Here is a 55186-nt window from a genome sequence, read left to right as displayed (position 1 = left end):
GGCGCGGGCGGCCCGGGACGGGTGGTCTCGTGCCGGGCCAGCCGGTCCAAGTGCTTCACGCACGCCGGCGACAGCCCGTCCCGTACTCTCCCGCCGTCAACCCCATCCACTGTCGGCCGACCGTGTCCCCGCCTCGTGCGCCCGGTGTCATCGTTGGGTCACGGTCGCGGCGTCTCGCCGACCCGCCTGCTGCCGGCTCTGCCTGTCGCGGGCGCTCCCATGGGTGGGCGATGAGAGGGCCGGTGCGACCGCGTCACCTCGTCGTACGGGTGAGCACGCCCAGCGGGTCGGCCAGCAGGTCGGAGAAGCCGAGTTCGGCGGCGCCGACCAGGGTGGCGTCGTCCCCCAGGGCCGAGGTGCGCAGTCTCACCCGTTCGCGCGCGACGGGCAGCACGTTGGCGGCGATGCGGGCGCGTACCTGGGCCGCGGCGCCCGGATACATGTCGCGCAGCATGCCGCCGAAGACGACCATGCCGGGGTTGAAGAGGTTGATGAGGTTGGCCACGCCGATGCCGAGCCAGTCGCCGACCTGGCGCAGCGCCTCCTGGGCTGCGGGATCGCCACGGTCGGCGTCGTCCACCACGGCTCGTACGGCGTCGCGGCCGAACAGGTCGGCGGGCCGGCCCGCGGCGTCGAGGAGTGCCCGCTCGCCGGCCTCCGCCTCCAGGCAACCATGGGAGCCACATCCGCAGGGACGCCCGTTGTACGGGTTCACCACCATGTGCCCTAGCTCGCACCCGTAGCCGCCGTCGCCGTCCAGCAGCTTGCCGCCCACGATGATGCCGCCGCCCACGCCGACGTCCCCGTGGAGGTAGATCAGGTTCTGGAAGCCGGCGCCCGCTCCGCGTTGCTGTTCGGCCAGCGCGCCGAGGTGCGCCTCGTTGCCCACGGCAACCGGCAGGCCGAGGCCCAGCCGGCGGCCGAGCTCGGTGCCGAACGCCTGGTCCACCCAGCCCATGTCGGGCCCGAAGCGCACCATGCCGTCGCCCGGCCGGATCATGCCGCAGTAGGAGGCGCCGACGCCGACGCACACGGAGTCCGGAGGCGCCGTACGGTGCAGCTGCCGGCCGAAGCGGGCGAGCACCTCGACCACCCGGTCGAGGTCGGCTCCGGCGCGCGGGCGGACCGTCTCCCTGCGGTCCAGCATGATCCCGCCGAGCGCCACCCGGGCGGCGACCAGCCGGTCCACGGCGACGTCGAAGGCGAGCACGTAGACCTGGCCGGAGTCGGGGCGGACCACCAGCGACGGCCGTCCCGCCCGGCCGGTGTCGGCGGGCAGCTCTTCGCGGACCAGGCCTGCCGTGGCGAGCTCGGTGGTCAGCGCCATGATGGTGCTGCGGTTCAGCCTCATCCGCTCGGCCAGCGCCGTGCGGGAGACCGCGCCGCCCAGGTGCACGTGCCGGAGCAGGGTGCCGGCGTTGTGCCGGCGGATCTCCTCCTGGGCCAACCTGACCTCCGGGATCGTCCCGTCCACTCAAGTATCTGATCTGGACGATACCCGGACAACGGCCTCCGGGGCTTCAGGCGTCAGGCGCAGGTGTAGCCGGAGGGGAGGGCGGTGTCGCCGTTCGGGCGGCTCGCCTGGAAGCCGACGCCGCCGGCGCTGGCCCCGGGGGCGAGGGTGCCGTTGTGGCCGGCGTTCCTGATGGTCACGGTCTGCCCGCTGACGGTGGTGGCGCCGTTCCACGAGCCGGTCAGCGTGTGCCCGGCCGGCAGGGTGAAGGTGACGGTCCAGCCGGTGATCGTCGTCGTGCCGGTGTTGGTGACGGTGAGCGGCTGGATGACGTACCCGGTGCCCCACTGGGTCTGGACGGTGGCCTCGGCGGTGCAGCCTCCGGTGGACGTGCCGGGCCGGGTGGTGATCTGCGCGGTGGTCGAGACCGGCGAGGTGTTGCCCGCGGCGTCCCTGGCCCTGACCTGGTAGCGGTAGGTGGTGTCGGGGGTCAGGCCCGTGTCGCCGTACGAGGTCGTGGCCGAGGTGGCGACCTGGGCGAACGTGCCGCCGCTCGCGCCGGGGGCGCGCAGGATGTCGTAGCCGGTGACGCCCTGGTCGTCCGTCGAGGCCGTCCAGGTCAGGCTCGTGCCGGTGGACGTGGTGCCCGAGGCCGCGAGGCCGGTCGGGGCGGTCGGCGGGGAGGTGTCGCCGGAACCGTCGCCGAGGGACGGCGTCTGCCAGTCTCGCCACTCGGCCAGGTTGCCCTGCGCTCTGGACGAGATCCTCATGGCGCCGGGTGCGTTGCCCGTCTTGAGGAGGAACTTCTGGATGTGCTGCTGCAGCGGGGTCCGCCACTCCGACCGGTTGGCGCAGTGGCTGCCGTCCTGGACGTCGGACCAGTAAGTGATGTTGTCTCCGGCGCCGAGCGCTTTGTACACCTCCGCCCCGCCGAGGGCCGCCACGCTGGCCGACCTGGGACCCAGGTTGGTGATGTGGGGGTTGTCCATGATGAACAGCCCGCGCGGGGCGATCATGGCCACTGTTTCGTGCGTGTCGACAGGCAGCCGGTTCGGGTTGCCGGTGAAGGAGCCGAACGCGTCGCCCAGCCATGGTTGCTCGCCGTACGCGCTGCTCAGGCTCTGGGCGCCCTCCCCGGGGATGCCGCGGAAGATGGGCACGCCCGCGCTGCCCGACTCGATCGGCATGGTCAACGCGATGCGCTGGTCGAACGCGCCCACCACGAAGGCGCCCTTGCCGAACCGCGAGCATCCGGTGACGCCGGTGGCATCCGCTCGCAGGATGCCGCCGCCCGACTGCTCGATGACGTCGATGATGCGGCTCACACCCCAGGCCCAGGCGACCAGCAGTCCGGTGCTGCTCGACGAGCCGTAGACGTCGTAGAACGCGCCCTGCTTGTTGTTGCGCGGTGTGCCCTCCCTGCCGACCGCGTACGGGTCGTAAGTGATGACCGCCGCCCCCGCGGCCCTGATGGCGGCCGTGTCGGCGCCGAAGCCTCCCAGCACCACGACCGCGGGGAACGGCCCGGAACCGCTCGGCAGCGAGACACCGGCGGAGAAGCCGGTGCTCCTGCCGTTGTGGTTGACGTTCACCGTGATGCCGGTGCTGGAGACCGTGCCCGTCACGCTCGCCGGCTTCGCGGGCTTCTCGCCGTAGACGAATCGTTCCGCCAGCTTCTTGATCTCCGCCCGCCGGCACCGCCAGTCGGACCTGGCGGTGATGCGCGTGCCGTCCAGCTTCCTGAAGGGGTCGGGGAGCCGGGAGTCGGACGGCAACGATCCTTCGCCGGGCAGGCCGGTCACCGCGCAGCCGGCGCCCTCGTCCTCGACGCCGGCCGCGAAAGGCACGGCGGGGGCCGCGGCGGGAGCCGCAGTGACGGCCGCAGTGACGGCCGCAGTGGGGGCCGCAGCGAGCGCCGCTGTCTCCGCTCCGGCGGCCCAGAGTGCCGCCGCCACCAGCGCGACGGCCGCCGTACGCATCGTCGAGCGGCCCGAGCATCTGATCACTGTGGCTCTCCTTCCGCACGGGGGTGCGGGCGACGATCGCCGATCGATCGTTCAGCGCGCGCGTCCAGCCGCTGATCAGTGTGGGAATTGCTCCGAAACATGTCAACGGTTCATGGAAATTTTTCGGAACAGGGCGGGGGAGACGCCTTGTGACCAGGCGTTGACGGTGGCGGGGCGATGAAACTACGCCGTTTGGAAGGCCCGCGTCCGCCTGGGCCGGGCTCCGAAAGTTTCGGTCCAGCGGGCGGTCAGGCGTCCTGCTTCGCAGCCGCGAAGTGGCGGGGGAGCCCGGTCATGGCGACGTCGAGGGCGCGGGTGACGTCCTCGATCAGGGCGGCTCCGTGCCGCCCGTTCTCGATGGAGGCCCGGCCGGCGCTCGCGAGCGCTCCCACCATGGCTCCCACGACGGCGTGCGCGGTGACGTCGTCCAGGTCGGGGAACACCTCCCGCAGCGCCTTCGCCCACTCGTGCTGGAGGTCGAAGATCCAGCGCAGCGCGATCGCCCGCAGCGCGGGAACGGTGAGGGCCAGACGCGTGCGGATCACGACCAGGTCCTCGTCGGCGTCGACGCTCCACCGTCCCGGTTCCAGCGCCATGGCGAAGGCCCGCCGCAGCAGGCTCTCCAGTGACTCTCCCGGATGGGGCGCCGAGGTCAGCGTGCGTATGGCGTCGACCCGCTCGGGATAGTCGGCGAAGGCGAGGTCCTCTTTCGCGGGGAAGTGCTTGTAGAACGTGGCGGGCGACAGTTCGGCGGCCGCGCAGATGTCGGCCACGGTGGTCTGGTCGTATCCCCGCTCCGCGAACAGCCGCAGCCCTGTGTGCACCAGGGTCTGCCGGGTGCGCCGTCTCTTGCGCTCCCGCAAGCCCATCTGCTCCGCCATGCGCTCAGCATAGTAGACAGCGTATGAAGGTATGTATTATCTAAAAGTAGAGACTCTCTACTAAGGAGGAGGTCGTATGGCCGCCGGGCCTGGTACACGACCCATGCAACTGCCCACCGCGCGGGAGCACCCCTTCGACCCGCCCGCCCCGCTTCGCGACCTCGCCGCCCAGGGACCGCTGCACCCGCTGAGCTTCCCCGATGGTCACATCGGCTGGGTGACGACCAGTCGCGATCTCGCCCGTGCCGTGCTGGCCGACCAGCGCTTCAGTGCCCGGCAGGACCTGCGTCACCTGCCCTTCGAACACGCACTCGGCGAGGACCCCGGCGCGCCGATGCTGCCTGGGATGTTTCTGCGCCTCGACCCGCCCGACCACACCCGCTACCGCAGGCTGCTGACCGCCCACTTCACCGTGCGCCGGCTCAACGGGCTGACCCCGCGGATCCAGCAGATCGCCGACGAGTGCCTGGACGCGATGGAGCGGGCGGGCTCCCCGGCCGACCTGGTCCAGCACTTCGCTCTGCCGATCCCCTCGCTGGTGATCTGCGAACTGCTCGGCGTGCCGTACGCCGACCGGTCGGAGTTCCAGGGCACCACGGAGACGATGGTCCGCCTGGGCACGCCCAAGGAGGAGTACATGGCCGCCATGAACCACCTCTACGGCTATTTCCGCCGGCTGGTCGCGGCCAAGCGCGCCGACCCCGGGGATGATCTGCTCAGCGCGCTCGTCACCGGCAGCGACCTGACCGACGAGGAGCTCACCGGCGTCGGGCTGGTGCTGCTCATCGCCGGGCATGAGACGACCGCCAACATGCTCTCCCTCGGCACCTACGCCCTGCTGCGCCATCCTGGCCAGCTCGCCGCCCTGCGCGCCGACCCCACGCTGATCGACGGCGCGGTCGAGGAACTGCTCCGGTACCTGTCGATCATCCAGTTCGGCGCGCAGCGCACCGCGCTGGAGGACGTCGAACTGGAGGGCGTGACCGTCAAGAAGGGCCAGACGGTGGTGATCTCCATCCCGATGGCGAACCGCGACCCCGAACAGTTCGGCGACCCCGACACCCTCGACCTGGCCAGGCAGGCCACCGGCCACGTGAGCTTCGGTCACGGGGTGCACCAGTGCCTCGGCCAGCAGCTGGCCAGGATCGAGATGCGGGTCGCGTACGCGGCGCTGTTCCGCCGATTCCCCGGCCTGCGCCTCGCCGTGCCCGAGGAGGAGCTCGCGATGAAGACCGACATGGCCATCTACGGGGTGCACCGGCTGCCGGTGGCCTTCGATCCCGCCTGAGAGCGCCCTGCCGGGCGGGTGCCGCGGCCCGGCGGAAATCCGTTCGACGCCGGGCTCGCGGGCTGCCTACTGTTGACCGCCTGAGCACATTGTCACGGACGCGAGCGGGATGGGACGTACGGCATGACGGGAGCGGCGGGGCCGGAGTTCGCTCAGGAGCGCATCTGGGACGCCGAGGCTGCTCGGCGCTATGACACGCCGGGCACCGGCATGTTCGCGCCCGACGTGCTGGAGCCGACCGTGAGCCGCCTCGCCGAGCTCGCGGGCGGCGGGCGGGCGCTCGAGTTCGCCATCGGGACCGGCCGCGTGGCCGTGCCGCTCGCCGAGCGTGGGGTGCCGGTCACCGGCGTCGAGCTGTCGAGGCCGATGATCGAGCAGCTGCGTACGAAGGTGGACGAGGCGACGATCCCGGTGGTCGCCGGCGACATGGCGACCGCCTCGGCCCCTGGGCCGTACTCCCTCGTCTATCTCGTCTTCAACACGATCTCCAACCTGCTCTCCCAGGCCGAACAGGTCGCGTGCTTCCGCAACGCCGCCCGCCACCTCGAGCCCGGCGGCCGGTTCGTGATCGAGTTGTGGGTGCCGGAGCTGCGCAAGCTGCCACCGGGCCAGCCGGCGACGGTCTTCACCGCCGAGCCCGGCTACGTCGGCCTCGACACCTACGACGTCCTGCGGCAGCTGGTCGTGTCGCACCACTTCACCTTCGACGAGGGCAGGCAGGCCGAGCTGTTCCGCAGCCCGCACCGCTACATCTGGCCGGCCGAGCTCGACCTCATGGCCCAGCTGGCCGGGTTCGAGCTGGAGTCCAGGCACGCCGACTGGGCCGGAGCCGAGTTCACCGCGGAGTCACGTTCGCACGTGTCCGTCTACCGCCTCCCGCCCGGCCGGCCGTGAAAGGGCGGATCCTCTCGCGGTGCGGGCGTCTCTTGTGGAGGACGGTCATGTCGGGGAGGAGACCCGGATGGGTGACGCCATGACCATGGCCGGGCGGCGGGCGCGCTGATCAACTCTGCCGCACTCGTGCAGGTCCGTGACGGGCGGCCACCTGCCGTCCCGTCATGATGAATCCGAAACCCTGCGTCTATTATTGGCCCTGGTGGCGATGATCTCCATCACATCCTCATTGCGGGCAGGAATGTCGCGGCCGGCTCAACCGTGCAGGTCATCACCGCTAACTTGACGTTAACCACGTGTTTCGCGGAGGCGGAAATTCGTTGGCGAGTGGTTCTGCAGGTGGACAAGGAGCGGCGGGCGGCAGATATTGGAGCAGGAGGTTTTCATGGATGTGCGCCTTGACCATCTCGTCTGCTGGGTTGCCGACCAGCGCAGGTCCCTGCATTTCTACGAGCAGGTGCTCGGGCTGCCCGGGGTGCGGACGGAGGAGTTTCGCGATGGAAAGGCGGCCTTTCCCAGCGTGCGGATCTCGGCTGGGACGATCCTCGATCTCATCGCGTACGACGCCTTAAAAGGGGTCGACGAGCACACGGGGGTGAAGGGCAGTTCCGGGCATCCGATCAACCATTTTTGTCTGTCCGTGGCCAAGGAGGATTTCGACGCCCTCCAGGTCCGGTTGAAAGAGCACGGAGTGGAGATCTCCGGCACCGCGACCAACATCTTCGGCGCCCAGGGCATCGCTCCCGAGGCGATTTACTTTCCTGATCCCGATGGAAACGTGCTGGAAGTCCGCCATTACGATTGATCGTTTCGGGGGCGCGGCCGGCCACGGTGCGTCCGCCGGGGCCCGGGAAGTGTCGGCCGCGTCTGGTACACAGGCGGGCATGGGTGTGAGCGTCGATGAGTTCCTCGAGCTGCTGAACGAGCTGCCCGAGGTCCGGATGAGCCACGGTGGCGAGTGGATCGGGCTCAAGGTGCGTGACAAGGGCTTCGGCTACCTGTGGGAGGCGACCGAGACCGTCGGGCTCAAGGCCACGATCGAGGAGCAGATCGCCCTCGTGGCCGAGCGGCCCGAGGTGTTCGAGGTGCAGTTCACGGCAGGGCGGTTCGGCTGGGTGGTGGTCCACCTCGACAAGATCGACTCTGACGAGCTGTTCGAGCTGGTGGCCGAGGCGTGGTGCCTGACCGCGCCGAAGCAGCTGGTGGACGATTTCGAAGCCACCCACCAAATCGGGCAACAGGTGCAGTCTGGGTAATCTCGGGCAGCGTGACCCATGTGAACATGCGGCTGCGGGAGTGGCGCGCCGACGACGCCCCGGCCGTGCTGCGCGCCTTCCAGTTTCCCGATCTGCGGCACCAGGCGCCGTGGCCCGTCGTCACCCTCCAGGACGCCATGGGCTGGATCGCCGCCTGGCCGGGGGCCGGTCACGCCTTCGCCGTGACGGTGGGCGAGCAGGTCGTGGGCAACGTCGCGGTCGCCGGCATCGGCGCCCGCGGCAACGGCTGGGTCTCCTACTGGGTCGTGCCCGCCTACCGCGGGCGGGGCATCGCGGCGGCGGCCACCGACGAGCTGGCCCGATGGGCGTTCGGCGAGCGTGGCCTCCACCGGCTGGAGCTGGAGCACCGCACGAACAATCCGGCGTCGTGCCGGGTCGCCACCAAGGCGGGCTTCCGGCCCGAGGGGATCGAGCGGGGCAAGCTCTGCCACGAGGGAGTGCGCTACGACGTCGAGCGGCACGCCCGGCTGGCGACCGACCGCTGAGGCGTTGGGTTCCCGAGGGAGTGCCTGGTCACCGACCGGCGCGCTGATCTACCCTGTGCGGGTGGACAGCGAGAGTCTGGCGGCGGCCGGGCTGCTGGCGGCCCTGAGCCGGGCGTCGGAGATTCTCGCGGAGTTACGCCATCCCTTCGTGAGAAGCGAGCGCTTCTCCTACTTCTTCCCTCCCGCGGGCGCCAGGACCGGCGCCACCTTCATCCTGCCCGACGGCCGCGAGGTGCGGTTCGAGGTGTCCATCGCCGCCTCGGGCGGCGCCTTCCAGGTGGCGGGCACGATCACGGCGGAGGGCGAGTCCCTGCTCGACCTGCCGCGCAGGAGCCTGCCCGGCGTCTCCGACGCTCTCGCCGTGCTCGACGACTACGCGGGGGAGGTGGCGGCCCCGGCGGGACGGCTGATCGACCAGCTCCTCGACGAAGTTGTCTGATTGTCAGACAGTAAGGCACAATGGCGAGCATGAGGAAGGGACCGCTCGCCGTCGTCGGCGCGTCCGTGCTCTGGGGCACGGCGGGCACGGCCGGGCTGCTCGTCTCCGCCGACTCCGTGGCGCTGGCCGCCGCGCGGCTCGTCATCGGGGGCACGGCGCTCGCCCTCTACGCCGGAGCCGGTCTCAGAAGCGCGTTCAGGCCCGGGCTCCTGCCGGCCGCCGCCGCGGTGGCCGCCTACCAGCTCTGTTTCTTCGCCGCGGTCGGCCGCACCGGCGTGGCCATCGGGACGGTGGTCGCGATCGGCAGCGGGCCCGTCTTCACCGGGCTGCTCTCCTGGTTCCTGCACGGCAGCAGGCCGAGCGGGCGCTGGACCGTCGCGACCACGGCGGCCATCTGCGGGTCCGCCGCGCTGATCGCCGGCGGCGGGGCGCAGGCGGGTGGGGAGGTGGTGTCGGGGGTGCTGCTCGCGCTGCTGGGCGGGCTGCTGTACGCGTTCTACACCGTCATGGCGGCCCGCGAGATCGGCAGGGGGGTCAGGCCCGACGCCGTGATGGGGGTGATGTTCGGCGGGTCGGCGGTGATCATGTTGCCGATCCTGATGGCGAACGGGGTCTCCTGGCTGGGGGAGCCGCGCGGGCTGGCCGCCGTGCTCTATCTCGGGCTCGGCACCACCGCCCTGTCCTACTTCCTGTACGGCCGAGGGCTGCGCACCACCCCCGTGGCCACGGCCGCCACGCTGGCGCTGGCCGAGCCGGCCGTCGCGGCGCTGCTCGGCCTGGTCGTGCTGGGCGAGCGGCTGGCCCCGGTGTCGGTCGCCGGGCTCGTCCTGCTGGCCCTGAGCCTCGTCGCGGTGGCCGTACCGGAAAGAAGGCCGGAAAGGGCGTTAGAGTCGCAGCCGTGACGTTGCCGCTCAGACCCGTCTCCACAGTGGGCGCGCTCGCCGACGCCCTGCGCAGCAGGGTGCTCTCCGGCGAGATCGCGCCCGGCACCCCGCTGCCCGAACAGGAGATCGCCGCGTCCTACGGCGTGGCCAGGCCGACCGTGCGGGAGGCGCTGGCGACGCTGGTGCACGAGGGCCTGCTCAGGCGCGAGCGCAACCGCAGCGCCTACGTCCCCGAAGTGACGCTCTCCGATCTCGACGATCTCATGTACGTCCGGCGGCCGCTCGAGGACCTGATGGCCCAGGCGGTGGCCGGGCGGCGGGTGCCGGAGGCCGACGCGGCCCTGCACCGGATGGCCGCGCTCCCGGCCACGGCGCCGTGGTCGGAGAGCGTGGCCGAGCACATGGCGCTGCACGAGGCGCTGATCGAGGCGGTGGGAAGCCCTCGGCTCGAACGCCTCTACGGCGCCCTGGCCGCCGAGACCAGGCTCGGGCTGGTCCGGCTGCGCGAGGTCTACGAGGACAGGGAGGTGCTGGTGCGCGAGCACCGCGAGCTGCTCGACGCGATCGCCGAGGGGCCGCAGGACGCGGCGCGGGCGGCGGTGGCGGCGCATCTCAGCCACTCGTGGGGCGGCCGCCACCGCTGAGGCGTCCCGGGGCGGCGAAAGCGTGCCCGGCAAACGCCCTTCATTGCGTACGAACCCTTGCGGGACCACCCCTGAACTCGCAAGAATCGCGCCCATGCACGGCAATCCGATGCCGGACTCCTACGTGTACGTCACGGAAGAAGGCGTCACCCGTCACTATGCTGACGGTAGCGTCGAGGCTCTCGCCTGGGAGGACGTCGTCGAGGTCCGTGTCGTCACGGAAGCCGGCGCGGACGTCCTCTACATCCTGCTCGACCGCGACGGCGAGGGTTGCGTCGTGCCGCGTTCCGCCACGGACGCCGGCTTTCTCGCCCGCCTGCGCTACCTGCCGGACTTCGACCTCGACCGGCTCACCCTGGCCGCCGACTCCACGCGTGACGGGGTGGTGGTCGTGTGGCGCAGCCCGGATCCGCCGTCGGCGCTGCCGGACCTGGAGTACGACTAGCGCAACCCGGCTGAACGATTCACGAATTTGTCGCCGTATTTCCTCGTTCACTGCCACTTCTGGACCGTTCCGTCAAGCCCTCATGCAGCTCAACAATCGTCCGGTTGTGGACATATGCCGTTATTCCCCATGCCTGAATCGATCTTTAATCTTTAGTGGGGGCCGCCGCCCTTGATTGTTCGAGGGACTTGTCAACCCGTGTGGTGCAAGGAACGTCAACAGCGGTGCATCGAGTATCAGGTGGTGTTATGAGGGTGGGGACTGGGGAGTCCGCTGTCGTGCTCCTCGAGGCCGTACCACGTCGTGCGTCGAGCATCTGGACGCGGGCGTACCTGCGGCTCCTGTTATCCGGCGACACGATGTGCGTGCTGCTCGCGTGCGTCTGCGTGCTGGGCGTCCGGCTCGTCGCCGGTGTGTACGTTCCGCCGGCCGAGTACCTGCTGGGATTCGGCCTCGTCGTCGCCTGGCCCGTCGCGCTCATGATGGGCGGCGCCTACCGCCAGCGCGCCAACGGCGAGGGCGCCGACGAGTTCAAGGCCGTCTTCAACGGTGGCGCCGGGCTGATGGCCACGGTCGCCATCATGGCCTACGCCACGCAGACCATGATCGCGCGCAGTTTCGTCATGGCGATGTTGCCGCTCGCGCTGCTCGCCACGCTCTATTTCCGCTATCGCATGCGTAAACGTCTTCACCGGAGAAGAGCGGTGGGCGAGTACATGCGGCAGGTGGTCGCGGTCGGGCACCGGGAATCGATTCTCGACCTCGTGATGCAGTTCAGGCGCCAGCCCTATCACGGAATGCGCGTGGTGGGGGCGTGCCTTCCCGAGGGCGGAATGGACGTCGACCTGGACGGTGTTCCGGTGCTGGGCTCGTTCGGCGACGTGGCGAGCGTGGTGGAGCGCGAGAAGGCCGATGCCGTGGCCGTCCTGGCCTGCCCGGAGCTGGACGGGGCGGCGCTGCGCAGGCTGGCCTGGAGCCTGGAGACCGCGCGTACCGACCTCTTCGTCGCGCCCGCGCTCCTCGACGTGGCCGGGCCGCGCATCAGCATCAGGCCGGTGGCCGGGATGCCGCTGCTGCACGTGGAGCATCCGGAGTTCGACGGCACGAAGCAACTCGTCAAGAGCGTGTTCGACCGGCTCGTGGCCGGGAGCGCGCTGCTGCTGCTCGCCCTGCCGCTGCTGGCGATCGCGGTGGTGATCCGGCTGACGAGCCCGGGGCCCGCGCTGTTCTTCCAGGTCAGGGTCGGCAAAGGCGGCGAAGAATTCCGCGTCGTGAAATTTCGTACGATGGTGGTGGATGCGGAGCAGCGCAAACGTGTACTCCTCGACGCGAACGAGTTCGACGGAGTGCTCTTCAAGATGAGGAACGATCCAAGGATCACCCGGGTAGGCGCCTTCCTGCGCCGGTACTCGCTCGACGAGCTGCCCCAGCTGCTCAACGTCATCCGCGGCGAGATGTCCCTCGTCGGCCCCCGCCCGCCGCTGCCGGAAGAGGTCGGCAAGTACGGGACCGACGTCCGCCGCCGCCTGGTGGTCAAACCGGGCATGACCGGGCTCTGGCAGGTCAGCGGCCGCTCCGACCTGACATGGGAGGAGTCCGTACGCCTCGACCTGCGGTATGTGGAGAATTGGTCGCTCATCCTCGACCTGCAGATTCTCTGGAAGACCTGGTCCGTCGTCACCCGTGGAGAAGGGGCTTACTAGCTGTGAAAGCACTCGTGCTCGCCGGAGGGTCGGGCACACGGCTGCGGCCCATCACGCACACCTCGGCCAAGCAACTCGTGCCGGTCGCCGGCAAACCGGTCCTGTTCTACGGCCTGGAGGCGATCGCGGCGGCGGGGATCACCGAGCTCGGCATGGTGGTCGGCGACACCCAGGCCGAGATCGAGGCGGCCGTGGGCGACGGGTCGGCGTTCGGGCTGCAGGTGACGTACCTGCGGCAGGAGGCGCCGCTCGGGCTGGCCCACGGCGTGCTGATCGCCCGCGACTTCCTCGGCGACGACGACTTCGTCATGTATCTCGGCGACAACTTCATCGTGGGCGGCATCACCGACCTGGTCGCCCGGTTCGTCCGCGAGCGGCCGGCCGCCCAGGTCATGCTCACCGAGGTCGGCGATCCGCGCCAGTTCGGCGTGGCCGAGCTCGACGGCGCGGGGCGGGTCGTCGGCTTGGAGGAGAAACCCGCGCGTCCCAAGAGCGATCTGGCACTGGTCGGCGTCTACCTGTTCAGCCCGGCGGTGCACGCGGCGGTGGCGGAGCTGAAACCGTCGTGGCGGGGCGAGCTGGAGATCACCGACGCCATCCAGTGGCTCATCGAGGCAGGGCTGCGGGTGGAGTCATCGGTGATCACCGGCTACTGGAAGGACACCGGCAACGTCACCGACATGCTGGAGGTCAACCGGCTGGTCCTGGAGTCGGTGGAGCCGCGCGTGAGCGGCCACGTGGACGCGGCCAGCGACCTGGTGGGCCGGGTCGTGGTCGAGCCGGGCGCGGTGGTCGAGCGCTCGCGGGTGGTCGGTCCGGCGATCATCGCCGGCGGCGCGCGGATCCGCGACAGCTACGTCGGCCCGTTCACCTCCATCGGCGAGTCGTGCACGATCACCGGCAGCGAGATCGAGTACTCGATCGTGTTGCCCAGGGCATCCATCGCGGGAGTGGGCCGGATCGAGTGGTCGCTGATCGGCCACGACGTCGAGGTCACCCCCGCGCCCCACACCCCCAGAGCCCACCGTCTCGTACTGGGCGATCACAGCAAGGTGCAGATCAGTTCATGAGAGTTCTGGTGACGGGTGGCGCGGGGTTCATCGGCTCCCACTTCGTGCACGGCCTCGACGCAGCGGACGTGACCGTGCTGGACAAGCTCACGTACGCGGGAAGCCGGGCCAACCTCGACGGCGTGCGGCACACGTTCGTGCACGGCGACGTCTGCGACGCCGGCCTGCTGGCCGAGGTCGTGCCCGGCCACGACGTGGTGGTGAACTTCGCCGCCGAGTCCCACGTGGACCGGTCGATCGAGGGGGCGGCCGAGTTCGTGCGCACCAACGTGCTGGGCACGCAGACGCTGCTGCAGGCGTGCCTGGAGGCGGGGGTGGCCAAGGTGGTGCAGGTGTCGACCGACGAGGTGTACGGCACCATCGAGTCGGGCTCCTGGACCGAGGACGCGCCGCTGGCGCCGCGCTCGCCGTACGCGGCCTCCAAGGCGGGCGCCGACCTGATCGCCCGCTCCTACGCGATCACCCACGGGATGGACGTCTCGATCACCCGGTGCGGCAACAACTACGGGCCCCGCCAGTATCCCGAGAAGATCATCCCGCTGTTCGTCACGCGGCTGCTGTGCGGCGCGACCGTCCCGTTGTACGGCGACGCCGGCAACGTGCGCGACTGGATCCACGTCCAGGACCACTGCGCGGGCATCCGCCTGGTGATGGACAAGGGCGAGCCCGGCGAGGTCTACCACGTCGCGGGCACGGCCGAGCTTACCAACCTGGAGCTGACCGGCCGCCTGCTGGAGGCCTGCGGCCGGGACTGGGACCTGGTCGAGCACGTCGAGGACCGCAAGGGCCACGACCGCCGGTACTCGCTCGACGACGCGAAGCTGCGCGCCCTGGGCTACCGGCCGGAGATCCCGTTCGAGCAGGGGCTGAAGGACACCGTGCGCTGGTATGCCGAGCACCGGGGCTGGTGGGCGGCTTGACAGGAGGCGTCATGAGATGGCTCATCACGGGCGCGAGCGGCATGCTGGCCACCGACGTGCTCGACCGTACGGCGCTGACCGGCGACCCGGTGGTGGCGCTCGCCCGCAGCGAGCTGGACCTGCGCGACCGGCGCGCGGTGCGCGACTTCGTGTGCGCCTACCGCCCCCGAGCGGTGATCAACTGCGCGGGGTGGACCGCCGTGGACGCGGCCGAGTCGCGCGAGGCGGAGGCGCTGGCGATCAACGGGCACGCGGTGCGCTGGCTGGCCGAGGCGTGCGACCAGGCCGGGTCGCGGCTGGTGCACGTGTCGACCGACTACGTCTTCGACGGCGCGAGCGCGGCGCCGTACCGCGAGGACGCGGCCACCGGGCCCGTGAACGCCTACGGGCGCACCAAGCTGGCGGGGGAGCGCGCGGCGCTGGAGCACGGCCATTACGTCGTGCGGACCGCCTGGTTGTACGGCGCGGCAGGTACCGACTTCGTCCGGACCATGATCAGGCTGGCCGGTGAGCGGCCGTTCGTGGACGTGGTCGACGACCAGCGCGGGCAGCCGACGTGGGCGGCCGATCTGGCCGACTTCCTCGTACGGCTGGCGCAGTCGGACCTGCCGCCGGGCGTCTACCACGGCGCATGCTCGGGCGAGACGACGTGGTACGGCCTGGCCAAGGAGGTCTTCACGCTCCTCGGCGCGGACCCCGGGAGGGTGCGGCCGGTGACCAGCGCCGACTGCCCGCGCCCCGCCCGGCGTCCGGCCAGCAGCGTGCTGGCCTGCACCAGAGCTGAGCCGCTGCGCCACTGGCGGGCGGCGCTGCACGCGGCCTGGCCGGTCATCGCCGCGAATGCGGGGCCTCAATGCAACGTGGCGTAGAACTCCTGGCACGCGCGATAGTCCGGCAGCAGCCCGGCCGCGAGCGCCTCGTCGAGCGAGGGAGCCGCGGCGTCCTTCTCCGACAGCACGGGCTCCACCTCGGGCGGCCAGCCGATCGCGAGCGCCGGGTCGAGCGGGTGGACGCCGTGCTCCCGGCCCGGCGCGTACGGCTGCGAGCACAGGTAGACCACCGTGGCCTGCTCGCTGAGCGCCATGAACGCGTGCCCGAGCCCTTCGGCGACGAGCATGCCCCGCCGCGTGCGGTCGTCGAGCGTCCGCGCCTCCCAGCGGCCGAACGTGGGCGAGCCCGCCCGCAGGTCGGCGACCACGTCGAGGACGCTGCCCGACACGCACATCACGTACTTCGCCTGGCCGGGCGGCACGTCGGCGAAGTGCACGCCCCGCAGCACCCCGCGGCCGGACACCGAGCAGTTGACCTGGGCGAGGTCGAACGGCCGCGGCAGGTCGGCCGCGCGGAACGCCTCGAGGAAAGAGCCACGGGGGTCGGTGTGGACGCGCGGCGTGTACACCCACGCGCCGTCGATCGAGAGGCGCTCCATGAGCGCAGCATGACAGAGCACTCCACCGCAAGGTAACTCTTCATCCCCTATGCCAGCCGATCAGGAGGAATACCCCATGATGACTGCGGTCTTCTCCAACAGCGATGCGAGCGACGAGAGGCGGCGCGAGCTCCTCTACCAGGGCGAGGTGTTCGTGTACGCGGCCTCGCCGGCCACGACGGAGCTGATCGGCTTCGCCAGGGAGCTGATCTCGGAGGCCTTCGGCGGGCTGGACCCGGAGACGGCGCAGCACGAGATGCCGGTCGAGGCCTTCGCCGAGGTGCTGGCCGGGCTCAAGCCCCGCTTCATCCACCACCCCCGGTGCAAGGAACTGCTGCCCGCCGTCATCGAGGAGCGCGGCTGCGACCTCGGGCGGACCTATTTCGACGTGCCCAGGATGCGCACCTCCACCTCCAACGACTATCTGGTCTCCGGCATCTCCTACGCCTTCCACCCGCACCGGGACTGCTGGTATTCGGCGCCGTTCAGCCAGGTCAACTGGTGGATCCCGATCTACGGCGTGGTGCCCGAGAACGTCATGGCCTTCCACCCGCGCTACTTCGACCAGCCGGTGCGCAACAGCAGCAGGGTGTACGACTACGCCGAGTGGAACCGCACCAGCAGGCAGTCCGCGGCTGCGCACATCCGTAGTGACACCCGCGTCCAGCCGCGGCCCGAGCAGCCGATCGATCTGGAGCCGCAGGTGCGCGTGGTGCCGGAGGCCGGCGGGACGCTCATGTTCTCCGGCGCCCAACTGCACTCCACCGTGCCGAACACCTCGGGCAGGACCAGGTTCAGCATCGACTTCCGCACCGTGCATCTCGACGATGTTCGCGCCCGGCGCGGCGCGCCGAACGTGGACGCCCGGTGCACGGGCACGACGCTGCGGGACTTCGTCCGCTGTAACGATCTGGCCCCCATGCCCGAAGATCTCGCGCTGGAGTACGAGAGCGCGGCCCTTGCCGGAGCGAGCTGAATGAACACCTGCCGACTGTGCGGCTCACATGAGCTTGCCGGGGTCGTGGACCTCGGCGCGACTCCGCCGTGCGAGCTGTTCCTGACCGCGGAGCAGCTCGACGAGCCCGAGCCCACCTACCCGCTGCACCTGCGGGTCTGCACCCGCTGCCGGCTGGCCCAGCTGCCGCCGCTGATCACGCCGGAAGAGACGTTCACCGAGTACGCCTACTTCTCCTCGTTCTCGACCTCCTGGGTGGAGCACGCGCGCCGGTTCGTGGACCAGGCGGGACCGCGGCCGGGCGACTTCGTGGTGGAGGTGGCCAGCAACGACGGCTACCTGCTCCAGCACGTGGTGGAGCGAGGGGTGCGCTGCCTGGGCATCGAGCCGTCCGCCAATGTCGGGAAGGCGGCGGCCGCCAAGGGGGTGCCGACGCTCACCGCATTCCTCACGCCGGAGGTCGGGCGGCGGGTGCGCGCCGAGCACGGGCCGGCCGATCTGGTGGTGGCCAACAACGTGTACGCGCACATCCCCGACATCGTCGGCTTCACGAAGGGCCTGCGGGCGCTCGTGGCGGATGACGGCCGGGTCTCCGTCGAGGTGCAGCACCTGCTGACGCTGATGGAGCTCAACCAGTTCGACACGATCTACCACGAGCACTTCCAGTACTACACGGTCGCCTCGGCGCAGCGGGCGCTGGCGAGCGGCGGACTGCATCTCGTCGACGTCGAGCTGCTGCCGACACACGGCGGGTCGATCAGGCTGTGGGCGCGGGCGGCGGAAGGGCCCGTGTCGCCGCGGGTGGTCGACGTGCTGGCCAGGGAGAAGGCTGCCGGGCTGCACGAGTCGTCCGGGTACGAGGACTTCGCGGCGCGGGTGGCCAAGGTGCGGCGCGACCTGCTGAGGTTTCTCATCGACGCGGCCGACGCGGGCAGGACCGTCGTCGGATACGGCGCTCCCGGCAAGGGCAACACCCTGCTCAACCACTGCGGGATCCGGCCCGACCTGCTCGCGTACACCGTGGACCGCAATCCGTACAAACACGGCCGGTTCACGCCCGGGTCGCGGATCCCGATCCGCGCGCCCGAGCGGATCGCCGAGGACCGGCCCGACTACGTGCTGGTGCTGCCGTGGAACCTGCGGGATGAGCTGGTGGAGCAGCTCGCGTACGTCCGTGAGTGGGGAGGCGCTCTGGTCTTCCCGATTCCGAGTCTGGAGGTCGTCGCATGAAAGTCGTGCTCTTCTGCGGCGGGCGCGGCACCCGGATGCGCAGCGGCGCGCCCGGCGGGGACATGCCCAAGCCGATGCAACTCGTCGGCCCCCGCCCGCTGGTCTGGCATGTCATGCGCTATTACGCCCACTTCGGGCACAAGGAGTTCGTCCTGTGCCTCGGCTACGGGGCCCAGCACATCAAGGAGTTCTTCCTGACGTACCAGGAGACAGGGTCGAACGACTTCATCATGCGCAACGGGCACGTCGAGCTGCTGTCCACCGACATCTCGGACTGGCAGGTGTCGCTGATCGACACCGGGCTCGACGCGCCGATCGGCGAGCGCTTACGCAGGGTGCGACCGTACCTCGGCACGGACGAGATGTTCCTGGCCAACTACGCGGACGTCCTCACCGACGCCCCGCTGCCCGACATCGTCGACCGCTTCGCCGCCTCGAACGCGGGCGCGTCGATGATGGTGGTGCCGCCGACCAACACCTTCCACGTCGTCGACGTCAGCGAGGGTGGGCTCGTCGGCGGCATCACGCCTGTCAGCACGATGCCGCTCTGGGTCAACGGCGGCTTCTTCGTGCTCCGCCAGGAGATCTTCGAGCACATCCCGGAGAACGGCGACCTGGTGGCCGACGGCTGCGCCGAACTGGCCAAGAGGGGCCGCCTGCTGGCCTACCCCCATCGCGGTTACTGGCGGCCGAGCGACACCGTCAACCAGCGCCTGGAGCTGGACCGTTCCTGGGCGAGAGGCGAGCGGCCCTGGGCGCTGTGGGAAGCATGATCGGTCTGCGCCCCGCGCAGCTGGACGCGGTCGTCGCGCTCGGCGCGCACTGCGACGACATCGCCATCGGCGCCGGTGCGACCCTGCGGACGATCTGCCGCAACCGCCCGGGGCTGCGGGTGGACGCGCTGGTGTTGTCCGGCGGCGGCACCGAGCGGGAGGCGGAGGAATGGGCGGCGCTGGCGGCCTTCTGCCCTGGCGCCGACCTCAGCCTCACCGTGCTCAAGGTGCCCGACGGGCGGCTGCCGGCGCACTGGGACGAGGCCAAGAACGCCCTGGAGGGCCTGCGCGCCAGGACCCGGCCCGGCCTGATCCTCGCCCCCTGGACCGGCGACGCCCACCAGGACCATCAAGGGCTGGCCCGGCTCGTTCCGACAGTGTGGCGGGATCACCTGGCGCTGGGCTACGAGATCGTCAAGTGGGACGGCGACCTCGGGCGCCCCTCGGTCTACCAGCCGCTCGACGACGACATGGCCGAGACCAAGGTGAGGTTGCTTCAGGAGCACTACCACTCGCAACGGCACCGCCCCTGGTACGACAGGGAGGCCTTCCTCGGGCTCGCGCGCATCCGCGGCGTCGAGTGCAACGCCAGGTACGCCGAGGCGTTCCACGTGACCAAGCTGACCATCGATCTGGCTGGAGACTGACTGTGCGGATCCTACTGACCGGGCACCAGGGTTACCTGGGCAGCGTGATGGCTCCCGTGCTGTCCGCCGCGGGGCACGACGTCGTCGGCCTCGACTCCGGGCTGTTCGCCGACCGCGTGCTCGGGTCGGCGCCTCATGATCCGCCCGGCTACGCGGTCGACCTGCGGGACGTGAGTGCCGAGATGCTCGACGGCGTCGACGCGGTGGCACACCTCGCCGCGCTGTCGAACGACCCGCTCGGTTCGCTGGCCCCCGAGCTGACCTACGACATCAACCACCACGCCTCCGTGCGGCTGGCCCGGCTGGCCAGGGATGCCGGCGTGCGCAGGTTCGTCTACGCGTCCACCTGCTCGGTCTACGGCGCCTCCGGTGGCGACGACCTGGTGAACGAGGACGCGCCGCTGCGGCCCGTGACGCCGTACGCGGAGTCGAAGGTCAGGGTGGAGGACGACCTGGCCAAGCTGGCGGACGACGACTTCTCGCCGGTGTTCATGCGCAACGCGACGGCGTTCGGGTTCTCGCCCAGGCTGCGGGCCGACATCGTGCTCAACAACCTCGTCGGCCACGCGCTGCTGGCCGGGGTGGTGAAGGTGCTCTCGGACGGTACCCCGTGGCGGCCTCTGGTGCACGCGCTCGACATCGCCGCAGCCTTCGCCGCCGTGCTCGCCGCGCCGCGCGAAGCGGTCCACGCCACGGCCTTCAACGTCGGCACCGAGCGCAACAACCTGCGGGTTTCGCAGATCGCCGAGCACGTGGCCGCCGCGGTGCCCGGCGCACGGCTGCTGGTCACCGGCGAGACCGGCGGCGACCCCCGCTCCTACCGGGTGGACTTCTCCAGGATCAGGGCCGTGCTGCCGGGCTTCGACTGCGCCTGGAGCGTCGAGGCGGGCGCGGCCGAGCTGGCCGCGGCCTACGCCACGCATGGCCTGACCACGCCGGCCTTCGAACGGAGCTTCGCCCGGCTGGCCCGCATCGCGGCCCGCCAGGCCGAAGGCAGCGTCGGCGCCGACCTGAGGCCGGTGGGGCATGCCTGAGCCGCTGATCGGCATCGGCCTGCCGGTCTACAACGGCGAGCCGTACCTCACCAGATCCCTCGACAGCCTCATGGCGCAGAGCGAGACCGACTTCGAGCTGGTCATCGGCGACAACTGCTCCACCGACGGCACCGAGGAGATCTGCCGCGAGCTGGCGCGCAAGGACCCGCGGGTGAAGTACGTCCGCCGCGAGCGCAACATCGGCGTGCTGGGCAACCACAACCGCCTGATCAAGGAGACACGGGGCGAGTTCTTCTCCTTCGCCTCCTCCGACGACGAATACCACCCCGACCGGCTGGCCAAGCTGGTCGCCGCGCTGCGTGCGGAACCCGGCGCGGTGCTTGCCTTCTCCGCGGCCGAGGAGATCGACGAGGACGGCGACGTGCTGCGCGTCTGGCGTAACTCCATCAGAACCGACCATCCGTCGCCGGTCGTACGCATGCGCGCCAAGCTCGCGGGCCCGGAGGAGAACCTTCAGCTCTACGGCCTGATCCGGCGCTCGGCAATGGAGCGGGTGCGTCCGCAGGCGCCCTTCAAGGGCAGCGACCGGGTGACGATCGTCGAGCTGGCCCTCCTGGGGTCGTTCGTGGCGGTGGACGAGCCGCTGCTGCGCCACCGCCAGCACACCCAGCGCATGAGTGAGGTCGTCGACGCGCGCGCCTACCGCATGCGTGAGCAGGGCACCGAGCGCCGCTTCTACCTGCCCAACGTCGAGGAGGGCGTCTTTCTGCTGCGCGGTGTCAACCAGGCGCCGCTGACGCGGGGGGAGCGGGTGCGCGGCTACGCCTCGCTGTGGCCGTGGGTGTGGCGCAACACCATCCCCATGGCACGTAACGTCGCCCACGCCGGACTGGATGTCCTACGGAGGCGGCACTGAAAGACGGGACGCGATGGCGGCAACGGCGGAGCTGGGCGGCAAGTTCAAACGGGGCCTCGCGTTCAGCCTGATCAACACGGTCTTGTCCCGGCTGGTCACCTTCACTCTGGGCATCGTGCTGGCGCGCATCCTGACGCCGGAGGAGTTCGGCATCTACGCCACGGCGCTGCTGGTCCAGCTCTTCCTGATGGTGATCAACGATCTCGGTGTGGGCAACGCGCTGATCCGCCGGGAGGGCGAGGTCAAGCCGATGATCCCGACCGCCTGGACGATGTCCGTGGGCGGCGGGTTGATCTGCACGATCCTGGCCTACTTCGGCTCCGGCACCCTGGCCTGGGCGCTGGGCAGCCCGAACGCCACCGGCGTGCTCCAGCTCATGTCGCTGAACATCCTGATCAACGGCTTCGCCTCGGTGCCCGCCTCGGTGCTGGCCAGGGAGTTCCGCCAGGGCAAACGGCTGAAGGCGGACGCGGCCGGGCTGGTGGTCAACGTCACGCTCACCTTCACCCTGGCCATGACCGGGTTCGGGCCTTGGTCGCTGGCGATCGGGCACGTCACCGCGGGGGCGTTCGTGAACGTGCTGCTGATGGCGTTGTCCGGCTGCTGGCCGGTCTTCGGCTTCGACCGCCGCCACAGCGGCGAGGTGGCGCGCGTCGGGCTGGCCATGGCCGGGTCCTCGGTGCTGCTCATCGCGCTGCAGGGCACCGCCCAGGCGGTCACCGGCCGCTTCCTCGGCGAGGCCGCCATCGGCCTGTTCTTCATCGCCAACAACGTGGCCAACTGGCCGATCCAGATCATCTCCAAGACCCTGGAACGGGTGGCGCTGCCCACCTTCGCCCGTGCTCGCGAGGGTGACGGCGACTTCGGCACCACCGCGGGCACGGTGATCGGCGTGGCCGCCGGGGCCGTGCTCATCTGCGGCACCGGCCTCGCCGTACTGGCCGAGCCGATCGTGCAGGTCGTCTACGGCCACCAGTGGCTGGCCGCGGCCACCATGCTGGCCGGGCTGGCGCTGGCCAACGTCGCCAGGATCGTCGCCGAGCTGGTCTTCCACCTGCTCATCGCGGCCAACTCCATGCTGATCTCGGTGCTGCCGCAGCTCGCCTGGCTGCTGGTGCTGGTGCCCGCCTCGGCGATCGGCGCGCACGTGTGGGGCTTCGAGGGCATCGGGTGGGCGCAGGCGGCCGTGGGCTTCGGCTGGGCCGTTCCCGTGCACCTGTGGTGCGCCCGCAAGGCCGGGGCGCGGCTGGGCGCGCTGCTGCGCACGCTGGTGCTGCCCGTCTCGATCTCGGCGGTGCTGGCGCTGCTGCTGTTGGGGCTGGTGACCGTCGCGCCCAACGAGCTGGTGGCGATGCTGGGCGGTGGCGTGCTGATCGCCGGTGCGCTGTTGCTGGTCTACCGGCAGGTCAAGAGGCTAACCGCCATCGACGCACGGTAGCTCGGGGCCCAGCCAGGTGACCCGGTAGGCCGCGTCGATCCGTACGAGCCGGTTGTCGGCCCAGGCGGAGATGGCCGAGCACGAGCTGTCCACGGGACTGTAGAGCCAGGCGTCCAGGACGACCCGGTTGCCGGTGACGATGTACTTCCACCTGTCGCCGCCCTTGTGCACGCGGATGGTGGAGCTGCCGCCGATGAGCAGGTTGTCCACGACGGTGGCCTCGGGCGAGCCGTCGGAGATGAAGATCGGCGCGGTGACCCCGGAGGCGGGCACCTGGCGCTGGTCGAAGGTGTTGTGGCGGATGACGATGTCGCGGCCGCCCCGGTAGGCCTGGAAGCCGTCGGAGTGCCACTCCTCCTCACCGCACAGCAGCGCGTAGGAGTCCTGGATCAGCACGTTGTCGCCGCCTGTTCCGAACGCGTCGCCGTGGCCGACGACCTTCACCCGGGTGGCGGTGAACTCCGACTCGCTGACACCGGTCCCCGCCTCGCAGGAGTCGGGCCGGCCCACCGTCGAGTCGGTGATGGCGAACGAGCCCTTCCCGCGGGGACCGTTACGGCTGTTGTCGACCCAGCCCTCGATCCAGCTGTCGCGGATCACCACGTCCTCGCCCTCGACGAGCAGGTTGCCGGTGATGTGCAGGCCGTCGATCACCTGGCCGTCCTTGTCGGCGACGAAGTCGCCCTCGGCCTTCTTGAGCTCCTTGCCCGGCGGCACGCCGGTGCACTCGGGAGTCGGGTATTCCGGCGGCGGGGGACAGGCCCGCCCCCCGGAGGGCGTGGCCGGGCTGCCGGCAGGCGTGGAGGAAGGGCTACCGGCGGGGGAAGGGCTGGTGCGCGGCGGGGCGCTGTGCTCGCCGGCGGCGGGCGGCGAGCCTCCGTCGGAGGAACGGCCGGTGCCGTTCACGGCGAGCACGCCCGCGCTCACCACGGCCACGCCCGCGCTCAGCACGGCCACGCCGACGGCCAGGCGTAAGGCCACGCCCGAGCGCCGCTTGCTGGGTGAGGGCATGGGTGATCCGTCCTTCGAGAGGTCAGGTTTCGATTCTCGCCGACGATCCGGCGGCACGCGCGGAGCCGACCGGTTCGCGCTGGTGCCGGAGCAGGGCGCCGCACGCGCCCACCGTGAGGAAGACCAGGCCCGTGATCAACGCGTACGCGAGCATGTCGAAGGTGATCGCCGCGACCGTGGGCACCGACAGGCAGGCGACCAGCGTCATCGCCAGGTCGCGCAGCTCGGGGTCGCCGGTGAGGGAGCGCACCCGCAGGGCCGCGTAGATGCCCGACAGGAAGACCGCCACCAGCGCGAACAGCCCGACGATCCCGTTGTCCAGCAAGGTCATCATGTACTGGTTGTCCAGCCAGCCGTACTTCAGCGGCAGGTTGGTGCCCACGCCGTGGCCCAGCCACGGGTAGCGCTCGATGCGCAGGGAGGTCGGCGCGTAGTCGACCAGACGGCCCTTGATGCTGTTGTCCTGGCTGAAGTTGGAGAACAGCGCGATCAGGGTGCCGACCAGGCCGGGCACCAGGATGCGCATGATGACCAGGAAGACGCCCGCGGCGATGGCCATCCTGACCCGCACCCGCCATGACCAGGAGTAGAACAGCACCAGCCCGGCGACCGCCGCGCCCAGGATGGCCGAGCGGGACAGCGAGAACATGATGCCGCCGCTGATCACGGCGAAGCAGCACCACCACAGCCACTGCCTGGGCTCCCTGCGGCGGTTGGCACGGAAGGCGAAGTAGAGGGCGAGCGGCGCGGTGAAGGCGCACATCACGCCGTACTCGATGGGGTGGCCCGCGGTCCCGGACGGCCGGCGGAAGATGGATCGCTCCAGGATGGTCTCTTCGGTGGAGACCGAGCGCAGCCCCGGCAGGGTCAGGAAGTCGGTGAGGTCGACCCCGAGCCGCGACTGCAGGATGCCGACGAACGACATGAACGTCGCGCCCAGCACCATGCACTTGAGAACGAGTTCCACGCCCTTGCGGGTGCGCAGCCCGTCCACTGCCGCCAGGCCGGCGGCGATGACCGAGAAGAGCGTGATGAGCGTGCGGTCGGTGGCCTTGAGTTCGTCGGCCGGCAGACCGGAGTAGGTGGCCGCGCCGTAGGTCAGCAGTTGCGTGATGGCGTAGCAGAACAGGACGGTACGCACGACGTTGCGCCCCTTGGCCACGCCGAGGGTGTCCACCTGCTGGGCGCAGAACCACAGGACGCCGATGCCGAGACCGAAGAGCATCGTCGGTGCCAGGTCGAGCGGGATGCCCTGTAGCACCAGCTTGGCCGGCAGGGCGCACAGCACCAGCACGTACGTGCACAGCAGCACCGTCGCGTCCTTGAGCGGGCGTCCGGAGTCCGCCGTGACCGGTGGAAGGACCGTCGTAGTCACGGCTTCAGTCGGTCACGCGAGGGATGTCCGTCAGGGTGTCATCGTCGGCCGGGCCGGTGAGCTCCTTCGACGGGATGGCGGGGACGGTGCCGTTGTACTGCTTGACCTGCTCGGCCTGCTCATCCGGCTGCGGCTCGGGCTCGGGTGGTGCTTCCTGCTCGGGCACGGCTCGCGCCTCCTGGCGGCGGCGTCGCTGGTTGAGGTAGCTCTCGGTGCCGTAGACGGCCAGCAGACTGGCCGCCAGTCCGACGCCGAGGGCGGCGCCGGCGGCGCGCAGCTTGAGATTGTTCTGCCCGATCGGCGTCGTGGGCTCGATGATCGGCGTCATCACGATGTAGGTGGCGGGGATCGAGGGCGCCAGCCTGCGCTGGTGCTGGAGCAGGTCGAGCCTGGTGCGGACAATGGCGTCGGTCACCATCCGCCTGGCACGCTCCGGCGAGGTGCTGGTGGCCTTCACGGCGATGAAGGGCCCTTCCAGTTCGCCGCTGGTGACCGAGAGGCTGTCGTCGGAGTCCGGGTCGACGAGAGTGTCGGCGACCTCGGGCGTGTTCATCGCCTGGATCAGGAAGGTCGACGTGATCCTGAGGCCCTCGTCGAACGCCAGCAGTGGGTTGGCGTAGGCGTTCTCCGCAGGGTTGCTGGCCACCTGCGAACCGCCCGTCGGGACGGTGAGGATCAATAAGCCCTCGGAGTCGTAGTACGTCGGGTAGGTGATGAAGATCGCTCCCGTGACGCCGAGGGCGGCCAGGAACATGGGCACAGTGACGTACCACCGCCGCACCATGACCTGCAGGGTCTTCCAGAGATCCACGACATTAACCCCTCAGCGACATGTCCCGGCGCACGGCGATTCTCGCCCAGTCCAGATCGAGATACAAGTCCGTGAAAACACCCACAGCCTGCCGTGAATTTCCAGCTTCTGCGATGTCCGAAATCGGACAGTTTATTCGTGTAACGAGCCCTGGAACGTGCCCGATATTGGTGCGGATAAGTGCGTCTTTGGGGGAGCGATTGTCACACGCCCAGCTGCTCGCGCAGCTCAGCCCAGCTTCCTGCCCGGGTGTCGCGAGGGCTGAGCGTGGTGACGGGGAGTGGCCAGGTGATCGCCAGTTCGGGATCGTCGAACCTGACCGACAGGTCCTCGGCGGGATCGTGTTCGCGGTTGATTCGGTAACACGTGTCGGCCTCTTCCGTCAGCACCTGGAAACCATGCATAAAGCCCGGCGGCACGTAAAGGCAGGCGAAACTGACATCGTCCAGCAGGTACGCGGCCGAGCGCCCGAAAGTCGGCGAACCCGGCCGGGCGTCCACGATCACGTCATGCACCGCGCCGCGCGCGCACCGTACCAGCTTGGCCTCGCCCGGCCCGCTCCTGCCGTGCAGCCCGCGCACCGTCCCGAGCTTGGAACGCGACTGGCTGTCCTGCACGAAGGAGTGCGGCTCCAGGCCCGCCCCGGCGGCCACGGTCGCGTCGAAGGTGCGGGTGAAGAAGCCTCGCTCGTCACGGTGGGGGGTGGGCACGAACAGCAGCACGCCGTCCAGTTCGCCACGTCTGATCTCCATGAGCGCATGATGTCCAAAGGAGACACCGTGATCCAGTGCCGGTTCTGCCGCTCCGCCTCCGGCCGCGTCGTCCTCGACCTCGGACCGCAACCGGCCTGCGACCTGTTCCCGCCGGCCACCGACCCGGGACCGGATCCGGTTCACCCGCTGCGCATGTGGGCGTGCGCCGCCTGCGGCCTGGCCCAGCTCGCCGAGGACCCGGCCGGCGCGGAGGAGCCGCGCGGAGCCGAGCCGGCCGCCCTGGTCGAGCAGGCCCGCGACGCGGTCTCCCGGATACGCCTGGCCGGCTGGCTGGACGGGGCGCGCACGGTCGCCGAGTTCGGCAGCCCGCACGGCGGTTCCTGGCTGGGACTGGTGGACCTCACCCCGGTGGACGGCCCAGGCGCGGTGGGTGGCGGGGCAGACCTGGTCATCGACTGCTTCGGGCTGATGCACGAGCCCGACCAGGCCGCAGGGCTGGCCGCCCGCGCCGAGTGCCTGGCCCCGGGCGGCGTGCTGCTCCTGCAGTTCCACAGCCTCGCCGCGATCCTGCGCGGCGGCCAGTGGAACGTTCTGCGGCACGGCCACGACGCGTACTACTCCACCCCGGTGCTGGCCGCCATGCTGCGCCAGGCCGGGCTGGTCGCGCGCAGCGCCTTCCGCTTCGACCTGTACGGCGGGACCGTGCTGCTGGCCGCCACCCGCGACGGCGAGCCGGACGAGTCGGTGACCACCCTGATCGAGGAGGAGGTGGCGGCAGGCGTCACCGACTCCGCGGTGCTGGAGCGCCTGGGACAGGACGCCACGCGCGGTGCCGAGAAGCTGCGTGCCCTGCTGGCCGAGCAGAGCGGCCCGGTCATCGGGTACGGCGCGGCCTCCCGGGCCGTGGCGCTGCTGTGCCGCGCGGGCGCGCACGCCGGCCTGCTGCCCGCGATGGTCGACGCCTCGCCGGCCAAGCGGGGCCGCCGCATGCCCGGGACGGACATCCCGATCGCCGGCCCGGAGCGCCTGGCCGGGGCGGGTCAGGTCCTGCTCTTCCTGCCCGACCTGCTCCCGGAGGTCCGCGCGAGCTACCCGGACGTCTCCGGCTGGATCGTGGTCCCGTGACCGGCCTCAGCGTGGTGATCGCCGCGCACGACGAGGAGCGCGTGCTCGGTCGCTGCCTGGACGCGCTGCTGCCGCAGGGCGAGCCGGAGGTGGTCGTGGTCGCGAACGGTTGTGCCGATCGCACCGCCGAGGTGGCGCGCGAGCGCGGCGTGAAGGTGATCGAGCTGCCCGCGCCGGGCAAGGTCGCCGCCCTGCGCGCCGGAGACGCCGCCTGCGCCGCGTTCCCCCGCCTCTACCTGGACGCCGACGTGGTGCTCGCGCCGGGCTCTGTGGCGGCGATGCTGGCCTGCCTGGCCGGGACGGGGTTATCCGCCTGCGCGCCGGAGCCCGAGCTGGACCTGGCCGGCGTTTCGCGGGTGGCGGCCGGTTTCCACCGCGCCCACGAGCGGCTCATGGCGGGCCGCCGCGGGCTGGCGGGCACGGGCGCTTATCTGCTGACCGAGGCCGGCCACGCCCGCGTGTGGCCGATGCCGGACGTGCTGTCCGACGACGGCTGGGCGCACCGCTCGTTCGCTCCGGCCGAGCGGGCCACCGCGGGCCGGTCGCTGGTACGCCCGGCCCGCACCGTCGCCGCCGTGGTGCGCCGCAGGGCCCGCGTACGGCAGGGCAACCGGCAGCTCGACCGGCTGGGCCGTGCCGAAACCAGGCTGGGCGGTGCGGACCTGGTGACACTCGTGCGGCGGCGGGAGGTGGCGGTGTGCGACGCCGCATGCTTCGTCGCGGTGCTCGTCGCGGAGCGGCTGGCCGGGCCGCGAGCCGGTGGCGGCTGGGCTTCGGATCGTTCCAGTCGTGAGTAACGTCGCGGCAATTTCGCCGAAATAGGTGGAGAAGGAAGGTCTTCATGGGGGACGAGAGGGTTCCTATGCAGGATGTGACATTCGCCTTTCAGCGGGCCGAGCTCATGGCCCACGCCGAGCGGTTTCGCGAGCAGTTCGCCACGGCCGAGCCGTTCCCCCACGTCGTGATCGAGGACTTCCTGCCGCCCTCGGCCCTGGAGCCGGTGCTGGAGGAGTTCCCCGAGCCGCGTGGCGTCACCTGGCAGGAGTTCGACAGCGCCAAGGAGATCAAGCTGGCGCTGTCGGACACCGAGTTGATGGGGCCCGTGACACGGAATCTGCTCCACGAGTTCAACGGCCAGGTGTTCGTGGACTTCCTGGAGGCGCTGACCGGCATCACCGGCCTCATCCCCGACCCGCACTTCGACGGCGGCGGGCTGCACCAGAGCCGCGCCGGCGGCTACCTGAAGGTGCACGCCGACTTCAACAAGACCAAGCGCCTCAACCTGCACCGCCGGCTCAACGGCATCCTCTACCTGAACCGGGACTGGTCGCCCGAGTGGGGCGGCGACCTGGAGTTATGGGACAGCGACATGACCGCGTGCGTCAAGCGCGTGGCCCCGCTCTTCAACCGTTTCCTGATCTTCGCGACCACCGACAACGCCAACCACGGCCTGCCCGACCCGATCACCTGCCCGCCCGACCGCGCCCGCCGCTCGATGGCGCTGTACTACTACACCAACGGCCGCCCCCAGGAGGAGTTCAGCGGCGAGCACAGCACGCTGTTCCGCCAGCGGCCCGGTGAGGACTTCAAGGGCACCTTCCGGCAGAGGCTCAAGCGCTGGGCGCCGCCCGCGCTGGCCGATCTGTTCTCCCGGCGCGGCGCATAGTGGCGGGCGAGCACGTCCTCATCGTTGTGCAGAACCTTCCGGTTCCCCTGGACCGCCGGGTCTGGCTGGAGTGCCGGGCGCTGAAAGCGGCTGGCTACGAGGTCTCGGTGATCTGCCCCCAGGGCCCCGGCGATCCGGCCTACGACGTGCTGGAGCGCGTGCACCTGTACAAGTACGCGCCGCCGCGCCAGGCCGCCGGTCCGGTCGGTTACGCCTGGGAGTTCGTGTACTGCTGGATCCGCACGGCGCTGCTGTCCCTCAAGGTACGGCGCCGCCGCAGGTTCCACGCGCTGCAGGCGTGCAACCCGCCGGACACGTACTGGGCGCTGGCCCGGCTGTGGCGGCCCTTCGGCGTGCGCTTCGTCTTCGACCACCACGATCTCAATCCCGAGGTGTTCCGTTCCCGCTTCGGCGAGCCGGCCTCCCTGGCCGGGCGGTCGCAGCTAAAGGCGCTGCTGTGGCTGGAGCGCCGGACCTTCCGCGCCGCCCACCGGGTGATCTCCACCAACACCTCCTACCAGAACGTCGCGGTCGGGCGCGGCGGCGTGCCGCGGGAACTGTCCACCGTGGTCAGGTCCGGCCCCGACACCACTGTGATGCGGCCAGGCCAGCCGGTGCCCGAGCTGCGCCGCGGCCGGAAGCACCTGCTGGTCTGGCTGGGCATCATGGGCCCGCAGGACGGCGTGGACGTCGTGCTGCGCATCGCCGAGCAGGTGATTCACCGGTACGGCCGCACGGACGTGGGCTTCGCCCTGCTCGGCTTCGGCGACTGCCTGGAGGACCTCAAGCGCCTGGCGAGCGAGCTGAGGCTCGACGAGCACGTCGAGTTCACCGGACGGGTGGGACCGGAGGAGATCGCCCGCTACTTCTCCACCGCCACCGCCGGGCTCTCGCCCGACCCCTTCAGCCCGCTCAACGACGTCTCCACGATGAACAAGACCATGGAGTACATGGCCTTCGGCCTGCCGGTGGTGGCCTACCGGCTCACCGAGACGGCCGTGACCGCAGGGGAGTGCGCCGTCTACGCCGACCCCGACGACCTGGACGGCTTCGTCAAGGAGCTGATCGCGTTGCTGGACGACCCGCCGCGCCGCGCGGCCCTGGGCGCGGCGGGACGCCACCGCGCCGAGACCGTGCTGGACTGGCGCCGGCAGGCCGAGGCCTACGTGGCGGTCTACGACTCGATCTTGCGCAACCAGACCTCGCGCCAGTAGGGGTAGATGGAGCGCGGGCAGTGCCGGTGGTAGACGGCCTGGCAGATGACGTTCTCCAGGATCAGGCAGTCCTTCAGCTTGATCATGCGGCCGGTGGGCTCGTCGATGATGCGCTCGACGCGGCGCAGCACGCGGGCCCGCTTTCCGCAGTAGAGCAGCATCTCGGCGTCGAAGACCATGCCCCGGTTCTTGTTGTCGGGCCGCAGCGTCTTGACGATCTCCTCCTTGCTCTTGACCTCGACCAGGTCGCCGGGCCGCAGGCCGAGCGGTCCGGCGGGCGGTGTCGGGCCGGTGGCCGTGCCGCGCAGGAACGGCCACTCCTCGCCGCCCTTGATGCGCAGCCGACGCGGCAGCCGTAGCGTACGCCGCTGGAAGATGTTGAACGCCAGCACGGCCAGGCCGCGCAGCACGGTCAGCAGCCGCTCGTTGCGCGTACGCACGTCGTGGACGTACTGGCTCCAGTCGTAGGGCCCCAGCCCGCCCTCGGAGGCGTTCAGCAGCTCGGTGGCCTGGCAGCGGTGAAGTGGCTCGCCGTCCTCCGCCGTGCCCCGCACGGTGTCCTTCTCCAGCGTCTCCAGCGCGGCGCCCCCGCCCTCAGGCGCCCTCGGCCCGCCCTCCAGCCACTCCTCGCGGAAGAACAGCAGGCACCCGGCCTGGCAGCCGCCGTGCGCGCTGCCATCGCAGCGGGCGCCGACCAGGTGCACCGTGTTCTGCATGCGCCGCCTGGTGCCGGTCTGCTGGATCGTGTCGCAGGTCTTGTCCGCTCGCTTGTACACCCGCATTTCCTGGCCGGCGTAGGCCAGCATCTCCGGCATGAACGGTAGCCCGCCCAGTCTGCCGTTCTCGTCCAGGGAGGCGAGGATCTCCTCCTTGCCGCGCACCCGCACGATGTCCCCTGCGCGCACTTGCGCGACGTCCCCCGCGCGAAGCTGCTTGTTCAACGTCCCCTCCTGAGCACCTTCTTGGCTGTCGCGATCAGTGCGTTCCTGGCCTTGCGCACCGGGCTGGCGGTGACCTCGCCCTCGCAGACCAGGATCTGTCCGGTCATCGCCCGGCGTTTGTACTCGTCCTCGCCGCGCCCCAGGTCGATGCGTGCCACGCCCATGTGGGGCGCGGCCGCGATCAGCTCGCGCAGCAAGATCCAGCCGGGCGACAGGCGCGCGTGCGCCGGGTCGTAGACGGGAAACCACCAGTGCAGCACCCCGCCAGAGCGCAGCCCGAAATGCGCCGCCAGCAGGTGCGGCCCGGCGTGCACGGCCGACAGGACCCCGGCGAACTCCGGATCGCGGGCGGCCAGCAGCTTGTGCAGCATGTCGGCCCGCCCGGGATCGGTGAAGTAGTCACGGGCTCCGGTGGCCGTGTACTGGGCCCGCTTGAGCTCGATCACCCTGTCGAGCAGCGCGTGATCGAGCGCGTCCGCGGTGAGGACCACCTCGCCCAGCTCCCGCCCCGCCTTGCGGGCCCGGCGCCTGGCCTGCGCCAGGTTGTCCTTGGCGGTACGCGAGGCCCGGCCGAGGTAGCCGTCCAGGCCGCCGGTGACCTCCAGGAAGGGCGAAGGGCGGCGGCGCCTGACCCATCGGTCGAAGTCCGGCTGCTCCAGCAGGTGGTCGAAGGCCAGGCCGCGCACCCGTGCCGCCCGGACGAACTCCAGGGCGGGGAAGGCGGTGCCCGGTGCCCGGATCGGCGCCTGGAAGTCGGCGGCCGGCCAGCCCGCCGGCCTGGCGATCGAACCGTCGCGCTGGAAGGGCAGCAGCGCCAGCACCTCGGGGTCGCCGTGCACCGCGACCTGGATCTCGCGCCCGCTCGCGTGGACGGCGGCGGCGAAATCGGGGTGGAAGTAAGGGCTGTCCAGCGCCGGATCGGTGGCCCTGAGCCGGTGCCAGGCGGCCAGCTCGTCCGGTGTGAGGGCGTCGAAGGCGACGATGCGCACGTCAGCCCCCCGGAAGCTTCCGCAGCCGGCGCGCTGGCCGCACCAGGGCCACCAGCGCGGCGCGAGCCGTACGCTGACCGCGCAGCGCCCTGACCGCCTCGCCCAGCAGCACCGCGGCGAAGTAGGCGGCGCCGCGCACTGGACCGTTCCGGTTGCGGAACAACCTGACCCGGTTGACCGCGATCAGCGCGGCCAGCATCGGGCTGGTGTCGGACTCGCCGCCGATGTGCTCGAAGACCGCCTCGGGCTCGTACCACAGGCTCCAGCCCAGGTCGGCGGCTCGTAGCGCGTACTCGGTCTCCTCGCTGTAGAGCAGGAAGGACTCCTCCCACGGACCGGCCGCCCGCACCAGCGGGGTGGCCACGAGCATGGCCGCACCGGTGGCCCAGGCCGCCGGGCAGGGCCGCTCGTAGGCCGCCGGGGCGGTGACCAACTCGCCCAGCCGGCTCGACCGCCCGGCCAGGGTGCCGCCGAGCACGGCCTGCGCCAGCGCCCGCGTGACAGTGGGCGCGCGGCGCAGCGAGGGCTGCAAGGAGCCGTCCGAGTTGACCAGCTTCGGTACGGCGATGCCGCATCCGGGACGGTCCAGCGCGCGCGCCAGCACGGGCAGCGAACCCGGCGCCAGGCGGCAGTCCGGGTTGAGCACCAGCACGGCGTCGATCGCGCCGAGGTCGAGCGTCGCGACCGCCGCGTTGATCGCTGCGGCGTAACCGGCGTTGCGCCCGAGTTGCACGATCCGGCAGCCGGCCGCCTCGGCCACCCGGACGGACTCGTCGCGGGAGGCGTTGTCGGCGACCACCACCCCTGCCAGGTCGCGAGGGAGCGAGCTGAGGCAGTCCTTCAGCACCTCGGCGCTGTTGTAGCTGACGATGACGGCCGCCATGCGCGTCATCAGCGGAGACGCTTGATCGTCCGCGAGACCAGTTTCCTGGCCCGCATCCTGGGTGACCGGCTGTCCTCCAGCAGGGCGGTGGCCCAGCCGGGACCGATGTCGCGGTGGAGGCTGGTGCGCGGCTGGAGCCAGGCGCCGGCACGGGCCCGGCCGCCGTCACTGGTGTAGGCGAGGCTGACACCCGCCCGGCGTAACCTGGCCAGCACGTGCCGGTCATAGGAGCCGAACGGGATGGCCACCCTGCCGACCGGCTCCCCACACAGCTCGCTGAGCACCTCGGGGGCCCGCGCCAGCTCCTCGGCCTCCTGTCCGGGCGCGAGCCGCCGCCAGTCGCGGTGGGCCCAGCCGTGCGAGCCGATACGCATGCCCTGCTGCACCAGTTCCCGCACGCCGTCGGCGTCCAGCCTGGCCCGCTCGCCGAGCCGGCCGGCCAGCACGAAGAACTCCGCGCGGAGCCCCCGCTCCAGCAGGGCCGGCAGGCCGATCTCCAGGTCGGAGTCGTTGCCGTCGTCGAAGGTGAGCCTGACGTCCGGCCGGTCCTTCACCTCATCGAGGACCTGCTCGAACTGCTCGACACTGACCCACGTCACGTCCTCGCCGGGGTCGAGTTCCCGGAGTGGTTCGCCGATGCCGTGGACAGTCAGGTTGAGGACCGAACGGGTCAATGTCCCCCGACCTCTCTAGTGGCAGCCGTCCCGATCAATATCGTTCCAAAGCGCCGTACTTGTTACATCTCGCAGTGGCCGATTCCGGCCGTTCCAGAGCTGTTGCCACGGCCTTTGAGCACGTCTAAGGTGACGTGGGTTCCGGCGTAGGGCGGGGATGCATGGAGCAGCGGGCACGTGACCTGGTCGCGGAGGCCGACAATGCGGCCCCGGCACGATTACCGTCCCTGACGGGTCTGCGCTGGCTGGCCGCCTTCGGCGTGTTCGGCTTCCACATCCTGGCCAACCAGACGATGACCAGCGATCCCGGGTTCGTCCACGGGATGGGTGTGCTGTTCGGCGCCGGCGCCTCAGGGGTCTCGCTGTTCTTCGTGCTGTCCGGGCTGGTGCTCACCTGGTCGGCCCGCCCCGGTGACCGCCCTGTGCGCTTCTGGCGCAGGCGGGCCGCGCGGGTGCTGCCCGACCACGTGGTGACCTGGCTCTGCGTGCTGGCCATGCTGGCGCTGGTCGGGCGCGAGCTGTCGGCGGGACCCGCGCTGGCCGGGCTCGTCCTGGTGCAGCCGTGGGTGCCCGACGAGGGCTACTATTTCGCCGTCAACACCCCGGCCTGGTCGCTGGCCTGCGAGGCGTTCTTCTACGCCGTCTTCCCCTGGCTGGTCGCCCTGGTACGCGCGGTGCCGGCGCGGCGCTGGTGGCTGCTCGCCGTGGGACTGGTGGCCGGCGTCTGGGCGGTGTCCGCTCTGGCGACGCTCATGCCGGAGCCGCTCGCCTACTGGTTCGTCACGATCTTCCCGGTGACCCGGCTGCTGGAGTTCACGCTCGGGATCTGCCTGGCGCTGATGATCCGTAACGGGCGTTGGCGCGGGCCCGGGGTGGGCGTCTCGGCGGGCTTCGTGGCCGTGGCCTATCTCGCCGCCGGGCTCGTTCCCGAGCCCTGGGTCTGGGTGGCCTGGATGGCGGGCCCGCTGGCACTGCTCGTCGCCGCGCTCGCCGCCGCCGACGCACGGCGCGGGCGCGGCCTGCTGGGGCATCCCTGGCTGATCCGGCTCGGTGAGATCTCCTTCGCCTTCTACCTGGTGCACCAGCCGGTGATCCGGCTGGGCACCAAGCTTCTGGGTCACGACCTGAACGCGGTGGCGGTGGTCAACGTGTCGGCCGGCATGTTGGTGGTGAGCGTCGGCCTAGCGTGGCTGCTGTTCAGGTTCGTCGAGCGGCCCATGGAACGCCGGCTGCGGCCTGTGGAAGGCGGGCGCGTGGAGCGCCGCTTGAGGCACTAGCCGGCCCGCGTACCATCGCAGGGTCCGCGCCAGCCCCTCCGCCAGCGGCGTGGCCGCCCGCCAGCCGAGCACCTCCTCCGCCGGTCGCACGTCGGCGAGGTGGGCGCGGTCACGTGCCCGGTCGGCGATCGCTCCGTAGACGGGTGCCACGGACGTCCCAGCCAGCCGGTGGAGCAGGTCCACGGTGGCCCGGATGGAAGTGCCCGTGCCGCTGCCCACGTCCAGGGCCTGGCCGTCGGCCGCGCCGCTCAGCGCAGCGGCCACCAGCGCGTCGACGACGTCGTCGACGAAGACCCAGTCGACCAGGCGGGTGCCGCTGCCCACCTGCGGTGACCGGCCCTGCAGGAGCTCGGTGGCCACGTACGGCACGAGCTTGCTCAGGTCTTCCTGGCCGGGGCCGTACACCATGGCGATGCGCAGGACCGTCACCGGGATGTTCCACAGATGGTGGAAGAGCATGGCGTAGCCGGTGGCGGCGGCCTTGGCGGCGGAATAAGGGGAGTGCGGGGCGACCGAGCCGGCGTGCGGCTCCTCGACCGAACCGGCGAACACCAGCCTGGCCGGCGTGCGCGTGGCGGCGGCCAGGAGGTTGACCGCAGTCAGCAGGTTGCCGCCCAGCGTCTCGGAGACCATCGCGACCTCGCGCCTGCCGCTGACCTCCCCGGCCAGGTGGAAGACCACCTGAGGGCGGATCGCCCGCATCAGGGCGGCGGTCGCCTCTTCCTCGCGCAGGTCGCACTGGTGCCAGATCTCGCCGTGCAGGGAAGCCCGCGGTCCCCGGCTGACGGCGTGGACCTCGACCGACAACCCCCGGAGGCGGCGGGTCACGTGGGCCCCGATGAAACCGGAAGCTCCGGTGATCAGAACGCGGTGCATGCTCTCTCCTAAGTGTCGACTTCAGAATGATCACGAGGAAAGAGCGGTCCGGGCGGTGCCCGGGGGGAATGTAAGCCGGGTGGGCCTGGATCAGGGTCCGGATCGGGCCTGGCCCGTTGCCGTTCCCGGCGATGGCGCGCGCGGGGTCTGCGAAGGGAGCGGCGGCGCAGCGCCCGAGAGCGGGCGGGAGCGGGCCGGCGCGTGGCTGTCGGGTTACGCCAGGGCGCGCTCGACGAGAGGGCGGGGCGAGGGCTGCGCGACAGCGGGCACAGCCGCTCGTCGCCCTGCTCGACCGGCAGGTGCTCGCCGGTCAGGTGCTCGACCGCCGACGGCGGTGGATGGGTGCTCGCGGACGGCTCGGTGGGCGCCGCGAGCACGAGTAATATCAGGACCAGCCAGTGCAGGACCACCAGGCCATTGTCACGGCTGGCCCGCCGGGTGTCTCTGTCTTGGAGCGATCCAGCAGAGCCGTCGATCTGTCGCCCCGGGATGGTGATCCCTATCATCGGGTAATGGTCCCGTTACAAGAGCATGCCGGGTTCGCCGAATCCGAGCGGCTGCAGAGCCGCCTGCACGAGCTCGTCCCTGGAGGGGCGCACACCTACGCCCGCGGCAGCGACCAATATCCAGAGGGCATGGCACCGGTGCTCGTGCGCGGCTCGGGCGCCAGGGTCTGGGACGCCGACGGCAACCGCTACGTCGAATACGGCATGGGCCTGCGCGCGGTCACGCTGGGTCACGCGTACGAGCCCGTGCTGGCCGCGGTGCGCGCCGCGCTCGAGGACGGGCTGAGCTTCAGCAGGCCGACCGACCTGGAGGTGTCGGCGGCCGAGGACTTCCTCCGCCACGTGCCGGGCGCCGAGATGGTGAAGTTCGCCAAGAACAGCTCGGACGCGACCTCGGCCGCGGTCCGGCTGGCCAGGGCGGCGACCGGACGAGACCTGGTGGCCATCGGCGACCAGCCTTTCTACTCGACGGCCGACTGGTTCATCGGGACGGTGGCGATGAACGCCGGCGTGCCCGCGGCCGTACGCGAGCTGACCGTGCGCTTCCGCTTCAACGACCTCCACTCGCTGCGGGCGCTCTTCGAGCGGCACGACCGGCAGGTGGCGTGCGTGGTCATCGAGCCGGCGACCGCGACCGCCGAGCCGGCGCCCGGCTACCTGGAAAGCGTGCGTGCGCTCTGCGACGAGCAGGGCACGGTGCTCGTGTTCGACGAGACGATCACCGGGTTCCGCTGGGCCATGGGGGGCGCGCAGACGTTCTACGGCGTCACGCCCGACCTGTCGTGCTGGGGCAAGGGCATGGGCAACGGCTTTCCCATCTCCGCCCTCGCCGGCCGTCGGGAGCTGATGGAGCTCGGCGGCCTGCGTACCGACCGGCCGCGCGTCTTCCTGCTGTCGACCACGCACGGGCCCGAGCGGGTCTCTCTGGCGGCCTTCCGCGCGGTCGTGCGCGCGTACGAGGAGGGCGACCCCATCGCGATCATGGAGCAGCGCGGCCGCGCGCTCGCCGAGGGGGTCAACGCGGCGGCGGCCGAACTCGGCCTGGGGGACCACGTCGCCGCCGTCGGCCGGCCGTCGTGCCTGGTGTTCACCACGGCCGATCACGAAGGGCGGCCGTCACAGGCCCATCGCACGCTGTTCATCCAGGAGCTGCTCAGGCGCGGGGTGCTGGGCCAGTCCTTCGTCATCTCGGCCGCGCACACGGCCGGCGACGTGGCCCACACCGTCGAGGCCGTACGCGAGGCTCTGGCGGTGTACGCCAAGGCGCTCGAAGCACGCGGCGTCACAGGGCTGCTGAACGGGCGCCCGGTCGCGCCCGCGCTCCGCGGCCTGGCGGAGCCGCGCCGGCTGCGCTGACGGGGGAGCTCCCGCGTGACCGCGGCGGCTCCCCCGCGAACGTCAGCCGATGCGCCAGGTGTCGCCACCCAGCAGCAGCTCGCTCAGGTCGCCGGTCCCCGTGCGGGCCGCGGCCTCGTCGAGCTGCTCGGCCATGAGAGTGTCGTAGGTCGGGCGGGCGACCTGCCGGAAGATGCCGATCGGCACGTGCTCGAACGCCGGCTCGTCGAGCCTGCTGAGCGCGAAGGCCACCGACGGGTCGGGGTTGTGCGCGTCGTGCACGAGGATCTGGTCGTCGCTCACGCTGTCGCGGGCCACCACCTCGATGCCCCCGCTCGCGGCGCGTACGACGGCCTTCGAGGCGCTCGCGATGGGCTGGCCGTGCTCCAGCCGCACCGTGATGTCGTCGCGGACCTCGGGGTCCTTGAGCTGCTCGAAGGCGTTGTCGTTGAAGATGTTGCAGTTCTGGTAGATCTCCACCAGCGACGTGCCGTGGTGCGCGGTCGCCTCGCGCAACACCGACTGCAGGTGCTTGCGGTCGGAGTCGATGGTCCTGGCCACGAAGGACGCCTCGGCGCCGATGGCCAGCGAGATCGGGTTGAACGGCTTGTCGAGCGACCCCATCGGCGTCGACTTGGTGATCTTGCCGACCTCGCTCGTGGGGGAGTACTGGCCCTTGGTCAGACCGTAGATCCGGTTGTTGAACAGCAGAATGTTGAGGTTGACGTTGCGGCGCAGCGCGTGGATCAGGTGGTTGCCGCCGATCGAGAGAGCGTCGCCGTCACCGGTGATCACCCACACCGAAAGGTCGGGACGTGAGGCGGCCAGCCCGGTCGCGATCGCCGGCGCCCGGCCGTGGATGGAGTGGAACCCGTAGGTGTTGAGGTAGTACGGGAACCGCGACGAGCACCCGATGCCGGAGACGAACACGATGTTCTCGCGCTTGAGCCCCAGCTCGGGCAGGAAGCTCTGCACGGCGGCCAGGATCGCGTAGTCGCCGCAGCCCGGGCACCAGCGCACCTCCTGGTCGGACTTGAAGTCCTTCAGGGTCTGCTTCACGTCGGTCTTGGGAACGAGCGAGAGCCCTTTCCCATTGACTAGCTCAGTCACTGTCGATCACGTCCTGGATGACTCCGGCCAGCTCCTCCGCCTTGAACGGGAGCCCGCGCACGCGGTTGTAGCTGATCACGTCGACGAGGTAGCGGGCCCGCAGCAGCAGGGCCAGCTGGCCCAGGTTGATCTCGGGCAGCAGCACCTTGTCGTAGCGCTTGAGGATCTCGCCGGTGTTGGCGGGCAGCGGGTTGAGGTGGCGCAGGTGGGTCTGGGCGACCTTGCCGCCGCCCTTCCTGATGCGCCGCACGGCGGCGGCGATCGGGCCGTACGTCGAGCCCCACCCGATGACGAGCACCCTGGCGTCGCCGTCGGGGTCGTCGACCTCGAGGTCGGGCACGTCGATGCCGGCGACCTTGGCGGCCCGGGTGCGGACCATCAGGTCGTGGTTGGCGGGGTCGTAGGAGATGTTGCCGGTGCCGTCGGCCTTCTCGATGCCGCCGATGCGGTGTTCGAGGCCGGGGGTGCCGGGGATGGCCCACGGGCGGGCGAGGGTCTCGGTGTCACGCTTGAAGGGCAGGAACGTGCCGTCCTCGCTGTTCGGGGCGGTCGTGAATTCCTGCGATATGTCCGGCAGATCGGAAATTTCGGGCAGGCGCCAGGGCTCCGAGCCGTTGGCCAGATAGCCGTCCGACAACAACATGACCGGCGTGCGATATTTGACGGCGATCCTGGCCGCCTCGACGGCCGCGTCGAAGCAGTCGCTCGGCGACATCGGCGCCACCACCGGCACCGGCGACTCGCCGTTGCGGCCGAACAGGGCCATCAGCAGGTCGGTCTGCTCGGTCTTGGTCGGCATGCCGGTGCTCGGCCCCGCGCGTTGCACGTCGACGACGATCAGCGGCAGCTCGGTGGTTACCGCCAGGCCGACGGTCTCGGCCTTCAGCGCCACGCCGGGACCCGACGTGGTGGTCACGCCCAGCGACCCGCCGAACGCGGCCCCGAGCGCCGCGCCGACACCGGCGATCTCGTCCTCGGCCTGGAAGGTGCGGATCCCGAACCGCTTGTGCTTGGACAGCTCGTGCAGGATGTCGCTCGCCGGGGTGATCGGGTAGGACCCCAGGAAGAGCGGCAACTTCGACTGCACGCTGGCGGCGATCAGACCGTAGGCGAGCGCCTGGTTGCCGGAGATGTTGCGATAGACGCCCGGAGCCAGCCGCGCGGGCTTGACCTCGTAGCTCACCGAGAAGCCCTCGGTCGTCTCGCCGTAGTTCCAGCCCGCCTGGAAGGCGGCGATGTTGGCCTTGGCGATGTCGGGCTTCTTCGCGAACTTCTGCTCGAGGAACTTGATGGTGTGCTCGGTCGGCCGGTGGTAGAGCCAGGACAGCAGGCCGAGGGCGAACATGTTCTTCGACCGCTCGGCGTCCTTCTTCGACAGGTCGAAGTCTTCGAGAGCCTTGACGGTCAGCGAGGTCAGCGGGACCGCGTGCACGCGCCACTCGCTCAGGGAGTCGTCCTCGAGCGGGCTGGCGGCGTAGCCGACCTTCTGCAGGTTGCGCTTGGTGAACTCGTCGGTGTTCGCGATGATGTCGGCGCCCCTGGGCAGGTCGCCGAGGTTGGCCTTGAGCGCGGCAGGGTTCATCGCCACGAGCACGTTCGGCGCGTCGCCGGGCGTGAGGATGTCGTGGTCGGCGAAGTGCAACTGGAAGCTCGAGACACCGGGCAGCGTGCCTGCGGGCGCGCGGATCTCGGCGGGGAAGTTGGGCAGGGTCGACAGGTCGTTGCCGAACTCCGCCGTGCCCGCCGTGAAACGGTCGCCGGTGAGCTGCATGCCGTCGCCGGAGTCTCCGGCGAATCTGATGATCACGCGGTCGAGTTGCTGGACCTGCTTCGTCACAGCTCAGTCCTCCTCGACGCGCCAAGGCGCGGTTGATGTAGGCGCGTTCTCTGTTTCCATGCTAGATCCTCGGAAGGTCACGCGTTTGCGGGCCGCGAAAGCGGGTAACGCGGCCGGGGTCAGGGTGAGGCGGGAGAACGACGACACAGCCCGGACGCGAGCCTGCAGAGGTCCACATGCAGGCGGGCGAACAGGACGGTTCGGGTCACGTGCGCCAACTATACGTCCCCCTACACGCGCACTATGTCTGGGGCTGCTCGCTCCCTGACGTGTACATGCGTCCGGCCTGCATCCCCGCAATGCCGTACAGCTCGGGAACGGTGACAAAGCTGTAACCCTTCCCGCGCAACCTTTCGAGGATGTCCGGAACGGCATCGACGGTTTCCGGATGGATGTCGTGCATGAGAATGATCGCACCTGGATGCGCCTCGCGCACCGCTCGTTCGACGATGTCGGCAGATTTCGTGCCCTCGTGGTCGTGGGTGTCGACGTCCCAGGTGACCAGTGACATGCCCTGCTCGGCCGCGACGGCGCGCAACTCCGGGCCCACGGCCCCGTACGGCGGTCGCACGAGCGTCGGCGTGCGCCCGGTCGCGACAGAGATGGCGTTCCCGGCCTCCCTCAGCGAGTCGGCGATCTTGCTGGTGGTCAGGTCGGCAAGGTTCCTGTGCGTCCAGCCGTGGTTCCCGACCAGGTGACCCTCGGCGCTCATCCGCAACACCAGACCGGGGTCGGCGGCGGCGTTCGCGCCGAGAGGGAAGAACGTCGCCCGCGCCCGGCCGTCCTGGAGCCGGTCGAGCAGCGCGCCGGTGTAGGGACCGGGACCGTCGTCGAACGTCAGCGCCACGCACTTGGTCTCGGCGCAGTCGGTGGTCACGGCCAGGTTCCTGACGGCCTCGGTGTTGTTCGCGGGGTGGTCCGTGGGCGGAGGGCCGTTCAGGTCCTCCGCGGCCCTCCGCGCCGCCGCCCTGACGCCGTCCTGCGCCCGCGCCCCCAGGCCGGACAGCAGCGGCGTGACGTCGTCAGCCGGCACGGCCGCCGCCACCCGGCCCAGTCGGCACGGCCCGGCCTGGCAGTCGTCGAACTCGACGACCAAGTCCCCGTCGCGGTTGAAGGCCATCGAGTCGAACCGGTCGGCGTCCGCGATGATCCCGCCCGCCACGATCTGCGACCCGCGCTCCTGGATCAGGCGCCGCTTGACCAGCACGCCCAGCCTGCGCAGCGCGTCATCGCCCGCGAGCAGGCCGGAGGAGCGGACCGCCCTGCCGTCGTGCGGGTCGAACCAGTACGTCCGCGTGGAGTGTTGCCAGCCCGCCTTCAGCTTCTCGCCGGTGCGCATCCGCACGGCGATCGCCCCGGGGGAGGCGGCGGCGAGCTGCCAGTTCACGTTCAGCTCGGACCGGGTGCCGGCCGCCCTCCTCTTCGCGCGCTCGCGGAAGGCGCGCAGTTGCGCCCGTGCCCGCTCGTGCAGCGTCCGGTTGAGGGCGGGGGCCTCGTCCAGCTCGGGGTAGGTGATGTACGCGTATGTGCCGTCGGCGGAGTCGCCGCCGGTGAGCGTTCTGGTGGACAGGCCGACCACGGTCGTGGGGTCGACAAAGTCGATCGACGTCGGCTCTGCCGGGACCACGATGTCCCTGTCGGGTGCGGTGGCGGCCACGCCGCAACCGGACACCGAGAGGGCCAGCAGAGCGATTCCTGAAGAGAATCGCTTTTTGCGCATGCATGTCAGGGTATGGTGGCGATCTTCTGATTTACCCTGATTTGGGATGATCAGGTCCTGACTTTTGACCATCTCCCGGTTTGCGTCTCCCCTGAGTTACCATCCCGTCATGGACGGCTATTTCGGGTCGTACGTGCTCGTCGCCGCGCTGCTCGCCATCGGCGTCGCCATCGTGGCCGGCGCCCTGCTCGCCAACCGCCTGCTCCGCCCGTCCAGGCCCACGCCCGACAAGCTGACCACGTACGAGTGCGGGGTCGACCCGGTGGGCGAGGGCTGGGCGCAGTCCCAGGTCCGCTACTACGTCTTCACGTACCTCTACGTGGTGTTCGCGGTGGACGCCGTCTTCCTGTTCCCCTGGGCGACCGTCTTCGACGCCCCCGGCTACGGGCTGACCACGCTCGTCGAGATGTTCGTGTTCCTGGGGTTCATCGCCCTCGGCATCGTCTACGCCTGGCGCAAGCGCGTACTCACCTGGACGTGAGGATGTGGCACGTTGTGTGCCATGTGTGCCGTGTCCGTCTGCCCTCAGTGCGACCAGTCGCTCAAGACCGAGCCGTCCTTCCCCTCGTGGTGCCCGTCGTGCGACTGGAACGTCGTACGCGGCGGCGGAAGGCGGGAGCACGCGCGGCCGGCCCGATTATCAGCCAGGCTCGTCCGCGGCCTCCACGAGGACGTCCTCCGCTCGGAGAAGGAACCCGGCGGACTCCCGGCGGGCACGGCCCGCGTCGCCGGCTACGCCCTCGCCTGCCTGACCCACCTCCTCACCCCCGCTCTCCTCCTCCTCGCCGGCTACCTGCTGACCCGCGGCAGCCTCCTCGCCGTGCTCCCCGCCCTGGTGGCCCTCGACCTCGCCTGGCTGCTGCGCCCCCGCCCCGCCCCCTTCCCCGGCGGCGCGCAGCCCCTCACCCGCGAGGACGCGCCCGACCTGTACGCCCTGCTCGACCGCATCGGCACGGAGATCAAGGCGCCCCGGACCGACCTGGTCGCCGTCAGCGGCGAGGTGAACGCGTCCTTCAGCACCTACGGCTGGCGGCGCCGGCGCCTGGTCGAGATCGGCTACCCGCTGTGGGTGATCCTGACCCCGCAGGAACGCGTCGCGCTCCTCGCCCACGAGATGGCCCATGCGAGCAACGGCGACGACCGGCACGGGCTCGTCGTCGGCAGCGCGCTGCACTCGCTCACGGTGCTGCGCGAACTGACGACATTCGGCTGGGAGCCGGGGGACGGCCTCTCCCGCTGGCTCGCCGAATCCCTGCTGGCCCTGCTCGGACTCCCCGTACGCGGGCTCATCGCCGCGATGGAACTGCTGCTGCACCGCGCGTCACAACGCGCCGAATACCGGGCCGACGCGATGGCGGCGCGGGTCGCGGGCGTGCCGGCGACGGCCTCGCTCCTGGACGCGACGGTCACCAGGGCGGCCTCCGCCCTCTGGTTCCTGGAGACGAGCGCGCTCACGGTGAAACCCGAACGGTTGTGGACGGCCCTGCGCACGTCCGCTGACGCGGTGCCCGACTCGGAGCTGGAGCGCCGCCGCCGCGCCGCCCACCTGGAGGAGCTGCGGGTGGACAGCACGCACCCGCCGACGTACCTGCGGATGGAGTGGGTCGCGACGCTGCCCTACCGGGAGGCACGGGTGGCGGCCGGGGACGCGGCGCGCGGGGCGGACGGCGCCGAGCTCGACGCGGCGGCGAGCCGCGTGGCGCGGGCCATCAGGGAGAACGCGCAATCAGCCCTCTACCACTGACCGCGCGGGGGCATCACGCTCAGCCCAAGGGCTGTGCACGCCAGGGAAGATTCCTTTGCGTTCCCCCTGATGCGCGTAAGAATGGGCACATGGCAGCAACGGACCTCCCGATGCCCACAGTGGGGCCGATCTCCAGATTGGCCCCCAAACCCATGCGCTTCGTCCTCAACTGGGGCAGGCGCTATTCGCTGTGGGTGTTCAACTTCGGGCTGGCCTGCTGCGCCATCGAGTTCATCGCGACGTCGGCGAGCCGCCACGACTTCATCCGCTTCGGCGTCATCCCGTTCGCCAACGGTCCCAGGCAGGCCGACCTCATGATCGTCTCCGGCACGGTCACCGACAAGATGGCCCCCGCCGTCAAGCGCCTCTACGAGCAGATGCCCGACCCGAAATACGTGATCTCGTTCGGCGCCTGCTCCAACAGCGGAGGCCCCTACTGGGACTCCTACTGCGTGACCAACGGCGTCGACCAGATCATCCCCGTGGACATCTACGTCCCCGGCTGCCCGCCCAGGCCGGAGGCGCTCCTCTACGGCATCACCAAACTCCAGGAGAAGATCGCCGGGGAGAAGCTCAGCGACCGCTACGTCTGGTCCCGCGCCCACTCGTCGGAGCAGGCGTGACCGCCCGGATCGCCGAACGGTTCGGCGAGCGCGCGGAGATCACCGAGTCGTACGGCGACGTCACCGTCGACGTCGCCCCCGACGGCTGGATCGAGCTGCTGACGTTCGTCCGCGACGAGCTCGGCCACACCTTCTTCGACTGGCTGACCGGCGTCGACGACCCGCCGGACACGTTCCAGATCGTGGCCCACGTCTGCAACCCCGACGCCCGCACCCGCCTGCTGCTGCGCACCCGGGTCCCGCGCGCCGACCCTCACCTGCCCAGCGCCGTCGACGTCTACAGGGGCGCCAACTGGCACGAGCGCGAGACGTACGAGATGTTCGGGGTGATCTTCGACGGTCACCCCTACCTGGTGCCGCTGCTGCTGCCTGACGGCTTCGAAGGCCATCCGCTGCGCAAGGACTTCGTCCTGGCCGCCCGCGTGGCCAAGGCATGGCCCGGCGCCAAGGAACCCGGCGAGTCGGGGCACGGCGCCCCCAGCCGCCGCAAGACGCTTCCGCCAGGAGTTCCAGCCGACTGGGGGCCGCCCGATGCTTGACGTGGTGCTGAGCTTCGCCGTCATCCTCCTCGTGTTCCTGGTGCTGCCGCTGATCGTGGGCCAGACCGAGCACAAGGTCATGGCGCACATGCAGTCGCGGCTGGGGCCCATGTACGCGGGCGGCTTCCACGGCTGGGCGCAGCTCATCGCCGACGGGGTGAAGTTCGCGCAGAAGGAGGACGTCGTCCCGGCCGCGGCCGACCGCCGCATCTTCATGATCGCCCCTGGTGTGGCGCTCGTGCCCTACCTCCTCGTGCTGATCGCCATCCCCCTCGACCGCGGCCTCGTGGCCGTCGACCTCGACCTCGGCCTCTTCTTCGTGCTCGCCGTCATGGGCGTGGGCGTGCTGGGCGCGATCATGGCAGGGTGGGCCTCGGCCAACAAATACTCCGTGCTCGGCGGCATGCGCTCGGCGGCCCAGCTCATGGCGTACGAGCTGCCGCTCGTGCTGGCGGCCTCGTCGGTGGCGATGGCGGCGGGCACGCTGTCGATCCCCGGCATCGTCGAGGCGTGGCAGTGGTGGTGGTTGCCGTGGCAGGCCATCGGCGGCGTCGTCTTCTTCGTGGCCGGGCTCGCGGAGCTGCGGCGCCCGCCGTTCGACATGCCGATCGCCGAGTCCGAGATCATCATGGGCCCGATGACGGAGTACACCGGCATGCGCTTCGCGCTGTTCATGCTCTCGGAATATGTCGGGATCGTGGTCCTGTCGTTCCTGACCACCGTCCTGTTCCTGGGCGGCTGGCACGGGCCGTTCCTGCCCGGCTGGTTGTGGACCCTGGTCAAGGTGTTCGCGCTGGCGTTCGTGGTGATCTGGCTGCGGGTGACCTATCCGCGGCTGCGCGAGGACCAGTTGCAGAAGCTCGCCTGGGCCGGGCTGGTCCCGCTGGCGCTCGTGCAACTGGCGCTCACCGGGGTCGTCAAGGTCATCGTCTGACGGGCACAGCCCGGTCCTCCGCGCGTGACGACGTCAGGCGTAGTGGCGGTAGATGGCGCGGGCGACGCAGGCAGGCTTGTCCGCCCCTTCGATCTCGACGGTGAAGTCGAGATGCATCTGCACGCCGTCGCCGGGCACGTCCTCGACCGAGGCGACGGTGGCGGCCAGGCGGACCCGGGCGCCCACCTTGACCGGGCTGGGGAAGCGGACCTTGTCCAGGCCGTAGTTGATGCTCATCTTCACGCCCTGGATGTCGAGCACCTCGTTGAACAGCGGGATGACCAGGGACAGCGTCAGGTAGCCGTGGGCGATCGCGCCGCCGAACGGCCCGCCCGCGGCCCTGCCGGGGTCGACGTGGATCCACTGGTGGTCGTCGGTGGCGTCGGCGAAGGTGTTCACCCGGTCCTGGGCGATCTCCAGCCAGCCGCTGTGGCCGAGACTCTCGCCGGCCAGCGCCCTGATCTCGTCGAGCCCGTACGCCGTGGTGGTCATGCGTCCGTCGTCCTCTCCTGGGTGCCGAGCCCGAGCAGGCGTACGGCGTTGTCCTTCAGAATCCTCGGGCGGACCTCGGGCTTGATCTCGAGCTTGTCGAAGTCGGCCAGCCAGCGGTCCGGGGTGATCACGGGGTAGTCGGACCCGAAGAGCACCTTGTCCTTGAGCAGCGTGTTGGCGTACCTCACGAGCTGCGGCGGGAAGTATTTCGGCGACCAGCCCGACAGGTCGATGTGGACGTACGGCTTGTGGGTGGCCACCGCCAGCGCCTCGTCCTGCCAGGGGAACGACGGATGGGCCAGGATGATCCGCAGCTCGGGGAAGTGCACGGCCACGTCGTCCACCAGCATGGGATTGCCGTATTTGAGCCGGATGCCGCCCCCGCCGGGGACACCCGCGCCGATGCCGGTCTGCCCGGTGTGGAACAACGCCGGGACACCCAGCTCCTCGATCGCCTCGTACAACGGGTACGCCACGGGGTCGTTGGGGGCGATGCCCTGGATGCTCGGGTGGAACTTGAACCCGCGCACTCCGTGCTCCTCGACCAGCCGCCGCGCCTCTCGCGCGCCCGCCCTGCCCTTCCAGGGGTCGACGCTGGCGAACGGGATCAGCACGTCGGCGTGCTCGGCGCAGCTCTCCGCGACCTCCTCGTTCGAGATGCGCGGGTGCCCGGTGGCGTGCTCGGCGTCCACGGTGAACACCACCGCGGCCATCTTCCGCTCCCGGTAGTACGCGGCCATCTCGGGGATGGCCGGCTTCCGGTGCCCGTGGGCCTTGAAGTAGTCCTCCGAGGCGCCGAACAGCTCCGGGCTGAGCGAGCCGTGCCCGTCCTTGGAGATCTCCGCGTGGGTGTGCACGTCGACCGCGACCAGCTCGGCGACGTTCATGGCCGCCATGTCAGGCCTCCTGCCCGTCCGAGGCGGGGACCTTGGGCGCGGGGACCCCGTACGTCTCCGGCTCGGCGCCGACACCCGAGTGCCAGGAGGCGGCGATCGCCTCGGCCGTCCACCCTCCGTCGGCGAGGGCGACGGCCTTCTCGCCGGGGTGGGACCACAGGGCGAGGCGGTCGCCGCCGATGCCGATCGCCTGGCCGGTCACCTCCGCGGAGGCGTCGGAAGCGAGGAACACGACGAGCCCCGCCACGTCCTCGACCGTGCCCAGGCCCTCGTCCTTGCGCAGCCAGCCGGGCAGCGGCCGGCCGGTCCGCTCGGATTCCTCGATGATCGGCGCGAACACGGGAATGGTCTTGGTCATCCCGGTCGCGGCCACCGGCACGACCGCGTTCACCGTGATCTTCGCCCTGGCCAGCTCCATCGCCCAGGTTCTGGCCATCGCCACGATGCCGGCCTTGGCCGCCGCGTAGTTGGTCTGGCCGAAGTTCCCGCGCTGGCCCGCCGGCGAGGAGATGAGGATCAGCCGGCCGCCGGTGCCCTGCTCGCGCATCTGGACCGCCGCGGCCCGCGCGCAGGTGAACGTGCCGCGCAGGTGCACGTCGATCACCGCGTCGAAGTCGTCGTCCGACATCTTCCACAGGACCCGGTCGCGCAGGATCCCCGCGTTGGTGACCATCACGTCAAGCCGGCCGAACTCCTTGACCGCTGTGGCGACCAGCCGGTCGGCCACCTCGGCTGAGCCGACGGGGGCCTCGACGCTCAGCGCGCGGCCACCGCTCCCGGTGATGGCGGCGACGGCCTGCGCCGCCGCCGCGGCGTCCACGTCGTTGACGATCACCGCCGCTCCGGCTGTGGCCAGCGCCTCGGCGTATGCGCGGCCGAGCCCGCGGCTCGCACCTGTGACAACGGCGACTTTGCCGGACAGATCCATTGCATTCCCCCTGAGGTGTGAGGCGGATGAGGCGAATATATGTCGATATTGTGACGAACGTCAAAGATTTGCCTAACGTCCTGAGGTCGGCCTACTCTCGTGCTGTGACGCGCACCGACGGGGACGACGACGGGCAGCCGGCTTCGGCCCCGCGGCCGCAGTCGCTGCTGTTCAGCTTTCTGGGGATCTACGTGCTGGGCCGCGACCTTGCCGTCTACTCGGGCAGCCTCATCGAGGTGTTCTCCCGCCTGGGCGTCTCCGAGGAGGCGGTCCGGTCGACGCTGGCCCGCATGGTGAAGCGAAACCTGCTGGCCCGGCACCGCCGTGGGCGCAAGACGTACATCGGGCTCACCGAACGGGCCGAACAGGTGCTGGAGGACGGGCGCCGCCGCGTCTGGGAGACCGGCGCGGTCAACCGCGCATGGGACGGCACCTGGACCCTCGTCGGGTTCTCCCTCCCCGACAGCCTGCGCACCACCAGGCACGACCTGCGCTCGCAGCTCGTCTGGGCCGGGTTCGGCCTGCTGCAGAGCGGGCTGTGGATCGCCCCCGGCACCAAGGACACCGGCGATGTCCTCACCTCCCTCGAGTCGGGCGATCTGCGGGTCGACGACCACGTCACCGTGCTGCAGGCCCGGGCGCTCAAGCCCACAGAGTCGGCCGACCTCGTCCGCAAGGCCTTCGACACCGAGCAGATCGCCGGCCGCTACCGGGCCTTCCTCCGCCGCTGGGACACCCCGCATCCGGTGCCGGCCGCGGCCGACGACCTCGCCCGCCAGCTTCTCCTGCACACCGACTGGCTCCAGCTCATCCGGCAGGACCCGCACCTGCCCGCCGAACACCTGCCGCAGGACTGGCCGGCGATCCGGGCCGAGCAGGTCTTCCACACGCTCGCCCGCGTCTACGAACAACCCGCGCGGGAAGTGGCGTCGGCGATCCTCGACACGTCCGGCGTACGGCAGGACCCACCCTGACCCCGCCCGGCGCGGAGCTCTACCCGGGTCGGGCCATGACGACGTCCTCCAGCCACCGACCGACGCGTTCGACCATGTCGTCGTCGAAGGTGCGGGTGTCGACGTTGTCGGCATGGATCTCGAGCACGGGAAACCCGGCCGCCTCCAGTGCCCTGGCGGTGAAGTAGCTGCCCCGGGGGTCGTCGGAGACCAGATGGACCACGCCGTCGACGCCGTGCGAGCGGGCCTCCTTCACGTACCACTCGCTCGACCACGGCGGGGTGTAGAGCTGATCGCTGAAGGCGGCGAAGCGCGCCGCCAGCGCCCTCATGGGGTCGTCGCCGTAACGGATATAACCGTCGGCGGCGACGGCGAGGTACATCGACCAGACGAACACCGCCCCGTACTCCTCCTGGAAGCGCTGGTAGAAGCCCATGTCGTACCAGAGGCCGCGGCCGATCCACATCAGCCTGGCCCGCTCCTCCTGGCACGCGCCCACGCCCGCGTCGACCCGGTCGCGCACCTCCTCGTAGAAGCGCCTGGCGAGGTCCCTGGCCCACTCGGTGCCGCGGTGCCACTGCGGGAGCATGACGCTGGGGATGCTGTCGACGACGCCGAGCGGCGCGGGCCGGGCGCGGGCGACGAGGGCACGCGTCTTCCTGTTCCACTCCCCCTGCTCGTTGGCCAGGGCCATCACCTCGCGGAAGCGGGACTCGTCGAACCGCCTGCCGGTGGTGGTCTCCAGGAACCTGACGAGGTTCTCCAGCTCCGCGGTGAGCAGGTCCAGCCTGGCCGGGCCGACGGCCTCTTCCCACCGGTGCGGCATGAGCTCCCACCAGTTGACGGGGACCTCGTTCTCGGCGGCGCTCTCCAGGGGGTAGAAGGTGACCCCCGGCTCCTGCCCCCAGATGTCGAAGATCTTGCGGGTGACGTCGCCGGAAGCGTCGCCGACGACGATGTCCGGCCCGGGCAGGCCGCCCCACGGGCCCGCCTCCGGCTCCGGGTCGAACGCGGAGCCGAGGGTGACCGCGTTGTACTGCTCGGAGTAGTCGGGGTAGCCGCGCTGCCGCACCAGCTCCAGGTAGTGCCCCGACCGCTGCTTGGCGGTCACCAGTGAAGCCCACCATTGGCTGACCGCGTACGGGATGTCCATCGTGCGGAAGATCTCGTGCGGGACGTCCGCGTTCAGCAGGGCGAACGGCTCGCCGGCGGCGACCCGCCCGCGCAGGTCGGCGAACCATTCGCGCTGGTGCCTGCTCGCCTCGGCCGCCGTGTCGAGGGATTTCACACTGCGCGATCTCACGTTGGGCATGGATGTTCCTTCCGCAGGGCGGCCAGATCGGCACGCCCGTAGTCCTGGTGCTCCAGCAGCACGGCGGGGATGTCCAGCGCCGCGCGCTGCGCGGGGAAGTCCCAGGCCGGGGCCTCGTCTCCGGCCCTGCAATAGGCGACGAAGAGCTCGGCCCCGCAGTGCCGTACGGCCGCCGCCGCGCGCGCGGCCCGCTCGCCCGCCGTGCCCCGGTGGGCGGTCGGGCCGCCGTGGTGGTAGCGCTCGGCCAGCGCGTCGAGGCCGCCCGCGCCGACCGGCTCGTTCACGAAAGGGCCGCCGAAGGAGTGGTCCTCACCGACGATCACCAGGCCCTCGGACTCGATGGCCTCGTACACGTGCGGCGTGTCGTGGTCACTGCCGCTCAGGAAGACGCGCCGCCCCGCGTGCTCCGGGAGCTGATCCGCCTCGACCAGCAGCCGTTCCAGCAGCGCGACGTGCTCGTCCACGGGCAGGACCGCATTGGCCACCGCGAGGAACTGCCTCCCCGTGAGTCGGGCGGGCACGGCCCTGCGCAGCTCGGCGGCGGCGGCCAGCAGCCGGCGCCGCACGTCGTGCGCCGCCACCGCCCCGGCCAGGTCGAGGGGGCGGCCGGTCCAGGCCTCGAGCCTGGCGGCGAACTCGCCGATCCTGCGCCGGTTGTACCGGGCGGTCGTGCGGTGCGGCAGGTGCAGGATGTCCACCAGGTACGCCTCGGGCAGCCCCGAGCCCGGCTCCACGCGGCACAGCTCGCGCAGCGCGTAGAACAGCCGCAGGGACGCCTCGCAGTCGCGCGAGACCACGATGCGATCCAGCTCGCCGAAGGAGCCGGCGAGCAGCCGGGCGAGCACCGAGCGGGCCACCGGGTCCACCCCGCGGCCCAGGTATCGGTCTCCGAGCGCGGACCCGGACCCCGGGTCGCCCGTGAGGCGGAACGCGCGGACTCCCGCGGCGGTCAGCAGCTCGACCGGCATGTCCGCCCCTACATAGCCGACGACCGCGGTCCGGCCGCCGGTCCGGGCCTTCGAGGCGGCAGGAGGCGCGCCGCGCCGGGCGTACGCCTCCTCCAGCGCGGCCAGGGCCGTGCGCACGTCAGATCACCCCTTCCTCGGCCAGCTCGTTCAGCTCGGCGCCGGAGTAGCCGAGCAACCCGCCGTAGATCTCGGCGTTGTGCTCGCCGAGGCCGGGCGCCGGCCGGTCGAGCGCCGCCTCCGAGTCGGAGAAGCGGATCGGCACGCCGGTCCCGTACAGGTCCGCGTGGCGGCCGTGGCGCGGATGCTCCAGCGGCACAACCTCCTCGCGCTCCAGCACCAGCGGGTCGCGCACGCCGTCGCCGGGCTCCCGCACCTCGGCTGCGGGCACGCCATGCCGGGTGAGCAGGTCGAGGACCACGGCGAGCGGCCGGTCCGCCGCCCACGAGCCCACCAGCTCGTGCAGCTCCCCGGAGTTGGCCACGCGCGCGTCCCGGGAGGCGAACCGCGGGTCCGCGGCCAGGTCGTCGCGCCCCATCGCCGCGAACAGGCCGCGGGCGAAGGCGTCGGTCGGGCCGCACAGCGCGAACCAGCCGTCCGCTGTGGGAAACGTGCCGAACGGCGCCAGCCTGGGCACGGTCGTCCCCGTGCGCATGGGCAGGCCCAGCTTCTCGTAGGCGTCGAAGGGCTCGCACGCGACCAGCGAGGTGAGCGCCCCGAGCATGGACACGTCCACGTGCTGGCCCTGGCCGGTCGCGTCGGCCCGCAGGACCGCGGCGAGCGTGCCGATCACCGCGTACAGCGGCGCGACCAGGTCACCCACCGGCAGCCCGAAGCGGACAGGCGGCTCGCCGGGGGCGCCCGCGGTCATCATCACGCCGCTGAGCGCCTGGATGATGGTGTCCATCGCCTTGCCCGAGCCGGGACCGCCCTGCGCGCCGAACCCGCTGATCGACGTGCACACGATCCGCGGGTTGATCGTGCTCGCCCAGTCGTGGCCGATGCCGAGCCGCGCCGTGACGCCGGCGCTGTAGTTGTCGATCATGATGTCCGACACCCGGACCAGACCGGCCAGGACGTCGCGGGCGCGGGGATGCTTCAGGTTCAGCGTGACGCTCTGCTTGTTACGGCCCCGCAGGAGCATCGACACGGACATGTCGTCGTCCCCGCCGCGGGTCAGTGCCAGCCCGTCGGCGCCGAGATAGGGGGCGTTGTTGCGGGAGCTGTCGCCGCCGGTCAGCGGATTCTCCACCTTGATCACACGGGCGCCGAGCCCGGCCAGCAGCAGGGTCGCGTACGGCCCGGACAGCGCGGTGGTCAGATCGATCACCGTACGGCCGGCCAGCGGGCGTTCAGCCACGCAGCACCACCTCGTCCCCCTCCCAGCGGAACTCCGTCTCCAGACCCGCCTGCCGCGTGATGCGCTCGATGTACGCCACGACCCGCCGTCCCTCCGCGTCGTCGCCGAGCGGCACCGGCCGGCCGGCGCCGTCGATCCAGCAGGGCACGAGACCGGCCGAGACCAGGCCGTTCCGGTCGAAGCGGCAGAGCGCGATCGCGGTGTTCCGGCTCTCGGGATGAAAGGGGTAGTACGGCATGTCCGGGTCCGGGGCGAAGCCGTACAGCTCGACTCTGCGGCGCGCCCACGCGGCCCGCTCGCCTTCGTCGCCTGTCGCGGGCGTCAACGCGTGGGTGACGGTCACGAAGTTGCCCAGCCCGTGGTAGATCGGCCTGCTGCGGTACATCTCGACGCCTCGCATGATGTGGGCGTGGTGGGCGAACACGGCGTGCGCTCCGGCGTCGACGGCGGCACGGGCGACGGGCCGCTCGTACATCGCCAGCACGGCGGGTGTGTGCCCGACGCCCTTGTGCAGCGACACCAGCACGACGTCGGCCTCGGCGGCCAGGGCCGCCACGTCGGCCGCCAGCCGCTCCAGGCACGCGGGGTCGGCGAAGGTGTAGACGGCGGGCGGCCCGCCGGGGCTGGCGTGGTCGAGCTCGTAGTGGGTCAGCACCTTGACGTACGCGCAGCCCGGCTTGCGGCTGGTCGCCCAGGACTCGCGCGGGCCGACGCAGTTGTAGCTCAGCACGCCGATCCGCAGCCCGTCGCGCTCCACGACCGCGGGACGGCGGGCCTGGCCGAGGGTCATGCCGGCGCCCGCGGTGGCCAGCCCGGCCTCGGTCGCGTACCTGATGGTGTCGGCCACTCCCTGGTCGCCGACGTCGTAGACGTGGTTGCCCGCGAGCGTCACCACGTGGAATCCGGCCTCGGCGACCGCGGAGAGCGCGGCGGGATCGGCGGGCGGCGCGGGTACGTCGGTGCTGACCTGGGCGGTGGACGTGCTGTGGGGCACCTCGATGTGGCCGATCACCACATCGCCCCGGCCCAGCGTCTCCCGTGCCGGGGCGAAGAAGGACGCGGGGTCGGGCTCGTCGACGACGAGGTCGCCGACGGCCATTACCGTGCAAGTCAAGAGGTGGTCTCCTCCTCGAGCGCGCGTTCGTCAGGGGTTGGGGCCGCGCGCCCGGAGAAGCGCGACAGGAAGGCTCGCAGACGGGGTGAGGCGGGATTGTCGAAGATCTCCTCGGGAGTGCCGGTCTCGACCACCCGGCCCTCCTCCATGAAGACGCAGCGATCGGCCACCTCGCGGGCGAAGCTCATCTCGTGCGTCACGATGATCATGGTCATGCCGCCGCGGGCCAGATCGAGCACGACGCTCAGCACCTCGTCCACCAGCTCGGGATCGAGAGCGCTGGTGGGCTCGTCGAAGAGCATGATCCTCGGGTGCGTGGCCAGGGCCCTGGCGATGGCGACGCGCTGCTGCTGGCCGCCGGAGAGCATCCGGGGGTGGGCGTCCGCCTTGCCGGCGAGCCCCACCCGCTCCAGCAGCCGCAGCGCCTCCTCGCGCGCCTCCTCGGGGGCGCGGCCGTGGACCGCCACCTGGGCCTCGACGACGTTGCGCAG

At 70.8% G+C, this 55186-nt stretch carries 57 protein-coding genes (1 of these 57 running past the window's edge); 32 read left to right on the top strand and 25 right to left on the bottom strand.

Annotated elements, in window-relative coordinates:
- Positions 1-253: 253 nt before the first annotated feature.
- From ACTWPV_RS39315 to ACTWPV_RS39305, 3 genes are all read right to left on the bottom strand, one after another.
- A complete protein-coding gene (locus tag ACTWPV_RS39315; RefSeq protein WP_443155675.1) occupies positions 254-1474 on the bottom strand; it encodes an ROK family transcriptional regulator in 1221 nt (406 codons plus the stop codon).
- Between the two features lie 53 nt (positions 1475-1527).
- A complete protein-coding gene (locus ACTWPV_RS39310) occupies positions 1528-3459 on the bottom strand; it encodes a glucuronyl esterase domain-containing protein (RefSeq protein WP_443155674.1) in 1932 nt (643 codons plus the stop codon).
- Between the two features lie 248 nt (positions 3460-3707).
- Complete coding sequence (locus ACTWPV_RS39305) at positions 3708-4340, bottom strand: TetR/AcrR family transcriptional regulator (RefSeq protein ID WP_443155673.1); 633 nt, start codon at positions 4338-4340, stop codon at positions 3708-3710.
- 103 nt (positions 4341-4443) lie between these two features.
- Between ACTWPV_RS39305 and ACTWPV_RS39300 the strand changes: the two genes are divergently transcribed.
- From ACTWPV_RS39300 to rfbD, 13 genes are all read left to right on the top strand, one after another.
- Positions 4444-5628 carry a cytochrome P450 gene (locus ACTWPV_RS39300; RefSeq protein WP_443155672.1) on the top strand — a complete coding sequence of 395 codons (1185 nt, stop codon included), beginning with the start codon at positions 4444-4446 and terminating at the stop codon, positions 5626-5628.
- A 123-nt stretch (positions 5629-5751) separates the two neighbouring features.
- Positions 5752-6522 carry a class I SAM-dependent methyltransferase gene (locus ACTWPV_RS39295; protein WP_443155671.1) on the top strand — a complete coding sequence of 257 codons (771 nt, stop codon included), beginning with the start codon at positions 5752-5754 and terminating at the stop codon, positions 6520-6522.
- Between the two features lie 385 nt (positions 6523-6907).
- Positions 6908-7327, top strand: a complete 420-nt coding sequence (locus tag ACTWPV_RS39290) for a VOC family protein (RefSeq protein WP_443155670.1) — start codon at positions 6908-6910, stop codon at positions 7325-7327.
- Between the two features lie 79 nt (positions 7328-7406).
- Positions 7407-7778 (top strand): MmcQ/YjbR family DNA-binding protein, encoded by a 372-nt coding sequence (locus tag ACTWPV_RS39285; protein WP_347648385.1) that lies wholly within the window; start codon positions 7407-7409, stop codon positions 7776-7778.
- Between the two features lie 11 nt (positions 7779-7789).
- Positions 7790-8284 carry a GNAT family N-acetyltransferase gene (locus ACTWPV_RS39280; RefSeq protein WP_443155669.1) on the top strand — a complete coding sequence of 165 codons (495 nt, stop codon included), beginning with the start codon at positions 7790-7792 and terminating at the stop codon, positions 8282-8284.
- Positions 8285-8345: 61 nt separating this feature from the next.
- Positions 8346-8723, top strand: coding sequence for a hypothetical protein (locus ACTWPV_RS39275; RefSeq protein ID WP_443155668.1), 378 nt, complete (start codon positions 8346-8348; stop codon positions 8721-8723).
- 29 nt (positions 8724-8752) lie between these two features.
- Positions 8753-9625 (top strand): DMT family transporter, encoded by an 873-nt coding sequence (locus tag ACTWPV_RS39270; protein WP_443155667.1) that lies wholly within the window; start codon positions 8753-8755, stop codon positions 9623-9625.
- Positions 9622-10251 carry a GntR family transcriptional regulator gene (locus tag ACTWPV_RS39265; RefSeq protein WP_443155666.1) on the top strand — a complete coding sequence of 210 codons (630 nt, stop codon included), beginning with the start codon at positions 9622-9624 and terminating at the stop codon, positions 10249-10251. Before ACTWPV_RS39270 ends, ACTWPV_RS39265 begins: the two co-directional genes overlap by 4 nt.
- 94 nt (positions 10252-10345) lie before the next feature.
- On the top strand, positions 10346-10696 hold the full coding sequence (locus tag ACTWPV_RS39260) for a hypothetical protein (protein WP_347648390.1): 351 nt from the start codon (positions 10346-10348) through the stop codon (positions 10694-10696).
- A 248-nt stretch (positions 10697-10944) separates the two neighbouring features.
- The gene (locus ACTWPV_RS39255) at positions 10945-12399 is read left to right on the top strand and encodes a sugar transferase (RefSeq protein WP_443155665.1); all 1455 of its coding nucleotides are present in this window, start codon (positions 10945-10947) and stop codon (positions 12397-12399) included.
- Positions 12400-12401: 2 nt separating this feature from the next.
- A complete protein-coding gene (locus ACTWPV_RS39250; protein ID WP_443155664.1) occupies positions 12402-13469 on the top strand; it encodes a glucose-1-phosphate thymidylyltransferase in 1068 nt (355 codons plus the stop codon).
- Entirely contained in the window at positions 13466-14389 is a 924-nt protein-coding gene (rfbB, locus tag ACTWPV_RS39245) for a dTDP-glucose 4,6-dehydratase (RefSeq protein ID WP_443155663.1), read from the top strand. Before ACTWPV_RS39250 ends, rfbB begins: the two co-directional genes overlap by 4 nt.
- An 11-nt stretch (positions 14390-14400) precedes the next feature.
- Complete coding sequence (rfbD, locus tag ACTWPV_RS39240) at positions 14401-15258, top strand: dTDP-4-dehydrorhamnose reductase (protein ID WP_443155662.1); 858 nt, start codon at positions 14401-14403, stop codon at positions 15256-15258.
- Here rfbD and ACTWPV_RS39235 read toward each other — a convergent pair.
- A complete protein-coding gene (locus ACTWPV_RS39235; protein ID WP_347648395.1) occupies positions 15240-15818 on the bottom strand; it encodes a dTDP-4-dehydrorhamnose 3,5-epimerase family protein in 579 nt (192 codons plus the stop codon). The two genes, rfbD and ACTWPV_RS39235, sit on opposite strands and share 19 nt — an antisense overlap.
- A 76-nt stretch (positions 15819-15894) precedes the next feature.
- Here ACTWPV_RS39235 and ACTWPV_RS39230 point away from each other — a divergent pair, with 76 nt between their 5' ends.
- Genes ACTWPV_RS39230 through ACTWPV_RS39200 form a run of 7 tightly spaced genes read left to right on the top strand, consistent with a single transcriptional unit; the run spans position 15895 to position 22772 of the window.
- Entirely contained in the window at positions 15895-16794 is a 900-nt protein-coding gene (locus tag ACTWPV_RS39230; RefSeq protein ID WP_347648396.1) for a hypothetical protein, read from the top strand.
- Entirely contained in the window at positions 16795-18003 is a 1209-nt protein-coding gene (locus ACTWPV_RS39225) for a methyltransferase domain-containing protein (RefSeq protein ID WP_443155661.1), read from the top strand.
- Positions 18000-18776, top strand: a complete 777-nt coding sequence (locus ACTWPV_RS39220) for a glucose-1-phosphate cytidylyltransferase (RefSeq protein ID WP_443155660.1) — start codon at positions 18000-18002, stop codon at positions 18774-18776. Before ACTWPV_RS39225 ends, ACTWPV_RS39220 begins: the two co-directional genes overlap by 4 nt.
- Positions 18773-19423 carry a PIG-L deacetylase family protein gene (locus ACTWPV_RS39215; RefSeq protein WP_347648399.1) on the top strand — a complete coding sequence of 217 codons (651 nt, stop codon included), beginning with the start codon at positions 18773-18775 and terminating at the stop codon, positions 19421-19423. Before ACTWPV_RS39220 ends, ACTWPV_RS39215 begins: the two co-directional genes overlap by 4 nt.
- A gap of 2 nt (positions 19424-19425) precedes the next feature.
- Positions 19426-20457 carry an NAD-dependent epimerase/dehydratase family protein gene (locus tag ACTWPV_RS39210; RefSeq protein ID WP_443155659.1) on the top strand — a complete coding sequence of 344 codons (1032 nt, stop codon included), beginning with the start codon at positions 19426-19428 and terminating at the stop codon, positions 20455-20457.
- Positions 20450-21334, top strand: coding sequence for a glycosyltransferase (locus ACTWPV_RS39205; RefSeq protein ID WP_443155658.1), 885 nt, complete (start codon positions 20450-20452; stop codon positions 21332-21334). The genes ACTWPV_RS39210 and ACTWPV_RS39205 overlap by 8 nt, the downstream gene beginning before the upstream one ends.
- A 13-nt stretch (positions 21335-21347) precedes the next feature.
- The gene (locus ACTWPV_RS39200; protein WP_347648402.1) at positions 21348-22772 is read left to right on the top strand and encodes an oligosaccharide flippase family protein; all 1425 of its coding nucleotides are present in this window, start codon (positions 21348-21350) and stop codon (positions 22770-22772) included.
- Here ACTWPV_RS39200 and ACTWPV_RS39195 read toward each other — a convergent pair.
- From ACTWPV_RS39195 to ACTWPV_RS39180, 4 genes are all read right to left on the bottom strand, one after another.
- A complete protein-coding gene (locus tag ACTWPV_RS39195) occupies positions 22749-23783 on the bottom strand; it encodes a hypothetical protein (RefSeq protein WP_443155657.1) in 1035 nt (344 codons plus the stop codon). The two genes, ACTWPV_RS39200 and ACTWPV_RS39195, sit on opposite strands and share 24 nt — an antisense overlap.
- 22 nt (positions 23784-23805) lie before the next feature.
- Positions 23806-25158 carry an O-antigen ligase family protein gene (locus ACTWPV_RS39190; RefSeq protein ID WP_443155656.1) on the bottom strand — a complete coding sequence of 451 codons (1353 nt, stop codon included), beginning with the start codon at positions 25156-25158 and terminating at the stop codon, positions 23806-23808.
- Positions 25159-25162: 4 nt separating this feature from the next.
- On the bottom strand, positions 25163-25969 hold the full coding sequence (locus tag ACTWPV_RS39185) for a hypothetical protein (protein ID WP_443155655.1): 807 nt from the start codon (positions 25967-25969) through the stop codon (positions 25163-25165).
- 203 nt (positions 25970-26172) lie between these two features.
- Positions 26173-26721: a dTDP-4-dehydrorhamnose 3,5-epimerase family protein gene (locus ACTWPV_RS39180; RefSeq protein ID WP_347648406.1), complete on the bottom strand. Its 549-nt coding sequence runs from the start codon at positions 26719-26721 to the stop codon at positions 26173-26175.
- Positions 26722-26748: 27 nt separating this feature from the next.
- Between ACTWPV_RS39180 and ACTWPV_RS39175 the strand changes: the two genes are divergently transcribed.
- From ACTWPV_RS39175 to ACTWPV_RS39160, 4 genes are all read left to right on the top strand, one after another.
- The gene (locus ACTWPV_RS39175; protein WP_443155654.1) at positions 26749-27807 is read left to right on the top strand and encodes a class I SAM-dependent methyltransferase; all 1059 of its coding nucleotides are present in this window, start codon (positions 26749-26751) and stop codon (positions 27805-27807) included.
- Entirely contained in the window at positions 27804-28604 is an 801-nt protein-coding gene (locus ACTWPV_RS39170; protein ID WP_443155653.1) for a glycosyltransferase, read from the top strand. The genes ACTWPV_RS39175 and ACTWPV_RS39170 overlap by 4 nt, the downstream gene beginning before the upstream one ends.
- 74 nt (positions 28605-28678) lie before the next feature.
- On the top strand, positions 28679-29473 hold the full coding sequence (locus ACTWPV_RS39165; protein ID WP_443155652.1) for a 2OG-Fe(II) oxygenase: 795 nt from the start codon (positions 28679-28681) through the stop codon (positions 29471-29473).
- A 26-nt stretch (positions 29474-29499) separates the two neighbouring features.
- Positions 29500-30687 carry a glycosyltransferase family 4 protein gene (locus ACTWPV_RS39160; protein ID WP_443155651.1) on the top strand — a complete coding sequence of 396 codons (1188 nt, stop codon included), beginning with the start codon at positions 29500-29502 and terminating at the stop codon, positions 30685-30687.
- Here the strand turns inward: ACTWPV_RS39160 and ACTWPV_RS39155 are convergent.
- From ACTWPV_RS39155 to ACTWPV_RS39140, 4 genes are read right to left on the bottom strand one after another with little or no spacing between them, the layout of a single operon-like run.
- The gene (locus ACTWPV_RS39155; RefSeq protein ID WP_443155650.1) at positions 30648-31628 is read right to left on the bottom strand and encodes a hypothetical protein; all 981 of its coding nucleotides are present in this window, start codon (positions 31626-31628) and stop codon (positions 30648-30650) included. The genes ACTWPV_RS39160 and ACTWPV_RS39155 overlap by 40 nt on opposite strands.
- Entirely contained in the window at positions 31625-32617 is a 993-nt protein-coding gene (locus ACTWPV_RS39150; protein WP_443155649.1) for a GNAT family N-acetyltransferase, read from the bottom strand. The genes ACTWPV_RS39155 and ACTWPV_RS39150 overlap by 4 nt, the downstream gene beginning before the upstream one ends.
- Before the next feature lies 1 nt (position 32618).
- Positions 32619-33509, bottom strand: a complete 891-nt coding sequence (locus ACTWPV_RS39145; RefSeq protein WP_443155648.1) for a glycosyltransferase family 2 protein — start codon at positions 33507-33509, stop codon at positions 32619-32621.
- Positions 33509-34174, bottom strand: a complete 666-nt coding sequence (locus ACTWPV_RS39140) for a polysaccharide deacetylase family protein (protein WP_443155647.1) — start codon at positions 34172-34174, stop codon at positions 33509-33511. The genes ACTWPV_RS39145 and ACTWPV_RS39140 overlap by 1 nt, the downstream gene beginning before the upstream one ends.
- Before the next feature lie 161 nt (positions 34175-34335).
- Between ACTWPV_RS39140 and ACTWPV_RS39135 the strand changes: the two genes are divergently transcribed.
- Positions 34336-35451: an acyltransferase family protein gene (locus ACTWPV_RS39135; protein ID WP_443155646.1), complete on the top strand. Its 1116-nt coding sequence runs from the start codon at positions 34336-34338 to the stop codon at positions 35449-35451.
- On the opposite strand, the gene ACTWPV_RS39130 is transcribed toward ACTWPV_RS39135, so the two are convergent.
- Positions 35356-36327 (bottom strand): NAD-dependent epimerase/dehydratase family protein, encoded by a 972-nt coding sequence (locus ACTWPV_RS39130; RefSeq protein ID WP_443155645.1) that lies wholly within the window; start codon positions 36325-36327, stop codon positions 35356-35358. The two genes, ACTWPV_RS39135 and ACTWPV_RS39130, sit on opposite strands and share 96 nt — an antisense overlap.
- A gap of 512 nt (positions 36328-36839) precedes the next feature.
- On the opposite strand from ACTWPV_RS39130, the gene ACTWPV_RS39125 reads away from it, so the two are divergent.
- The gene (locus tag ACTWPV_RS39125) at positions 36840-38189 is read left to right on the top strand and encodes a glutamate-1-semialdehyde 2,1-aminomutase (protein WP_443155644.1); all 1350 of its coding nucleotides are present in this window, start codon (positions 36840-36842) and stop codon (positions 38187-38189) included.
- 42 nt (positions 38190-38231) lie between these two features.
- Here the strand turns inward: ACTWPV_RS39125 and ACTWPV_RS39120 are convergent, their stop codons facing one another.
- From ACTWPV_RS39120 to ACTWPV_RS39105, 4 genes are all read right to left on the bottom strand, one after another.
- Positions 38232-39278: a 2-oxoacid:ferredoxin oxidoreductase subunit beta gene (locus ACTWPV_RS39120; RefSeq protein ID WP_443155643.1), complete on the bottom strand. Its 1047-nt coding sequence runs from the start codon at positions 39276-39278 to the stop codon at positions 38232-38234.
- Entirely contained in the window at positions 39271-41115 is a 1845-nt protein-coding gene (locus ACTWPV_RS39115; protein ID WP_443155642.1) for a 2-oxoacid:acceptor oxidoreductase subunit alpha, read from the bottom strand. The genes ACTWPV_RS39120 and ACTWPV_RS39115 overlap by 8 nt, the downstream gene beginning before the upstream one ends.
- Before the next feature lie 119 nt (positions 41116-41234).
- On the bottom strand, positions 41235-41324 hold the full coding sequence (locus ACTWPV_RS39110) for a putative leader peptide (protein WP_352322479.1): 90 nt from the start codon (positions 41322-41324) through the stop codon (positions 41235-41237).
- Positions 41325-41356: 32 nt separating this feature from the next.
- Positions 41357-42835: a polysaccharide deacetylase family protein gene (locus ACTWPV_RS39105; RefSeq protein WP_443155641.1), complete on the bottom strand. Its 1479-nt coding sequence runs from the start codon at positions 42833-42835 to the stop codon at positions 41357-41359.
- 109 nt (positions 42836-42944) lie between these two features.
- Here ACTWPV_RS39105 and ACTWPV_RS39100 point away from each other — a divergent pair, with 109 nt between their 5' ends.
- The 5 genes from ACTWPV_RS39100 to nuoH all read left to right on the top strand — a co-directional run bounded on the left by ACTWPV_RS39100 (position 42945) and on the right by nuoH (position 46675).
- Positions 42945-43316, top strand: coding sequence for an NADH-quinone oxidoreductase subunit A (locus ACTWPV_RS39100; RefSeq protein ID WP_347648421.1), 372 nt, complete (start codon positions 42945-42947; stop codon positions 43314-43316).
- A gap of 30 nt (positions 43317-43346) precedes the next feature.
- Complete coding sequence (locus ACTWPV_RS39095; RefSeq protein ID WP_443155640.1) at positions 43347-44579, top strand: M48 family metallopeptidase; 1233 nt, start codon at positions 43347-43349, stop codon at positions 44577-44579.
- A gap of 89 nt (positions 44580-44668) precedes the next feature.
- A complete protein-coding gene (locus tag ACTWPV_RS39090; RefSeq protein ID WP_443155639.1) occupies positions 44669-45202 on the top strand; it encodes an NADH-quinone oxidoreductase subunit B in 534 nt (177 codons plus the stop codon).
- Positions 45199-45741 carry an NADH-quinone oxidoreductase subunit C gene (locus ACTWPV_RS39085; protein WP_347648423.1) on the top strand — a complete coding sequence of 181 codons (543 nt, stop codon included), beginning with the start codon at positions 45199-45201 and terminating at the stop codon, positions 45739-45741. The genes ACTWPV_RS39090 and ACTWPV_RS39085 overlap by 4 nt, the downstream gene beginning before the upstream one ends.
- Entirely contained in the window at positions 45734-46675 is a 942-nt protein-coding gene (gene nuoH / locus ACTWPV_RS39080) for an NADH-quinone oxidoreductase subunit NuoH (RefSeq protein ID WP_347648424.1), read from the top strand. The genes ACTWPV_RS39085 and nuoH overlap by 8 nt, the downstream gene beginning before the upstream one ends.
- Positions 46676-46708: 33 nt before the next feature.
- Here nuoH and ACTWPV_RS39075 read toward each other — a convergent pair whose 3' ends face one another.
- The 3 genes from ACTWPV_RS39075 to ACTWPV_RS39065 are packed head-to-tail and all read right to left on the bottom strand — an operon-like array spanning position 46709 to position 48991.
- Entirely contained in the window at positions 46709-47167 is a 459-nt protein-coding gene (locus ACTWPV_RS39075) for a MaoC family dehydratase (RefSeq protein ID WP_347648425.1), read from the bottom strand.
- Positions 47164-48054, bottom strand: a complete 891-nt coding sequence (locus ACTWPV_RS39070) for an amidohydrolase family protein (RefSeq protein ID WP_443155739.1) — start codon at positions 48052-48054, stop codon at positions 47164-47166. Before ACTWPV_RS39070 ends, ACTWPV_RS39075 begins: the two co-directional genes overlap by 4 nt.
- 10 nt (positions 48055-48064) lie before the next feature.
- Positions 48065-48991, bottom strand: coding sequence for an SDR family oxidoreductase (locus ACTWPV_RS39065; protein ID WP_443155638.1), 927 nt, complete (start codon positions 48989-48991; stop codon positions 48065-48067).
- A gap of 104 nt (positions 48992-49095) precedes the next feature.
- Between ACTWPV_RS39065 and ACTWPV_RS39060 the strand changes: the two genes are divergently transcribed.
- Positions 49096-49965: a PaaX family transcriptional regulator gene (locus tag ACTWPV_RS39060; RefSeq protein ID WP_347648428.1), complete on the top strand. Its 870-nt coding sequence runs from the start codon at positions 49096-49098 to the stop codon at positions 49963-49965.
- Positions 49966-49984: 19 nt separating this feature from the next.
- Here ACTWPV_RS39060 and ACTWPV_RS39055 read toward each other — a convergent pair whose 3' ends face one another.
- The 5 genes in view from ACTWPV_RS39055 to ACTWPV_RS39035 are tightly spaced (at most 1 nt apart) and all read right to left on the bottom strand, a layout consistent with a single transcriptional unit that may run on beyond the window.
- The gene (locus tag ACTWPV_RS39055; protein ID WP_443155637.1) at positions 49985-51256 is read right to left on the bottom strand and encodes a 2-hydroxyacyl-CoA dehydratase; all 1272 of its coding nucleotides are present in this window, start codon (positions 51254-51256) and stop codon (positions 49985-49987) included.
- Positions 51244-52341 carry a 2-hydroxyacyl-CoA dehydratase gene (locus tag ACTWPV_RS39050; protein WP_443155636.1) on the bottom strand — a complete coding sequence of 366 codons (1098 nt, stop codon included), beginning with the start codon at positions 52339-52341 and terminating at the stop codon, positions 51244-51246. Before ACTWPV_RS39050 ends, ACTWPV_RS39055 begins: the two co-directional genes overlap by 13 nt.
- Position 52342: 1 nt before the next feature.
- Positions 52343-53581, bottom strand: a complete 1239-nt coding sequence (locus ACTWPV_RS39045; protein WP_443155635.1) for a CaiB/BaiF CoA transferase family protein — start codon at positions 53579-53581, stop codon at positions 52343-52345.
- Positions 53574-54695 carry a CapA family protein gene (locus ACTWPV_RS39040; protein ID WP_443155634.1) on the bottom strand — a complete coding sequence of 374 codons (1122 nt, stop codon included), beginning with the start codon at positions 54693-54695 and terminating at the stop codon, positions 53574-53576. The genes ACTWPV_RS39045 and ACTWPV_RS39040 overlap by 8 nt, the downstream gene beginning before the upstream one ends.
- Positions 54692-55186: the 3' portion of an amino acid ABC transporter ATP-binding protein gene (locus ACTWPV_RS39035; protein WP_347648433.1), read on the bottom strand. The gene runs 321 nt beyond the window's last position; 495 of the gene's 816 nt are visible here — the last part of the coding sequence; its start codon lies off the right edge, out of view; the stop codon is at positions 54692-54694. The genes ACTWPV_RS39040 and ACTWPV_RS39035 overlap by 4 nt, the downstream gene beginning before the upstream one ends.

The organism is Nonomuraea sp. KM88 (genome assembly GCF_052245635.1).
Taxonomy (GTDB): Bacteria; Actinomycetota; Actinomycetes; order Streptosporangiales; family Streptosporangiaceae; genus Nonomuraea.
Note: the sequence above shows the minus strand (reverse complement) of the source record. Positions and strands in the feature narration are given on the sequence as shown.

Coding starts and splice junctions, on each gene's coding strand:
- ACTWPV_RS39305 (WP_443155673.1), bottom strand. CDS start 4,340: ATGGCGGAGCAGATGGGCTTGCGGGAGCGCAAGAGACGGCGCACCCGG.
- ACTWPV_RS39300 (WP_443155672.1), top strand. CDS start 4,444: ATGCAACTGCCCACCGCGCGGGAGCACCCCTTCGACCCGCCCGCCCCG.
- ACTWPV_RS39295 (WP_443155671.1), top strand. CDS start 5,752: ATGACGGGAGCGGCGGGGCCGGAGTTCGCTCAGGAGCGCATCTGGGAC.
- ACTWPV_RS39290 (WP_443155670.1), top strand. CDS start 6,908: ATGGATGTGCGCCTTGACCATCTCGTCTGCTGGGTTGCCGACCAGCGC.
- ACTWPV_RS39285 (WP_347648385.1), top strand. CDS start 7,407: ATGGGTGTGAGCGTCGATGAGTTCCTCGAGCTGCTGAACGAGCTGCCC.
- ACTWPV_RS39270 (WP_443155667.1), top strand. CDS start 8,753: ATGAGGAAGGGACCGCTCGCCGTCGTCGGCGCGTCCGTGCTCTGGGGC.
- ACTWPV_RS39260 (WP_347648390.1), top strand. CDS start 10,346: ATGCACGGCAATCCGATGCCGGACTCCTACGTGTACGTCACGGAAGAA.
- ACTWPV_RS39255 (WP_443155665.1), top strand. CDS start 10,945: ATGAGGGTGGGGACTGGGGAGTCCGCTGTCGTGCTCCTCGAGGCCGTA.
- rfbB (WP_443155663.1), top strand. CDS start 13,466: ATGAGAGTTCTGGTGACGGGTGGCGCGGGGTTCATCGGCTCCCACTTC.
- rfbD (WP_443155662.1), top strand. CDS start 14,401: ATGAGATGGCTCATCACGGGCGCGAGCGGCATGCTGGCCACCGACGTG.
- ACTWPV_RS39235 (WP_347648395.1), bottom strand. CDS start 15,818: ATGGAGCGCCTCTCGATCGACGGCGCGTGGGTGTACACGCCGCGCGTC.
- ACTWPV_RS39230 (WP_347648396.1), top strand. CDS start 15,895: ATGATGACTGCGGTCTTCTCCAACAGCGATGCGAGCGACGAGAGGCGG.
- ACTWPV_RS39225 (WP_443155661.1), top strand. CDS start 16,795: ATGAACACCTGCCGACTGTGCGGCTCACATGAGCTTGCCGGGGTCGTG.
- ACTWPV_RS39220 (WP_443155660.1), top strand. CDS start 18,000: ATGAAAGTCGTGCTCTTCTGCGGCGGGCGCGGCACCCGGATGCGCAGC.
- ACTWPV_RS39215 (WP_347648399.1), top strand. CDS start 18,773: ATGATCGGTCTGCGCCCCGCGCAGCTGGACGCGGTCGTCGCGCTCGGC.
- ACTWPV_RS39205 (WP_443155658.1), top strand. CDS start 20,450: ATGCCTGAGCCGCTGATCGGCATCGGCCTGCCGGTCTACAACGGCGAG.
- ACTWPV_RS39200 (WP_347648402.1), top strand. CDS start 21,348: ATGGCGGCAACGGCGGAGCTGGGCGGCAAGTTCAAACGGGGCCTCGCG.
- ACTWPV_RS39195 (WP_443155657.1), bottom strand. CDS start 23,783: ATGCCCTCACCCAGCAAGCGGCGCTCGGGCGTGGCCTTACGCCTGGCC.
- ACTWPV_RS39180 (WP_347648406.1), bottom strand. CDS start 26,721: ATGGAGATCAGACGTGGCGAACTGGACGGCGTGCTGCTGTTCGTGCCC.
- ACTWPV_RS39145 (WP_443155648.1), bottom strand. CDS start 33,509: ATGACGCGCATGGCGGCCGTCATCGTCAGCTACAACAGCGCCGAGGTG.
- ACTWPV_RS39135 (WP_443155646.1), top strand. CDS start 34,336: ATGGAGCAGCGGGCACGTGACCTGGTCGCGGAGGCCGACAATGCGGCC.
- ACTWPV_RS39130 (WP_443155645.1), bottom strand. CDS start 36,327: ATGCACCGCGTTCTGATCACCGGAGCTTCCGGTTTCATCGGGGCCCAC.
- ACTWPV_RS39125 (WP_443155644.1), top strand. CDS start 36,840: ATGGTCCCGTTACAAGAGCATGCCGGGTTCGCCGAATCCGAGCGGCTG.
- ACTWPV_RS39105 (WP_443155641.1), bottom strand. CDS start 42,835: ATGCGCAAAAAGCGATTCTCTTCAGGAATCGCTCTGCTGGCCCTCTCG.
- ACTWPV_RS39100 (WP_347648421.1), top strand. CDS start 42,945: ATGGACGGCTATTTCGGGTCGTACGTGCTCGTCGCCGCGCTGCTCGCC.
- ACTWPV_RS39090 (WP_443155639.1), top strand. CDS start 44,669: ATGGCAGCAACGGACCTCCCGATGCCCACAGTGGGGCCGATCTCCAGA.
- nuoH (WP_347648424.1), top strand. CDS start 45,734: ATGCTTGACGTGGTGCTGAGCTTCGCCGTCATCCTCCTCGTGTTCCTG.
- ACTWPV_RS39075 (WP_347648425.1), bottom strand. CDS start 47,167: ATGACCACCACGGCGTACGGGCTCGACGAGATCAGGGCGCTGGCCGGC.
- ACTWPV_RS39070 (WP_443155739.1), bottom strand. CDS start 48,054: ATGAACGTCGCCGAGCTGGTCGCGGTCGACGTGCACACCCACGCGGAG.
- ACTWPV_RS39065 (WP_443155638.1), bottom strand. CDS start 48,991: ATGGATCTGTCCGGCAAAGTCGCCGTTGTCACAGGTGCGAGCCGCGGG.
- ACTWPV_RS39055 (WP_443155637.1), bottom strand. CDS start 51,256: ATGCCCAACGTGAGATCGCGCAGTGTGAAATCCCTCGACACGGCGGCC.